At 43.4% G+C, this 57,671-nt stretch carries 26 protein-coding genes and 2 pseudogenes (2 of these 28 only partly in view); 4 read left to right on the forward strand and 24 right to left on the reverse strand.

All coding sequences use genetic code 11. From position 1 onward, the window contains the following. Positions 1–1,375, reverse strand: the 5' end (the start) of a protein-coding gene (locus C6348_RS16550; RefSeq protein WP_106043767.1) for an efflux RND transporter permease subunit. 1,850 nt of this gene lie to the left of the window's left edge; 1,375 of the gene's 3,225 nt are visible here — the first part of the coding sequence; the start codon lies at positions 1,373–1,375; the stop codon falls past the left edge of the window. Positions 1,376–1,506: 131 nt separating this feature from the next. On the opposite strand from C6348_RS16550, the gene C6348_RS16555 reads away from it, so the two are divergent. Then, on the forward strand, positions 1,507–2,352 hold the full coding sequence (locus C6348_RS16555; protein ID WP_095286009.1) for a TetR/AcrR family transcriptional regulator: 846 nt from the start codon (positions 1,507–1,509) through the stop codon (positions 2,350–2,352). Positions 2,353–2,533: 181 nt separating this feature from the next. Here C6348_RS16555 and gatB read toward each other — a convergent pair whose 3' ends face one another. The 3 genes from gatB to gatC are packed head-to-tail and all read right to left on the reverse strand — an operon-like array spanning position 2,534 to position 5,740. Then, the gene (gene gatB, locus C6348_RS16560; RefSeq protein WP_034664646.1) at positions 2,534–3,964 is read right to left on the reverse strand and encodes an Asp-tRNA(Asn)/Glu-tRNA(Gln) amidotransferase subunit GatB; all 1,431 of its coding nucleotides are present in this window, start codon (positions 3,962–3,964) and stop codon (positions 2,534–2,536) included. Between the two features lie 13 nt (positions 3,965–3,977). Then, on the reverse strand, positions 3,978–5,435 hold the full coding sequence (gene gatA / locus C6348_RS16565; protein ID WP_034664650.1) for an Asp-tRNA(Asn)/Glu-tRNA(Gln) amidotransferase subunit GatA: 1,458 nt from the start codon (positions 5,433–5,435) through the stop codon (positions 3,978–3,980). Positions 5,436–5,449: 14 nt separating this feature from the next. Then, positions 5,450–5,740: an Asp-tRNA(Asn)/Glu-tRNA(Gln) amidotransferase subunit GatC gene (gene gatC, locus C6348_RS16570; RefSeq protein ID WP_003213898.1), complete on the reverse strand. Its 291-nt coding sequence runs from the start codon at positions 5,738–5,740 to the stop codon at positions 5,450–5,452. Positions 5,741–6,153: 413 nt separating this feature from the next. Here gatC and putP point away from each other — a divergent pair, with 413 nt between their 5' ends. The 3 genes from putP to C6348_RS16585 all read left to right on the forward strand — a co-directional run bounded on the left by putP (position 6,154) and on the right by C6348_RS16585 (position 10,015). After that, positions 6,154–7,635, forward strand: coding sequence for a sodium/proline symporter PutP (putP, locus tag C6348_RS16575; RefSeq protein WP_012009183.1), 1,482 nt, complete (start codon positions 6,154–6,156; stop codon positions 7,633–7,635). Positions 7,636–7,803: 168 nt separating this feature from the next. After that, a complete protein-coding gene (locus tag C6348_RS16580; protein ID WP_034664661.1) occupies positions 7,804–8,496 on the forward strand; it encodes an MgtC/SapB family protein in 693 nt (230 codons plus the stop codon). A gap of 112 nt (positions 8,497–8,608) precedes the next feature. Beyond that, complete coding sequence (locus C6348_RS16585; protein WP_106043768.1) at positions 8,609–10,015, forward strand: alkaline phosphatase; 1,407 nt, start codon at positions 8,609–8,611, stop codon at positions 10,013–10,015. Between the two features lie 41 nt (positions 10,016–10,056). On the opposite strand, the gene C6348_RS16590 is transcribed toward C6348_RS16585, so the two are convergent. The 20 genes and pseudogenes from C6348_RS16590 to pcrA all read right to left on the reverse strand — a co-directional run. Then, the gene (locus C6348_RS16590; RefSeq protein WP_060595710.1) at positions 10,057–11,064 is read right to left on the reverse strand and encodes a phosphotransferase enzyme family protein; all 1,008 of its coding nucleotides are present in this window, start codon (positions 11,062–11,064) and stop codon (positions 10,057–10,059) included. After that, positions 11,057–17,467 carry a type I polyketide synthase gene (locus C6348_RS16595; protein WP_106043769.1) on the reverse strand — a complete coding sequence of 2,137 codons (6,411 nt, stop codon included), beginning with the start codon at positions 17,465–17,467 and terminating at the stop codon, positions 11,057–11,059. Before C6348_RS16595 ends, C6348_RS16590 begins: the two co-directional genes overlap by 8 nt. Next, the gene (locus C6348_RS16600; RefSeq protein ID WP_189293949.1) at positions 17,460–24,686 is read right to left on the reverse strand and encodes a type I polyketide synthase; all 7,227 of its coding nucleotides are present in this window, start codon (positions 24,684–24,686) and stop codon (positions 17,460–17,462) included. The genes C6348_RS16595 and C6348_RS16600 overlap by 8 nt, the downstream gene beginning before the upstream one ends. Positions 24,687–24,704: 18 nt before the next feature. Then, positions 24,705–29,210 (reverse strand): type I polyketide synthase, encoded by a 4,506-nt coding sequence (locus C6348_RS16605; protein ID WP_106043771.1) that lies wholly within the window; start codon positions 29,208–29,210, stop codon positions 24,705–24,707. Then, positions 29,203–31,872 carry a non-ribosomal peptide synthetase gene (locus C6348_RS16610; protein WP_106043772.1) on the reverse strand — a complete coding sequence of 890 codons (2,670 nt, stop codon included), beginning with the start codon at positions 31,870–31,872 and terminating at the stop codon, positions 29,203–29,205. Before C6348_RS16610 ends, C6348_RS16605 begins: the two co-directional genes overlap by 8 nt. A gap of 20 nt (positions 31,873–31,892) precedes the next feature. Then, positions 31,893–40,982 (reverse strand): hybrid non-ribosomal peptide synthetase/type I polyketide synthase, encoded by a 9,090-nt coding sequence (locus C6348_RS16615; RefSeq protein WP_106043773.1) that lies wholly within the window; start codon positions 40,980–40,982, stop codon positions 31,893–31,895. A 19-nt stretch (positions 40,983–41,001) separates the two neighbouring features. Beyond that, positions 41,002–42,144, reverse strand: coding sequence for an acyl-CoA dehydrogenase family protein (locus C6348_RS16620; RefSeq protein WP_034664692.1), 1,143 nt, complete (start codon positions 42,142–42,144; stop codon positions 41,002–41,004). Continuing rightward, the gene (locus tag C6348_RS16625; RefSeq protein WP_034664694.1) at positions 42,131–42,400 is read right to left on the reverse strand and encodes an acyl carrier protein; all 270 of its coding nucleotides are present in this window, start codon (positions 42,398–42,400) and stop codon (positions 42,131–42,133) included. The genes C6348_RS16620 and C6348_RS16625 overlap by 14 nt, the downstream gene beginning before the upstream one ends. A 27-nt stretch (positions 42,401–42,427) precedes the next feature. Next, positions 42,428–43,483 (reverse strand): HAD-IIIC family phosphatase, encoded by a 1,056-nt coding sequence (locus tag C6348_RS16630; RefSeq protein WP_034664698.1) that lies wholly within the window; start codon positions 43,481–43,483, stop codon positions 42,428–42,430. Between the two features lie 14 nt (positions 43,484–43,497). Beyond that, entirely contained in the window at positions 43,498–44,355 is an 858-nt protein-coding gene (locus C6348_RS16635) for a 3-hydroxyacyl-CoA dehydrogenase family protein (RefSeq protein WP_106043774.1), read from the reverse strand. Continuing rightward, positions 44,352–45,062 (reverse strand): thioesterase II family protein, encoded by a 711-nt coding sequence (locus C6348_RS16640; RefSeq protein ID WP_106043775.1) that lies wholly within the window; start codon positions 45,060–45,062, stop codon positions 44,352–44,354. Before C6348_RS16640 ends, C6348_RS16635 begins: the two co-directional genes overlap by 4 nt. After that, on the reverse strand, positions 45,059–46,039 hold the full coding sequence (locus C6348_RS16645; RefSeq protein WP_106043776.1) for a C39 family peptidase: 981 nt from the start codon (positions 46,037–46,039) through the stop codon (positions 45,059–45,061). The genes C6348_RS16640 and C6348_RS16645 overlap by 4 nt, the downstream gene beginning before the upstream one ends. After that, entirely contained in the window at positions 46,002–47,516 is a 1,515-nt protein-coding gene (locus C6348_RS16650; protein WP_223251590.1) for a serine hydrolase domain-containing protein, read from the reverse strand. The genes C6348_RS16645 and C6348_RS16650 overlap by 38 nt, the downstream gene beginning before the upstream one ends. A gap of 23 nt (positions 47,517–47,539) precedes the next feature. Then, the gene (locus C6348_RS19315) at positions 47,540–49,471 is read right to left on the reverse strand and encodes a condensation domain-containing protein (protein ID WP_411266112.1); all 1,932 of its coding nucleotides are present in this window, start codon (positions 49,469–49,471) and stop codon (positions 47,540–47,542) included. After that, positions 49,448–50,725, reverse strand: a pseudogene (locus C6348_RS19320) (non-ribosomal peptide synthetase); the annotation flags it as partial. The gene C6348_RS19315 and the pseudogene C6348_RS19320, both read right to left, overlap by 24 nt. After that, positions 50,720–52,009: pseudogene (locus tag C6348_RS19325) on the reverse strand (condensation domain-containing protein); the annotation flags it as partial. The pseudogenes C6348_RS19325 and C6348_RS19320, both read right to left, overlap by 6 nt. A gap of 91 nt (positions 52,010–52,100) precedes the next feature. Then, on the reverse strand, positions 52,101–53,300 hold the full coding sequence (locus tag C6348_RS16660) for an MFS transporter (protein ID WP_061420850.1): 1,200 nt from the start codon (positions 53,298–53,300) through the stop codon (positions 52,101–52,103). Positions 53,301–53,433: 133 nt separating this feature from the next. Continuing rightward, positions 53,434–54,621 carry a CamS family sex pheromone protein gene (locus C6348_RS16665; RefSeq protein ID WP_034664713.1) on the reverse strand — a complete coding sequence of 396 codons (1,188 nt, stop codon included), beginning with the start codon at positions 54,619–54,621 and terminating at the stop codon, positions 53,434–53,436. A gap of 15 nt (positions 54,622–54,636) precedes the next feature. Next, on the reverse strand, positions 54,637–56,643 hold the full coding sequence (gene ligA / locus C6348_RS16670) for an NAD-dependent DNA ligase LigA (protein WP_106043779.1): 2,007 nt from the start codon (positions 56,641–56,643) through the stop codon (positions 54,637–54,639). A gap of 44 nt (positions 56,644–56,687) precedes the next feature. Then, positions 56,688–57,671: the 3' portion of a DNA helicase PcrA gene (gene pcrA / locus C6348_RS16675; protein ID WP_106031393.1), read on the reverse strand. Its footprint extends 1,239 nt past the window's final position; 984 of the gene's 2,223 nt are visible here — the last part of the coding sequence; its start codon lies off the right edge, out of view; the stop codon is at positions 56,688–56,690.

The raw sequence follows: 57,671 nt of genomic DNA on the forward strand, positions 1-57,671 counted from the left end.
CTATGACCACAATCGAGTCATCGACCACACGCCCAATGGCGACGGTCATGGCACCAAGTGTCATGATATTTAATGTAATATCCAACTGATTTAATAATAAAACAGCAATCAACAGAGATAACGGAATGGAGATGACCGAGATTAATGTTGATTTGATATCTCGAAGGAACAACATAATGATAATGATCGCAAAGATTGCTCCGATGATTGCCTTGTTTAGCATTGTGCTGACAGACTCTTTAATCGGCTCTGCTTGATCATATGTCGTGCTTACTTTGATTCCTTTGTTGTCTTTTTTGAATTTCTCAAGCTCTTTTGTCACTTCTTCTGCCACACTCACGGTATTGGCATCAGAGCCTTTGACAATTTGCAGACCGATGCTGTCTTTTCCATTCGTTCTAGAGATCGATTCTGCATCTTTTACTACTTTAATATCCGCAATTTCAGAAAGCTTGATCGTCGGCAGCTCTACAGATTGACCGCTTGCTGCTCCTCCACCAGTTTGCTGCTGAGCTGCTGCTTGCTGCTGACTAGCATTTCCAGCCTGCTGCTCTGCACCTTGCGCACCTGGGTTTTCAGAGCCGCTGGAAGGTGCCCCAGCTCCAGCGCTTCCAGCACCGCCGCTTGCACTTGGTGTGACAGGGATTCGCATGTTTTTCAAATCTTTGACGCTTAAAATATTGCCGTCCACGACAACTGATTTTTGTTTGTTGCCAAATGTGTATAGACCTAATGGTACGTTGACATCAGAGCCTTTGATCATGTTTTGGACGGTTTCTTCATCTAAACCGTATTCTTTCAATTTCTTTTGTTTAAAAGAAAATTCTACTTCTTTGATTTGCTGTCCTGAAGCTTCGACAGAAGAGACACCGTTTAATCCTTCAAGAGAAGGAACAAGGTCGTTTTCTACTTTCTGTGTAAGGTCTTCTAGTGATTCTTTATCACCAGAGACGCTGAGTGCTAAGATTGGAATCGCGTTGATGCTAAAGCGTGCAATTTTTGGTTTTTCTGCATTTTCCGGAAAATTGATATTGCTAATCGCATCTTCAATTTCCTTCTTTGCTTCATCCATGTCTTTGTTATAGTCGTACTCGACTTGAATAGATGAGGCATTTTCAAATGAATTGGATGTGACCACATTGACTCCGTTGAGGTTTTGAATAGACTTCTCAATTGGGTCGGTCACCTTATCTGATACTTCGTCCGGCGTTGCGCCAGGATACGTTGTAGAAACCGTAATGACTGGAGTGTTGATATTCGGGATTGATTCTTGTTTCATATTCAATCCGGCATATAGACCAGCAACTGTTACGATAATCGTCATGAGCCATACAGCGAACTTATTCTTTAATACAAAATTGATGATCGAATTCATTATGTCCTCCATTTTCCTTTATGTATTGACTGACTGGTCATTCTATATCATAATAAACGGTGATATACAATGCCGTCAACCATTTCACTTGCGTTTGACGTAACATTCTAAAGCTGAAGGGGCCTTATTTCATGAACGAAAAAAAAGAAAAAATCATTAAAGCAAGCATCCAGTTGTTTGCGAAAAAGGGTTTTTCTTCTACGACCATTCAGGAAATTGCAGATGAGTGCGGAATATCAAAAGGCGCATTTTATTTACATTTCAAATCAAAAGAACAGCTTTTCAATCGAGCCTTTGAATATTATATCGACACGTCTATGCAAAGTATTGAAACGATTCGAAAAGAGAATCAGCATCTCGCGCCGAGAAAGATCTTCCAGAAACAAATCGCTGAACAGTTTCAGCATTTTGCTGAGAACAAGGATTTTATCATTTTGATCCTCAGCGAGAACATTATTCCAGAAAACCAGCAAATTAAAAAGTATTCAAAAACAGTGAAAAAGCAAATGAATGATGAAATTCAAATTTCCATCTTGACCACTTATGGACAGGAGATCGAACCATATATAACTGACCTGTCAGTCATGATTCAAGGAATCATTCAATCGTATGTGCAGGTCCTGCTTTTACAAGATCAGATGCAATTATCATTTGATGAGCTTTCTTCCTTTATACTCGAACGATTCGATGATTTGGTCCAAGGCTTGCTTCGTTCTCAGACAAAACCGATCCTGAAGCAGACCATTTGGGACGATGAAGCGCCGAGTGCTGCTTCCCTTCAAGAGGAGCTTCGTTTGTTAAAGCTTGAGCATCTGCTTTCTGATGATACCCTTGTATCCATTGAAGTCATTGAAGAAGAACTGGTGAAAGCTGAGCCTCGTAAGCCAGTCATTCAAGGGATGCTGACGAATTTAGAAAAGTGTGAGGACCCTGCTGTCTTAAAAGTAGTGGAACAATTGAAGCTGTTTCTTCAATAATATTACGTGCTGTTTTTCCGGTTCGTTCACCTTTATCCCCCTTCGAATGTGCACTTTCGCTTATACTTCATTATAAGAAAAGAATCTCCGAATTGATATACGGCGGTGGTCTGAATCTATGATAAGACCCTGTCCTTTCAAGCAAAAAAACCGCCTCTTCTCATGAGGCGGTTTTTGCTATTTAGCGTTTTTTGATTTCTTCTAGGAGAATCTTGTTGACCATCGGCGGGTTTGCTTGTCCCTTCGATGCTTTCATGATTTGTCCGACTAAGAAACCAATCGCGCGGTCTTTTCCATTTTTAAAGTCTTCGATGGATTGCGGGTTGTTATCAAGTGCTTCTGTGACAAGTTTGAGCAGTGCACCTTCGTCAGAAATTTGGACAAGTCCTTTTTCTTTGACGATTGTTTCTGCGTCTCCTCCATTTTCAATGAGCTCTTTGAATACCTTTTTGGCAATCTTAGAGGAAATCGTTCCTTTTTCAATGAGTTGGATCATTCCAGCCAGCCCTTGCGGCGTTAGCTTTGTATCTTCCAGCTCTTTTTGAGCAGAGTTTAAGTAGGCAGATACTTCACCCATCAGCCAGTTTGAAGCTTGCTTCGCTTCTGCACCTTCTGAAATGGTTGCTTCAAAGAAATCAGACATTTCTTTTGTCAGCGTCAGCACCATAGCATCATATGCAGGAAGTCCAAGCTCATCGATGTAGCGTTTGCGGCGCTCGTCTGGAAGCTCTGGAATGGATGCTCTTACGCGTTCTTTCCACTCGTCATCAATGTACAGCTCCACCAAATCTGGTTCTGGGAAGTAGCGGTAATCATCTGAGCCCTCTTTGACACGCATCAGGATCGTCTTTTTAGACGCTTCGTCATAGCGGCGCGTTTCCTGTTCGATCAAGCCGCCAGAAAGCAATACTTGCTCTTGGCGTTTCTCTTCGAATTCAAGGCCCTTTTGTACGAAAGCGAATGAGTTCAAGTTCTTAAGCTCTGTCTTTGTACCAAACTCTTCACGGCCGATCGGACGAAGTGAAATATTGGCATCACAGCGAAGTGAGCCTTCTTCCATCTTACAGTCAGATACGCCTGTATATTGAATAATGGATTTTAGTTTTTCTAAGTAAGCATACGCTTCTTCTGGAGTGCGAATGTCTGGCTCAGATACGATTTCAACAAGCGGTGTGCCTTGACGGTTGAAATCGACTAGTGAATATCCGTCGCCTGTGTGCGTCAGTTTACCTGCATCCTCTTCTAAATGGAGACGCGTAATACCGATTCGTTTTGTTTTGCCTTCTACTTCAATTTCAATCCAGCCGTTTTCACCGATCGGTTTATCAAATTGAGAGATTTGATACGCCTTTGGGTTATCAGGATAGAAGTAGTTTTTACGGTCAAATTTTGTATCTGTTGCGATCTCACAGTTCAGCGCCATGGCCGCTTTCATCGCAAAGTTTACCGCTTCTTTGTTCAATACAGGCAGTACGCCAGGATATCCAAGGTCAATGACACTTGTTTGCGTGTTGGCAGCTGCACCAAAAGGTGTCGGCGAGCTGGAGAAAATTTTCGATTGTGTTTTTAGCTCAACGTGGACTTCAAGTCCAATTACCGTTTCAAAGTTCATTCTGATTCACCCCTTACAGTTCAGGTTTTGCTTTATGATGATCTGTTGCTTGCTCGAAAGCGTGAGCCACGCGGTAAACCGTTCCTTCATCAAAGTGCTTGCCAATGATTTGCAGTCCTAACGGAAGACCATTTGCAAATCCACAAGGCACACTGATTCCTGGAACGCCTGCAAGGTTCACAGGGATCGTTAAAATATCGTTCGCGTACATAGTCAGTGGATCGCTTGTCTTTTCTCCAATGTTAAATGCAGGAGTTGGCGTTGTTGGCCCTACAATGACATCATACTTTTCAAAAACATCTTCGAAGTCTTTTTTGATCAATGTACGGACTTTTTGCGCCTTCTTATAGTATGCATCATAATATCCTGAGCTAAGAGCGAATGTTCCAAGCATGATGCGGCGTTTCACTTCGTTACCAAAGCCTTCAGAACGTGTATTTTTATATAAATCAATCAGGTTGTCTGCATTATCTGTACGGTAGCCATAGCGGATGCCGTCAAAGCGCGCAAGGTTCGCGGATGCTTCTGAAGAAGACAGTAAGTAGTAAGTCGCAAGCGCATATTTAGAATGCGGCAGAGACACTTCTTCCCATGTTGCACCAAGTCCTTCTAATACTTTTAACGCTTTAAGAACAGACTCTTTTGCTTCCTCGCCAACACCTTCTCCAAGGTATTCTTTTGGCACTGCAATTTTCATGCCTTTGATGTCTCCAGTTAATGAAGAAAGAAAATCTGGGACGTCGACATTTGCACTCGTTGCGTCCATTTGATCGACACCAGCAATCGCTTGAAGTACGTATGCGTTGTCCTCTACGTTACGCGTAATCGGCCCAATTTGATCTAATGAAGAAGCAAATGCGATTAAACCGTATCTAGATACACGGCCATATGTCGGCTTCAGTCCCACAACTCCGCAGAATGATGCCGGCTGGCGAATCGAACCGCCTGTATCTGATCCAAGTGAGAATGGTACTTCACCTGCTGCAACAGAAGCTGCTGAGCCACCACTTGATCCACCTGGAACAGTGTTTAAATTCCACGGGTTTTTCGTTGCTTTGTAGCCTGAGTTCTCTGTAGAAGATCCCATCGCAAATTCGTCCATATTTAATTTACCGATTGTGACTGCTTCCGCATCTCTCAGACGATTGACAACCGTTGCATCATAAATAGGATCAAAGTTTTGCAGGATTTTACTAGATGCTGTTGTACGTAAATCCTTTGTGACGATGTTATCTTTCACACCGATTGGCATACCGAACAATAGACCAAGCTCGTCCTTTTCACCAACTGCCTCGTCCAATTCCTTTGCATACGCACGAGCTTTCTCTTCGTCCAGTGCAAGGAATGCTTGTACTTTCCCGTCTACTTCATTGATTCGTTTATAAGACTCGTCCACTAAATCAGAAACAGACAGTTCCTTTTTATGTAAAAGCTCTTTTAATTCAGAAATTTTGTGATCAAACAGTGACATGTCTCAGGCCTCCTTTAGTCCAAAATTGATGGCACACGAATATAGCCGTCTTTATGATCAGGCGCGTTTTTGATGACTGCCTCAATGGAAAGACCTTTATTCGGAACATCTTCTCTCATGACGTTTTTCATTTTTAATACGTGTGTTGTTGGTTCAACGTTTTCCGTATCTACCTCGTTTAACTGCTCTGCAAATGAAATGATGCTATCAAGCTGTTCAGTAAACATTTCAGCTTCTTCTTCTGTGATTGCAAGCCGTGCCAAATGCGCCACGTGCTTTACTTCTTCTATTGAAATTCTAGACATGCAGGTTCACCTCCAAAAATGATACGTGTTCATGGTCATGATCATAAGTCATATACACTTTATCATATCAAATTTTACTGTTCTAAAGCAACTTTGCGAAGGCTTGAGAAGGTAGCCATTCACCCAATCACCCTTTAAAACCAGAAAGTATGAAAATGATTTGTATCAGGAATTGATTATTTCTCAGAAAATTTTTTCTTTTAAATATTATTGGTAACGCTTACATATGGATTCTCATCAATAATTCACGCATTTTTTTATGTGAGAAGGAGGTTTAAGAAGGTTGATCAGTCGGGAATACTCTGATAGGTTAAGTAACCATAGCAGTGAGCAGACAGCTATATCAGATGTTCTGTGTTTTATATTTTGAATGAGGTGATGTCAAATTAATACGAAAAAGGTGATATGGAAACATGAGTATTGAGATTGGAATTTCTCTATCTATTTATTTTATTGGAATGCTGGCCATTGGCTGGTATGCATTTAGAAAAACAAATGACTTGAATGATTATATGTTAGGCGGACGCGGGCTAGGTCCTTACGTGACTGCTCTATCTGCTGGTGCTTCAGATATGAGCGGCTGGATGCTTATGGGACTTCCAGGCGCGATGTATACAACAGGACTTTCGTCAGGATGGCTTGCTGTTGGTTTGATTAGTGGGGCTTACTTGAATTATCTATTCTTAGCTCCTCGCTTACGATCGTATACAGAGGTTGCTGATGACGCGATCACCATTCCAGACTTTTTTGACAAACGATTTAAAGATTCTTCTACTTTATTAAAAGCTGTCTCAGCTGTCATTATTATGATTTTCTTTACACTGTACACCTCATCAGGTATGGTATCTGGCGGACGTTTATTCGAATCTGCGTTTGGTGCGAATTATATGTTTGGTTTAATTTTAACCTCTAGTATCGTGATCCTATACACTTTATTCGGCGGCTTTTTGGCAGTTAGTTTAACTGATTTTGTTCAAGGGGCCATTATGTTTTTAGCATTAGTGCTCGTGCCGATCGTTGCCTTTACTCAATTAGGTGGTCCAATTGCCACGTATCAAGATATACAACAAATTGATCCAAAATTGCTTGATATATTCAGAGGAACGAGCGTCATTGGCATTATTTCCTTCTTAGCATGGGGGCTTGGTTACTTTGGACAGCCGCACATCATTGTTCGATTTATGGCCATTACGACCGTAAAAGATTTAAAGCCAGCACGTCGTATCGGTATGAGCTGGATGATTGTGTCTGTCATTGGTTCACTGTCTGTTGGATTAGTCGGTGTAGCTTATGTACATGAGACTAGTACCACTTTAGCAGACCCAGAAACCATCTTTATTGTGTTTTCTAAAGTGTTATTCCATCCGTATATTACTGGATTTTTACTCTCTGCCATTTTAGCTGCGATTATGAGTTCGATTTCTTCACAGCTGCTCGTGACTGCAAGTGCGATGACAGAGGATTTATACCGGACCTTCTTTAGAAGGAAAGCGTCAGACAAAGAACTGGTGATGATTGGACGTATGTCTGTACTAGTCGTTGCCATTATCGCGCTTTGTCTTTCACTTAATCCAAGTGATACCATTCTTGACCTTGTTGGTTATGCTTGGGCAGGCTTTGGATCTTCATTTGGTCCAGTTATCCTTCTATGCCTATATTGGAAGCGAATGAATCATCACGGTGCACTAGCAGGAATGGTTGTGGGAGCAGTTGTTGTCTTAACGTGGATCTCAACCGGCTTGAATAATACAACTGGCTTGTACGAAATGGTTCCCGGATTTATTTTGAGTGGTTTGACTGCCATCATTGTCAGCCTCTTGACCAATAAACCATCTAAAGCTTCTAAGAAGCTTTTTACCAAAATGGAAAATCATCTTGAAGAAGAAACAAAATAAAGAACATGAAGGGTCATCTGCCTTATGCGGATGACTCTCTTTTTTAAATAAAATAAAAAGCTTTTCTTTCTTCTGATTCTGAATAAAATAAGAGTTGTGCAGCCATATGGGCTGTGAGAAGATCATATACATGATGTGAAACGTACATGAAGTGAAGGAGCGATACGCATGTTTTGGACAATTGAATGGGATACGGTCTTAAAATTAGCCGTGGCCACCTTAATCGGTTTGATTATCGGGCTTGAACGAGAGCTGAAGAAAAAGCCCCTCGGCTTAAAAACGTGTATTGTCATTGCTGTCAGCTCCTGCGTATTAACCATCATCAGCATTGATGCAGCCTACAATTTCCCTCGAGTCTCTAAGCTTCAAATGGACCCACTCAGGTTACCGGCGCAAATTATATCTGGTGTTGGTTTTATTGGAGCAGGTGTGATTCTGCGAAAAAGCAATGATGTCATCTCAGGTCTCACGACTTCTGCGATGATCTGGGGAGCAGCAGGACTTGGGGTTGCAACAGGTGCAGGATTTTATAAAGAAGCCTTCCTCAGTCTTTTCTTTATTCTGATCAGTGTCGAATTTCTACCATGGCTCTTCCAGCGGATCGGGCCGATTCGCTTACAGGAAAAAGAAATCCGCATCAGAATGTCTCTTTCTGATCGAAACCGCATGACGGATATTTTAAAAGAAATGAAAGCCCTCAATATTCGCATTCATTCTGTTCGAATTGATGATTTAACAGAAAAGAACTACCCGATTATGGAAGTACGCGTACGCGTGCATAAAGATCGCTATACAACCGATGTGTACTTTGATATTAAAGATCTAGAAGGCGTCGTTGGCGTGAAGTGTGATACGGTATAAAAGGTGGTGAGATAAAAGTCTCATCGCCTTTTTTTATGGGAAAAGGGTTGAACCATCGCCTTCATTCAAATAAAATACAAATTATGAAATAAATGATAAAAGGAGATTTTTCATGGGCTCTATGGATCGTAAAAATCGTATTTTTCTTATGAGTGGGATTCTAGCGGTACTCGTATTAGCTGTTCTATTAACCTCACATGATGTCACTCCCGTATCAACAAATGCGGCAGACAAGAAACAAACGAAAACACCAAAAAATATTATTTTTATCGTTGGCGATGGAATGGGGATGCCCGTGATCAAAGCCTACCGCACATTCAAGCAGGAAAAGCTTGGTTCTACAAAAGCACAAACCGTCTGGGACCCGTATTTAGTCGGGATGCAGACCACACATCCAGATGATCCTCGAGATAATATTACCGACTCAGCAGCCGCAGCCACGGCCATGGCGACTGGGAAAAAGACATACAATGATGCCATCGCCGTCAACCAAGAAAAAGAACCTCTTAGAAGTGTCGTTGAAGCAGCAAAGGAAGCACAAATGAAAACAGCCTTTGTTGTCTCATCTGACATCACCGATGCAACACCTGCCGCTTTTGGCACACATAACGTCTCCCGAAAAAACAAAGAACAAATTGCAGACCACTTTTTTGATGAGAAAATAGGCGGAGAGCACAAAGTTGATATCCTTCTAGGTGGCGGAATGCAATATTTTGATCGAAAAGACCGTAATCTTGTGCAAGAATTTAAGAAGAGCGGGTATTCCATTCTACGATCAAAAGATGATTTAACCTCTCAATCATCTTCGAAAATGCTCGGCTTATTCCAGGAGGACGAGCTGGATCGAGCCATTGATCGCCCAAAGCATGTGCCTACTTTAAAAGACATGACGCAGGCAGCATTAACCCAATTAAATCAAGACAACCTGCATGGATTTTTCATGCTGCTTGAAGGCAGTACCATTGATTCTGCTGGACATGAAAATGATGTGGTCGGCGCAATGAGTGAGATGGAGGATTTTGAGAAAGCAGTTCATGCGGCTCTTCAATTCGCTAAAAAGGATCAAGAAACCCTCGTCGTCATCACAGCAGATCATGCGACTGGAGGATTTTCCTTTGGCGCAGATGGTATGACAAGTGAGACCGGCTATAAATGGGACCCAGCACCCATTCTAGCTGCTAAGAAAACGCCTGTGTATATGGCAAAGAAAATCGCAGGAGGTCAATCTGTACGTGATGTCCTTCACACCAATATTGATTTCGCGCTCACAAAAGAGGAAATCTCACAGGTAGAGAAAGCGGCACAATCAGGGAAGGCCAGTACGATCCAACTCAGCATTCAACATATCTTTGATCAGCGTTCTTTCTCAGGCTGGACAACCTTTGCCCATACAGGTGAGGATGTCCCTGTCTATGCATATGGACCTGGTAAAGCAGCATTTCAAGGCTGGATCGATAATACAAAGCAAGGAAAGAACCTGTTTCACATTATTGAATCAACGTCCACCTACCGCCCATAAAAAATAACCCCCGCCTCATCATATAGGCGGGGATTTTCATTTTAAGATTGACTTAGTTTTGTAAAGTCAAACGTCGTAATCGGTGCTGCTTGCTCAATGTCGGAGCGGAAGCCAGCGAGCATGGCCTTCTCTTCTTCTCCAATGGTGGCCAAATCAAATGCTTGATGCAGCAAGCCATAGATCAGCATGTGTCGTAAGCGAAGGAAGTCAGGAATGTAGGCAAGCCATTCATCCCCAAGTTCATTCTCTTCACGATAGCCTTTAAGGAATTGCTTCATAAAGTTTCCTGCAAAAGCAGCTTTGTCTTCGTATGGAATGACTGGGTACCACAAGACATTGTATAGCAAAATGCTGATGTCATTTATAAACCAGTTGTACCCGATATCATCGAAATCAAAGGTCGTAATTTTCCCTTGATCCCAGTGGAAGTTTCCGTGATGAAGATCCGCATGAACCAATCCGTACGTATCCTGATTTTTCGGAAGCTTTGCCAGCTTTTCCATCAACCGATCCGCTTGTTCAAACACAAGAGTCTGATCGGCTGGGACATACTTACGCAGTTTAAGCTGCTCCTCTTCATCCCACTCTTGTCTTTTATAACGTGGGTCTGACAGCTGATAGCTTTTTGTCAGTTTATGCATGCGCCCTGTGTACTGTCCAAGGGCATAAAATAATTCATCGTTCCAGTCTGCCTCTTCCACTTTATGGCCTGATGCTTTTTCATAGACTCGAAGCAAAAATGAACCGCCTTGCCCATCGTCTACTTGCTCGATATCACGGCCATTTAATGAAGCAATTGGTTTCGCAACCGAAAGTCCGCCCTTCGCTAAGTGATGGAGCCATTCCATTTCACCTAAAATATAATCAGGTGATCTGCGGATGGTATGGGTAATTTTTAAAATGAAAGACTCTCCGTCTTTTTTAAGTTCATACACATAGTTTTCTGCATCTGCGATAAAGTGGATGTCACTTCGCTGGACTCCGTATAAATGAGTGGCCTCATCTAAAATTTTTGATTCTTCATATATGGCTTTTACATCTTTATGCATGCTGATTCTCCCTCTTCATATATTTTGCTAATTCTCGAATGGTGTGTTTTTCAGCAAAATTCAAATCATCAACATACCAACCCTTCTTTTCAATCTCTACTTCCATTTTGACAGCAAGTAAAGAATTTCCTCCTAAATCGAAAAAGTCGTTGTCAATTCCTACTTTTTCCACATGAAGAATGTCACACCAAATATCAAAAAGCAATGCCTCGCGTTCATTGGTTGGCTGTGCGTAAAGTCCATGATCTTGTGTCAGTTCCGTCTTTAATAATGCACGAAGACCTTCTTGATCATGTACCTTAAGGGCTTTTACATAACCGCTGTGCAGCGTTTGATCTGGTTGAACCGTTTCCCATGTATAACCTTTAGAAGCTGAATGACTTGCTGCCTCCACCCTTTGATCCTCTATTTCTTCAGTCGAGTGCTGACGAGGTGACAGGTGGTCGACGATCTGAATGTGATTGCTCAGTGAATCAATTTCTTCCACTTGTATACGATATGTTTGCTGCTCCTCAACCTCCTGCATCTGGTGCTCTTTCATAAATGACTTGAACAGCTCATTACGTCCAGTCGATGCAAACGTAAATTCAATGGAAGAAAGCTGGTGCAGACGGCTGTATTCAGCAAGCCATGTCAGACATTTTTGCTCAATCCCTTTCCCTAGAGCACGGCAGCTTAGCATCCATGCATCAATTTTCAAGGTGTCGCCTGCATGATGAGCCAAGATAGCCCCTACAATCCCTTCATGACTGAAGCGATCCGCTGCCTCAATGACCCAGCCCTGGACATGCTCATTTTCCATCCGCTCTCTCAGCTGCTGTTCATCAAAGCGCTGCTCATTTAAGCGGAATTGGTTAATACGGCTGCTCATTTGCGCCACGCGGGCAAGGTGCTCTTCTCCCCACTCTGTTACACTCATGTTCAAATTCAAATCTTGTAAAAATTGCTCCATTGAAGGCGATTCTGCCTTCTTTTTTTGACGAGCTTTTTCAGCCTTGTAGCTCGTTGTTCGCCCTATATCTTCATCTGTGACATCATAGCGGTCAAATGCCCAAGCATGCTGGGCGAATAATGGAATCGCTTTTTCATTGGCAGGCAACAGCAGCGTCATTACTTCAGGCAGCTCTTCATTCATACGCAAGCACTGAGCTGGATCATCGTCTAAGAAAATAAACTGAGATAATGAAAGGTTCAGAGAATCTGCCATCTCTTTTAGATGTGCCGGTTTACTTTCCCAATTGATCCGCCAGTCGACGATATCGTCTTTTTGCAAGATCATATCTGGGTGGTTTTCAAACACGCGCCACACATCTTCTTCATTGTTCCTGCTGCTCAAGACAAGCAGGAGCCCTTCTTGCTGCTTTTGTTTTAAAAAGCGCTGAAGCATTTGATGTTCTGGCGTAATGTCGATGCCTTCCACACCGTCTTCTGAAACGACACCTCTCCAAAGCGTATGATCACAGTCAATGGCCGCTACCTTGAATGGTGCACCTTGCCATGCAATGATCTCTCGCGCGACTTTTGTACCGATGGCTCCACAAAAGACTTCAGTGAATGGGAGGTGTGCGGCTTGCTCTCCTTTTTCATCAAAGATGTCATCCATCTGATATTGCTGTGCAAGCTGACGACAGTCGATCAACTGAACACCGCCTATCTCAGATAACTGAGCAATCCACTCTTGTTCCACGTCTTGCAGGGTGTCTTTAAGAGCAGCACTTATCGGCAGAATCCCAACAAAATATAGGTTATGTTTCGTTTTTGATTTCAGAACGTTAGCAAGTTCTTCAGCATGCTCTGAAGCCAGTTTTTTCTTTTCTTCCAGTGAAAGATGAGCGGGACCAGTGATATCCTCTAAACGAATGAGCAGAAGATTCGCACCGTTTTTCTTCTGTGAGATAAGGCTGCGCTCATTTAGTAATTCCTGATAAACCTGCCCATATGGTGCAAATTGAACATCAAGCTGCACATCAAACTGCTTGGTCCAATACTGAATATAAGGTGCGACTGGATCTGCTGTAAATGTCGAGCTGACTGTCAGTACGAGCGGTGCTTTTTCCTCTGCGCGCTCCCTTTTCTCTTTTGCTGCTTGTTCTTCTTCCTGTGAAAGAACAGCGAAATCCTTGAGCAGTTGATCAGGTGTTTGAACAGCCTGTTCGACCAAGTGCTGGAAGTGGTTGACGAAAGCTTGCATCGTCTCATGTTTAAACAGAGCCAGATTGTATTGAAGCACGCACTTTAACTCGCCCGTTACCTCTCTGACAACATCCATTTTCATATCGAGTTTGGAAATTCCCTTTGCAAACTCATGTGTTTCAAATGTCAGTCCATCGGCTTCAATTTTAATATTCGGATCGTACTCATTATGATAAATGAGCATCGTATCAAAGAATGGATTGCGATGCGGTCTTGTTTTTGGATTCAGATGCTCAACCATTTGGTCAAATGGGTACTCTTGATGGTCATACGCATCAAGCAGCACTTGCTTTGTCTGCGCCAATTGCTCTGTAAAGGTTGCTTCTTGTACCATGTCTAGTTTAATTGGCAGGAAGTTCGTAAACATGCCAATTGTATGCTCGATATCTGCATGACGCCGTCCAGCCACAAGTGAACCGACAATCAATTCCTCCTGATCCGCATAACGTGAGAGCAGCAGCCCATAGAGCTGGAACAAGATGACGTTATTTGTCAGTTGATACCGTTCAGCGAGCTGTTCAATTTTCTCAACGATGTGCGGTTCAATATTAAATTTAATCGCTCTTCCTAAGAAGGATTGTTCCTTCCGTTCAAAATCATATGGCATTGTCAAAGTTGGCACATTTGAGCCAATTTGATTCTTCCAATAATCCTGCTGCTTTTGAAACATCTCGCTGCGGAAATATTTGTCTTGCCATTCTGCATAATCTTTATATTGAACGGTCAGTTCCGGCAAGGTTTCCCCTCGATAGAGCTCAGTAAATTCTTTAATAAAGATGTTCATGCTCGCTCCATCCGCCACAATATTATGCATATCGACTAATAAGAGATGATCATGTGCTGCGATTTTCACAAAACGCACACGGATCAATGGTGCAGCCTTTAAGTCAAATGGACGAATGAATTCATCGATTTGTGCTTCTAATCCTTCTTCATCAGCCTCTGTCATTTCAACAGCAAAGTGGAAATCATCATGGACCCGCTGAACCGGTTCTCCATCTTTTAATTCAAAGGTCGTTCGCAATGTTTCATGACGATCAATTAATTGCTTGAAGGTCTGCTCAAAGCGCTCGACGTCAATTTCACCTTTACATCTTAGTGCCATCGGCATGTTGTATGAGGTCACTTGACCAATACGCTGATGAATGAGGAATGTCCGTCTTTGAGCAGCAGATAATGGATACGTGTCTTTCTTTTCCACTGGTTCAATCTTGAAATATTGATGCTTCTCTGCCTTTTCTATGAATGCTTGGAGCTTTTCAATCGTCGGATTGTTGAACATGTCTGTGAGCGTAAGTTCTACACCAAACTCTTTGTGAATTTGAGAAATCAGACCGGTCGCATTTAACGAATGTCCGCCAAGCTCAAAGAAGTGGTCGTCTCTTTCCACCTTTTCAATTCCTAAAATGTCTTTCCACATCCGCTGTAACGTTGCCTCAATATCATTCGCTGCGGCGGAATGGACTTGATTGTTTTTTTCTATTCCCTGTGCCTTGTTTTCCTTCGGCACCACCATTTGCACACCTGAGGATGAAGATAATGCGGATGTATCTACCTTTTCAATCCAATATCTTTGTCGTTCAAATGGATAGGTCGGCAAGGATACTTTTTGATTTGATGTCTGATTTCGCCATTTTGTCCAGTCAACCGGCACCCCTTGAAGCCAGATGTCACCAAGCCTGCCCAGCAGGTAGCGGTCGTCTGCTGCCTCTTCTTTCGGGTGACGCATCAATGGAATCGGCTGCTGATGGTGTTCCTTTGAGGCTTGGCGAATAAAGGCACTTAACGTATTCCCCGGCCCGACTTCAACGAAAATAGGATCAAGCTCCGTTAATAATGTCTCCGCTCCATCACGGAAACGGACCGCTTGCCGCAAGTGATCAGCCCAATATGCCGGGTCTTGCACTGCTTCATGGTCAATCCACGTACCTGTGACGTTAGAAATATACGGGATAGACGGTGCATTCAATTGATACTCAGCTACCTTTTCTTTGAATGATGGCAGGATGTCATCCATCATTTTAGAATGGAAGGCATGAGAGGTGTGAAGCTTTCTGCACCCATGTCCAGCAGCCTCCAGCTTCTCAGCAAGTGCATCAATGGCTGCGGTCTCCCCTGACACTACACATAACTCAGGTCCATTTACTGCTGCAAGTGAAAGATCATCTGTTAAATATGGCAGCACGTTCTGTTCACTCAAAGGAACGCTCAGCATAGAGCCTTTTGAAAGCTTGCTAATGAGCTGTCCGCGATAAGACACAAGATCTACGGCATCTTCAACAGATAGTAAACCAGATACGGCAGCAGCTGTGTATTCTCCAATACTGTGGCCGATCAGTGCCTGCGGTTTGACGCCAAAATGAATCAGCAATTTAGCCAAAGCGTATTCCACACTAAACAGAAGCGGCTGCGTATATTCTGTTTGGTTGATCAGCTGAGGATCATCACTTGCTTCTGTTGAGAATAAAATGCTGAATGGGTCAACTGAGATATGCTGTTTGAATTGATTCAAGCATTGATCCAGCGCTTCCTTAAAGATTGGATATTTGTCATAAAGCTGACGCCCCATGTCTACATACTGAGATCCTTGACCTGGGAAAAGAAAGACGACTGGCCGGCTCGATGTTTGGGAGCTTGCCGTCTTGAACACCTCTTTTGACCTTTGATTCAGCGCCTGTAACATGTCAGCCGTGTTACTTCCAAGAATGACACGTTTATGCGGGAAATGATGGCGCCCTGTTTGCAGCGTATAGGCAACGTCACTTAGACGAACATGCTGCTGATGCTGAAGTAAATAGTCCGCAAGGCGATCGGTCATTTTCTCAAGAGCTGCTGGTGTTTTGGCAGATAATAAAAGAAGTTCACTATCCTCAGGGCTATCTGCGGCGACACGTGTAGCAGGTGCTTCTTCTAAAATGACATGAGCATTTGTTCCACCAATCCCAAATGAGCTTACACCTGCACGGCGAGGAGATTCATGCTTGCTCCATGGCGTCAAGTCTGTGTTTACAACGAAAGGCGAATTGGCAAATTCAATTTTTTCATTCGGCGTTTCAAAATGAATCGTCGGCGGAATCACTTGATGCTTTAAGCTTAAAACGGTTTTAATAAAGCCGGCAACACCTGACGCATCATTCAAATGACCAACATTTGATTTGACAGAACCAATGCGGCAAAAGCCTTTTTTATCTGTATCAAACGCTTGCTTGAGCGCTTCAATTTCGATCGGATCTCCGAGGGTTGTTCCGGTTCCATGTGCTTCAATGTACGAAATGGTTTCAGGTTCCACCTCAGCCATTCGAAGTGCTGTTTTAATCGCTGATACTTGACCTTTCGTACTCGGCGCTGTATATCCTACTTTTCTATTTCCGTCATTATTAATAGATGATCCTTTAATGACAGCATAAATGTGATCGCCGTCTTCAATGGCATCCTCTAAATTTTTTAAAATAACGGCTCCTGCACCATCACCAAAAACGGTTCCATCGGCCTTGTTATCAAAGACGCGGCAATGTCCGTCAGATGAATGGATCATACCTTCTTGATAAAGATAGCCCGATTTTTGCGGCAGGCGAATGGACACGCCGCCTGCAACAGCCATATGACAGTCGCCGCTTAATAAAGCCTGAACGGCTAAATGAATCGACACCATTGAGGTCGAGCAGGCGGTTTGCACCACCATACTCGGTCCCTTCAGATTTAATTTATATGAAATCATCGTCGCTAAATAATCACGCATATTCAGAACGGCAGCTTCCAGTGTTTTCGAATCCTCACCTTGAGCCGCCCCTTGAAGTGCTCTCATGACCCATTCTGTATTGATTCCTGCACCTGTATAAAGACCAATTTGCCCTTTATATTCAAACGGATCGTACCCAGCGTCTTCAAGCGCCGTCCACACACATTCATGAAACAGTCTGAACTGCGGATCCATCATGGCCGCTTCCTTTGGTGTATAGTCAAAGAAATCCGCATCAAATAAATCAACATCATCTAGCATCCCTTTTGCTTTAACAAAACGGGGGTTTTTCAATAAGGCTTCATCTGTACCTTCACGCCGTAATTCTTCCTCTGTAAAAAAAGAGATGGTTTCTTTTCCCTTTTTCAGATTCTCCCAGTACTCTTCTACATTTTTGGCCCCTGGAAAACGACCTGCAAGACCGATAACAGCAATTTCTGCGCCATGATAGTGATTCGTTGTATCATTCATTCTCGATTCCGCCTCTCAATCTTTTATTCCGTTGCTGTTTAAAACGAGCTCTTCGATCACCTGAAGTGACGACGGCTAGTTCTTCTTCCATCGCTTCTTCCTCCGAGTCCTCAGAAGGCTGGATATATTTCGCAAGCTCAGCAACAGATGGGTACGTAAACAAGGTCACAACCGCTTCATTTGTTTGAAGTGCTTGATTTAACCGATTGGTGACTTGAACAATATCCAGCGAGCTTGCGCCGAGATCAAAGAAATTGTCGTGAATGCCCACTTGTTCCATGCCCATAAAATCCTGCCAAACTTGACAGATCGCTTTTTCAGTTTCATTTCGAGGAGCCACATATGGATTGCCCAGCTCTGGTCTTTCGTGCTTAGACACCTCATATGAATCCTCATTCGCTGCTGCCTTCGGCTCTAGTGACAGCCATTGATCCATTCGTTCTTCAAGATTTCCTGTGGACACGAGCATGTGTCGATTCTGCCGGTTAGACAGAACATACTGGAACAGCTCAGCACCCTCTTCTGGTAATATCGCAAGCTCATTTATCGATTCACCAATTGTGGATTCTAGCTCACCCCAGAAATTCCACGCATCCCAGTTCACACACATCCACGGGGTTTGACTATGTTGATTAAGTCTAGCTGCAAATGCATCCATATATAAGTTAGCCGCTGAGTAAGCGGAGAATCCTAATCCCCCAAGCAATGCACTAATGGAAGAAAAGAGAAGACAAAAATCTGCTTGTTCTTGTTCCAGCAGCTGCTCTAGCACATCGAGCCCTTTCACCTTTGATTGGAATTGATCCTCTCCCTGCGCCAGTGTAGAAGGGATATCTTTGATTGCACGGAAGGATGTACTTCCTGGTAATCCTGCCGCATGGAATACACCATGAACGCCGCCATGCTTTTTGCGAATGGCATCAAATACACGTTTCATCTGATCCAGATCTCCTGCATTCGCCTGCACCGCTTCTACTGTTGCACCTAATCGTTCGAGCTCAAGCACCTTCTCAATTCTCGTACGCTGCGCTTCATCGGCATTTACTTGGTGAACGTATGACGCCCATTCATCTCTTGGCGGCAATGCCGTTCTTCCAGTTAAATAAAGATGTACATTTCCTTCCTTCGCCAGCATCTTTGATAGAACAAATCCGATGCCGCCTAAACCTCCTGTGATCAGATACACACCATTTGGCCTGATCATCTTCGGAAGTCCATCTTCTTTTTGCAGCGGCAAACGTTTGTAGCTCTGCACCCAGCGTTGACGATTGCGATACGCCACAAGCTGGTCCTTTCCAGGCTGCATGATTTCCTGCACAATAAGATCGACAAGTACTTGTTCCTTCCAAGACATGACTTCTGGCACATCTTCCACATCGATATTCCAGCATTTGATATGATGGTATTCCTGTGAAATCACTTTACACGGTCCAAGCATTGCACTTTTCTCTGCACATATCGTCTCATTGCCTGTGACTGGCTGAATTCCGCTAGTGATCGTAAACAGACGGCATTCTCGAATATTTTTTTGGGCAGCAATCGCTTGAGATAAGAAAATTAAGCTGTAATAGCCTTTTTCAATGTGCGCCTGAAAAGCGGCTTGACGATTCGAGTTGTCATCTTCTTTCGCAGCTTCCCATAAATGCAGAATCCGATGGATATTGACACCTCTATTAGACAATGAATCTAGCATGTTACGGTAGTGCTGGCCTTCTGCCGGATTGATCGTAAACGACTGATCTTGCTCTTGATAAGCTTCACCCTTTGTGACAGAAATGACCTTGATACCTTGTTGCTTAAATGAATGGGTAAACAGTTCATGAAAAGCATCCTGTTCCCTGAAAATGAGCCACGTTTGTTCTTCTGTTTCTTTTTCGAAAACAGGTTTTAGCGGCTGCTGCTCCCATGAAGGCAGGTAGAACCATTCTTCCATCTCTTTCTTCTTCGTTTCCTCAGGAGCGGATAGCTGCGGAGAAGCCGGCTTTCCTGCTTCAATCCAATATCGTTTCCGCTCGAATGGATAGGTCGGCAGCGATACGAGCTGACGTTCCTCTTGAGTTGGATGTTGCTGCGCTTTGACCTCGTAGCCGCCTGCCCATAGCTCTCCTATTCTTTTTAAGAAATATGCATGGTCATCCGCTTGTTCTCTTGCATGCCTCACCATATTCAGAACATCATGATGAGACTCTTTGTTTTCATGACGTTTCGCTAATGCCGTCAAGCTGTTTCCAGGTCCAACTTCAATGAGCGCTCGTACTTCATCGGTTAACAGCTGAGATAGACCTTCATGAAAACGAACGGTTCCACGCAGGTGGTTCGTCCAATAAGATGCTGTCATCACCTCTTCACTTGTCGCCCAAGTGCCTGTCACATTCGATATAAACGGAATCGTCGGCTCATGCAATTCTACTTTCTCTACGAATTGTTGAAACGCCTCAAGCATCGGCTCCATCATATAGGAATGAAAGGCATGAGAAGTATGGAGCTGTCTTGTGACAATTCCTTTGTCTTGCAGTTTCTTTTCAAATGCAGTGATATGCTCTTCTCTTCCAGAAACGACACAAAGGTCTTTTGCATTGACAGCAGCAACAGAAAGCGATTCATCAATCATCGAAGTCAGCTCTGCCTCGGGTAATTGCACACTAAGCATGGCGCCTTTTTCCATGTCTTGCATCAATCTTCCTCTTGCCATCACGAGTGTTAATGCAGACTCCAGAGAAAAGACCCCTGACAAGCAAGCGGCAACGTATTCGCCGATACTGTGTCCAATCATTGATTCTGGCTCAACACCGCTATGCTGAAGCAATTTGGCTAATGCATACTCAAATATAAAGAGAAGCGGCTGAGCATTTGACGTTTTTGTGATGTCTTCGTTCGTTTCATTCTTGGAAAAAACAATGCCCTTTAAATCAACTTGCTCCGTTTCCATTACATATTTAAAGCATCTATCTACTTCCCATTTGAACACTGGCTCTGCATCGTATAATCCGCGCATCATACCAGCATACTGAGCGCCTTGACCTGAAAACATAAAGGTCGCTTTACGCCATTTTTTGCTTCGGAACACACTCGTTTCAAGCTGGTTCTGCTGCATCCATTCATCAGCAGACGCGAGCACGATGGCTTTTCGGTATGGAAATTGCTTTCTGCCATACCGCAATGTATAAGCAATATCTTCAAGCGGAACTTGAGGGTGCTGGATCACATACTGCTTTAATTGCTCTGTCATTTTCGCTAAAGCAGTATCCGTTTTTGCTGATAAGACGAGCAGCTGCTTTTGGTTAGAAGCTGGTTTTTGCTTCGCCTGTATGCCCTCTTCTATGATCATATGGGCATTCGTTCCACCGATACCGAAAGAGCTAACCCCCGCTCTTCTCGGGCCATCTGCTTCCTTCCAATACAACGCCTTTTGATTCACATAAAACGGTGTATCTTTGAAAGGAATCTCCTGATTGGGTGATTCATAATGAATGGTTGGCGGGATCGTTTTATGCTGGAGGGCCAAAATGGCTTTAAACAGACCTGCAATCCCTGCCGCACTATTTAAGTGGCCGACATTACTTTTCACAGAACCGATCGGAATCGTCAGCGGATCTGTCCCTTTGAACACTTGACTAAGGGCAGATACCTCAATTGGATCTCCCATTTTCGTCCCCGTACCATGTGCTTCTACATAACCAATGGATGCGGGATCGATACCTGATTTTTCATACGTTTCTTTTAAAACCTCTGCCTGTCCTTCCACACTCGGAGCGGTAAAACCAGCTTTTCGGCTGCCATCATTGTTCACACCAACCCCTTTGATGACCGCATGAATCGGGTTGCCGTCTCTCATCGCATCTTCATAACGTTTTAGCAGAACAATCCCCGCTCCATCTCCGAAAATGGTTCCGCTCGCCTCTTGGTCAAACGGACGGCAATGTCCATCTTTTGATTGAATCATCCCATCTTGATAGATGTAGCCGATATTTTCTGGAGAACTGACCGTCACACCGCCAGCCAGTGCTGCATCACATTCTTGATTCAATAATGCTTGACAGGCCATGCCAATGTTGACAAGTGAGGTCGAACAAGCTGTCTGCATGGTCACGCTAGGCCCGTGTAAATTCAATTTATAAGAAAGCTGCGTACTAAAAAATTCACGATCATTTAACAGCATTGCGCTGAATTGCTCAGTTGCTTCCATTTGATGTGCAAATCGCGTCAGCCACTCATGATTTGGACTCGTTCCTGTATAAACACCAATTTTCCCTGCCATTCGATCAGGGTCACAGCCAGCATCCTCCAGCGCTTCCCAAGCACATTCATGCAAGAGCCTGAACTGCGGATCCATGAGCTCTGCCTCTCTAGCAGAATAGTTGAAGAAGTCTGCATCAAAGCCTTCGATCTCTTGTAAACGGCCTTTTGCTCCAATGAAATTCGGATGCTGATAAACAGACGCATCCAGCCCTGCTTTCTTGAGTTCTTCTTCTGTGAAAAAGTGAATCATTTCCTCGCCATTCACAAGACGCTGCCAAAAGTCTTCTAGCGACGAAGCCCCTGGGAACCTTCCTGCCATTCCGACAATCGCAATATCCGTATGCTCCTGGGACGTGTTCTTTACTGGGAGAGAAGCAGATGTTTGATCACGTTCCACCTGTTCTTCAAACAAATATTCAGCAAGGCTTGCCACTGTAGCAAACCGATACAATTGAACAGTGTCAATTTGTTGATCCATTCGCTCAGATATTTTCGCTGCAAGCTGAGATATATCAAGTGATGTCGCACCAAATTCAAAAAATGGCGATTCATCATCCATTTGATCAAACCCAAAATGAGTTTGAACAATGTCGTGAATATCTTTTTGTAAAGAAGCGAGCGAAGTAAAAACACGCTTTACATCCTGCGGCTTTTGTGGCTCAATGGCTGCCATCGTATTTGTTTGTGCAGAAAAATCGGTTTTATGAAATGGATACCCAGGTAGCGGAATGCGCTGCCTGTTCTTCTCCTCTGTTAAAGGAAAGGATAAGCCGACCCCCATTTCCCAAAGAACACCGGCGATTTGAAGAATGTCTCCATCAAGTGATTCGGTTGATTTTTCTGCTCCCTTTTCAACCACAATGCTTTGTTTTATTGAAAGATCAATGATCAAGGCTGTTGATTCTTGCTCAATCAAAGGCGGTTTTACAGGCTGATTCATATCAAGAAAACGCTTTGCAGACGATGGGTGGTAAGTGGTTAGTTCCTCCCCGGTCTGCTGCAAGTAAACAGGCTGTTGGAGTGTCCTCTGAGGCAGGGAAGCCAGCCTATGATTAACCGTCTCGGTGTCATGAAGGTCGTACACAATTGATGCTGCGTCTCTTAGCTCAAGCCCGCCTGCTGCATATAAAGCTGTCCAGACTCCGCTGCCTTCTCCAATCCAACCATCTGGTTCAATTCCGAGTGACCTTAGCTCGTTGGCAAAAGCCGATGTCATGATCAGCATAGCCACTTCTGATTGTCTGCTTTGTTTGGAATGGAACAGCTCGTCTTTTTTGATAGGTACCGCAGATTGGACGAGGCTAATTAATCGATCCACTTCTGTTTTGAAAGAATGATCTTTCTCATACAGCTTGATGTAATCACGTAAACCTGACTCATGATACCCCGTCAGCCTCATGCTGATCCGTTTATAAAGAAGACTTTCTCTCCCTGCTGTATCTTGCACTTGCAGTTGCTCTAATAATTCATCCCGCGACGAACAGACAAACGTTTTTCGATATTTGAAGGCTTTTCTTCCACTTTGTAAGGTGTAAGCTGCTTGGCCAAGTGAGAGTTCATGATGTGAGGAGACATATTCCTTCAAGTTTTTTGTCATGTTCTTCATATCATGCGTTGATCTAGCTGAAAGCACAATTAATTCTTTGGACGAGGCCGTGCCGTTTGTTTTTCTTGGCTTCGCCTCTTCTAAGATGACATGAGCATTTGCTCCCCCTATACCAAAGGCACTGACTCCAGCTCTCCTTGGCAAATGAGACGACTTCCACTCCTCTTTGTCTGTCCCAACATAAAATGGCGTTTGATCAAACGGAATACGGTGATTCGGCTTGTCAAAGTGCGGCATCGGGGCAAATTGACGATGATGCAGCATCATGACTGTTTTGATAAAACCAGCCACGCCGCTTGCGGCATCTAAATGCCCAATATTGGCTTTGACTGATCCAATCCGGCAATACCCTTGTTGATCTGTTTGAAAAGCACGAGTAAGCGCCTCAATCTCAATCGGATCTCCAACAGGCGTACCCGTTCCATGTGCTTCGATATAAGAAATCGTCTCTGGTTCTGTCTCAGCCATTTCTAACGCAGATTCAATGACACTTGCCTGTCCACTCACACTTGGGGCTGTATAGCCGACTTTATTGCTTCCATCATTGTTCGTTGCAGATCCTTTTACGATGGCATAAATAAAATCTCCGTCTTCTATCGCATCTTTCAATCGTTTTAGCGCAACCACGCCTGCACCCTCACCAAAAATGGTTCCTTTTGCTTTTTCATCAAACGGACGGCAATGGCCATCAGGAGAATAAATCATTCCTTCTTGGTATTGATAGCCTGTGATTTGCGGCTGATGGAGTGTGACACCTCCTGCTAACGCAAGGTCGCATTCACCTCCGATTAATCCTTGACAGGCCATATGAATAGCAACAAGCGACGTGGAGCAAGCCGTTTGTACCGATACGCTTGGACCTTTTAGATTTAATTTATAAGCAATCCGAGAAGCAAAGGACGGGTCATTGAGATGCATGATTTGAAATACATCTTCGTTCTTTTCAAGTGACGACATATGCTGCCCCATCCACGATAGATTGCTAGATGCCCCGGCATAAAGACCAATTAAACCTTCGTATTGCTCAGGCTCATAGCCTGCGTCCTCTAGCGCATGCCATGTGCATTCATGCATCAATCGAATTTGCGGGTCCATAATGGATGCCTCTCGCGGAGAGTAGCCAAAAAAGTCTGCATCAAATGATGATGCATTTTGTAAAAATGGTTTTGCCTTCACATAATCAGAACGCTTTAGCAGCGTCTCATCTACACCCGCTGCCTTTAATTCTTCATCAGTGAAAAACGTAACGGATTCTTTCCCTTGCGATACATTTTCCCAAAACGTTTGCACATTCGGTGCTCCGGGAAACGTACCTGCTAATCCTACAACTGCAATTTCAAGTCCAGATTCGGTCCATTGCTCTTGATCAGACATACGCTGCATTTCTCCCATCTATTTTCGTTTTAATCTCTGTTTACGGCGGTTTTTCCCATCTGCCATCGCCTGTTTACGGAGATTAGATGATTCAGTGACAGCTTTCTTTTCTTCCTTTACTCCATGTATCTTCTTCAGTTCGGCAGCCAATGACGCGATCGTCGGATGGCTATACATCATGACCACCGGAACCTCTATGCCATAAATTGATTTGATATGACCGCTCATCTGCAGCAAATCAAGGGATGTCGCACCCATTTCAAAGAAGTTCTCATTCACATCCGGTTCATGATGAAAAAAGGAGCTGAGTACATCACTCAATGATGCTTCTAGACGATCATCTATGATCTGCGATATTTCTTGAGACGGCTCTTCTTCCTGCTGCATTGGTGTTAAGCGATGTTTCATTCTCTCACCCATGTCTCGAACGGAAACAAGAATTTGCGGATAATCTAGACGCAGAACTTCCTGAAAGGCCTTTATCCCTTGTTCTGGTAAAATTCCCGCCTGCTCCTCAAGTGCCATCATGTCATTGACTTTGGCCACTAATGCTGAGTCGTGTGCCATACCGACTTTTTCCCAGCGATCCCAGTTTAAAGAAATCACTGGCTTCCCTTCCTGCCTCTTCGCATGAGCAAAGCTGTCCATAAAAGCATTGGAAGCCGCATAAGCCACTTGTCCAGCCGCTCCAAGAAAGGACACAAGGGATGAACAAAGTAAAAAGAAGTCGAGCGTTTCATCCTTGAGTGCTTCATCCAGCACATAGGTCCCGTTGATTTTTGCCTGACACATGCGAATTTCATCGTCTGCTGTTCTTGCTTGGATGATCTTCCCATCTGCCTCTCCTGCCGCATGAATGACACCATGTAAATCACCAAATGACGTATGAGCCAGCTGGACCGCTTTCTGCACAGCATCTTGATCTGACACATCACCGTGTACAACTTGTACATCAGCTCCTAACTCTTCAAGAGTCATCAGCTTTTTCACGGTCTCAGCTTCTTTCCCATCTGCATCACGAAGCTCATGCCATGCAGAGCGTTCACGTATTTGTACTCGGCTCATGAATACAAGTTTCGCTTGATACGTTTCTGCTAAATGTTTAGCTAATGTGAAGCCAATGCCCCCCATACCGCCGGTCATGAGGTAAACGCCATGAGTCCTGAAAGGCTGCTTGGACGATTCCTCTTTGTTTAAAGGGGTACTTGAAGCCTTTCGAACCCACCTGCTGTTCACGCGATACGCCACGACCGCATCTTGATCGTGCATTGCAACCTCGTATGAAAGAAATAGCGGCCAGTCCGCCTTTGTTTCCTGACATAAATCAATGTGCTGACACGCAATATGCTGATATTCTTGAGGAATGGTCAGAGCCAGCCCAGTACATGTTGCTTGAAGAGGATTGACCTTCTCCATCCCGATTACATCATGCGCTTGGTTTGTCACAAGATGAAGACGGATGGCTGTGTTATGATACTGGCTGATCAGCCTGACGAGATCGAGCACAGATAAGTAGTTTGGCTGATCACCTGTATCTTCTGTTAGTTCATCATGCATCCAGATGATCTCTTCCGGTATAAATTCAGATTGCTGCAGTTCAGCCATCACCCACTCTAAATGTGACAGCATATGAACGTCAGCCTTCATCAACTGGTCATTTTCTTTGATCGTATGATCACTTTGACATACGCTGACAACCTCTGCATGCCGTTCTTTCAAATAAGCGCCAATATGACCATTTTTCTCAAAAACCAAGATACGCTTCCCTTGATGATGCTTCTCTTTTAGTACAGGTGCAGAGCGCTCCCATACCGGGATGTAAAACCAGTCTTGAAAATCAGCTGAGAGTTTCTCCCCCTTTTCTGATGGCGCTAAAGCGGTCATCAGCTGATCCGCTTTAAACTGCGGAGAGGGGAATATTTGATGCTCGAATGGATATGTTGGCAGTGACACTCGATATAGGGCCTTTTCTTTTCTGACAGCGCTCCAATTCGGTTCCACTCCGAAACTCCACAGCTTCCCTATAGCCTTTTTCATATATTCATCATCAGCAGCTTGTTCTTTTGGATGTCTCACCAATGAAACAGCCGCTGCTTTGTTCACATCATAGTCATCATGTCGTCTCACAAATTGAGTTAACGTATGACCTGGCCCCACTTCAATGAAAACCACTTCTCCAAGTCCAAGTAACGTCTCTACTCCTTGACTAAATAAAACAGGCTGCCTGATATGAGATGCCCAGTAATCAGGTGATGCGGCTTGTTCATTTGTTAACCAGCTCCCTGTCACATTCGAAAGGATCGGAATCTCGCCCTGCTGATAGGTGATCTCCGAGAGAACGTTCTTAAACTGTTCGGACGCTTCAGCCATCATACTCGTATGAAAGGCGTGAGAGGTTTTCAGCTTTTGGACAGAAGCTCCTCTTTTTTCGGCTTGTTCGAGATAAATCTGTAACCGTTCTGAAGAACCGGAAACAACGGATAATTGTGAGCTATTCACTGCAGAAAGCTCGACACCTTCTGGAAGATCATGTTCAATCTCATCGGCAGGGAGTGACACACCGGCCATTTCACCTGGAGGCATTTTTTGCATCAAACTGCCTCTTTTTAAAACGATCCGGATGGCATCTTCAAGGTTGATCATACCGGCCACGCAGGCAGCTGTGATTTCTCCAATACTATGACCAATGAAATAATGCGGACGTATGCCTAGTCCCATCAGCTTCGATGCGAGCGCATACTCAAAACTAAACAAGATGATTTGTGTATATGATGTTTGCTGCATGAGTTGTTCTGCTTTTATGAACTCTTCTTCGGTTGTTGGATATAACACGTTCTCGATCTCAACACCTGATAACGATAAAATAATGGCAAAACATTTCTGAAGCGTTTGTTTAAATTCAGGGTCTTTCTCATATAAATCCTTGCCCATATTCACATACTGAGCACCTTGTCCAGAAAACATCCAAACGACCGCAGGCTGTTGAAAGGCCTTCTGCGGCTGGCCGGCTGACTGGAATGTGCGGCCCGGACCTGCAAGAAAAGCTTGTCGATAAGGAAAATGCTTTCGTCCCTCTTGCAGGGTAAATGCAGCATCGGATAGTGTGACATGCTTATGTTCTTTTAAATAAGATGTCATTTGTTCAGCAGACTTTTGAACCGCCTGCTTCGATCTTGCCGAAATCACCATTAGTTCATGATCTCTTTCTACTGACGGTTTGTCGGCGACGAGTGCCTCTTCCATGATCAGATGTACATTCGTTCCACCGACTCCAAATGAACTGACCCCGGCACGCAGCGGCTGCTCTGATTTCGTCCATGGTACAGGTGTTGTATTTACATAAAATGGGCTTGATTCAAAATCAATTTTCGGATTCGGTTTTTTATAATGAAGGCTAGGCGGCAGCATCTGATGGTACAGACTAAGCGTTGTCTTGATAAAACCTGCAATCCCTGCGGCTGAGTCAAGATGACCAATATTGGTTTTCACAGACCCAATCGCACAAAACTGTTTTTTATCCGTTTGAAAGGCTTGCTTTAGTGACTCAATTTCAACCGGATCTCCAAGAGTCGTACCTGTGCCATGTGCTTCAATATAAGATATACTCTCAGCTTCTACACGACTGATGTTGAGTGCCTTTTTAATCACTTCGCTTTGTCCTTCTATACTTGGTGCTGTGTAGCCAACCTTCCGTCCGCCGTCATTGTTATAGGCTGAACCTTTAATCACGCCATAGATATGGTCCTTATCCTTTAGTGCCTGCTTTAATGATTTGAGCACAACAACACCGCAGCCCTCGCCGCCAACGGTCCCTTCTGCCTGTTCATCAAAAGTCCGGCAGTGCCCATCCGGCGACATGATCATGCCCTCTTGATACATGTATCCTTTTTTGTGAGGGGTCGTAATGGTGACGCCGCCGGCGAGTGCCATTTTACATTCTCCAGTAATCAGGGCGCGGGCCGCCATATGAATGGCAGTCAAAGAGGAAGAACAAGCTGTATCAACAGCTACGCTCGGTCCCTTCAAATTCAATTTGTAGGATACCTTTGTGTTCATGAAATCTTTATCTGTTAACTGAACAGCCGCAAATTGTTCAGATGAGTGATTCGTTCTCATCAGCATGGAAGCAGCTTGCCAATATAAATTCGCAGAAGCAGCTCCAAATAAACCAATCGGTTCCTGATAGGTTTCAGGGTTATAGCCTGCATCTTCAAGGGATTCCCATGCCACCTCATGAAACATGCGTATTTGCGGGTCCATTACTTCTGCTTCACGCTGTGAATAACCAAAGAAATCTGCATCAAAGTGATCATGCTGATCGACTGCTCCTTTGGCACGTACATATTGCTCATGGTCTAATGCTTCTTTCTCAACCCCTGCCTCAAGCAGCTCTTCCTTCGAAAAGAACGTAATGGACTCTCTTCCATTTGCAAGGTTGTCCCAAAAGTGATGAATATTCTTTGCTCCCGGAAAACGGCAGGCCATCCCAACCACTGCAACCTCTAATCCTGTGAACTTACTCATCTATCATCCCGCCTAACAGTTGAGCGGCACTTTCTAAGTCATCCGCTTCATTTTCTTCATCATTTTCGATCTGTTTCTCTTGCCCTGAGACTTTGTTTCTCAATTGAGCGGCTATTTGCGAAACAGTTGTATATTGGAACAGCTCCATCACTGTCAGCTCCTGCTGAAATTCCTCTTTCACTTTATTGGACAGTTCAACGATATTAAAAGAGTTCCCGCCTAAATCGAAAAACGGTTCATCTATACGAATCTGCGCAGCAGGGACTTGTAAAATAGATGCGAAAATGCGAACAAGCTTCTGCTCTGTTTCATTATGTGCTTGAATGGTCAACGCCTCTTGATTGCCTGCCACTTGATCTTCTGGATTCGGCAGTGCTTGGATATCCAATTTCCCTGATAGATTCAAAGGAAATTGTTCTATTTGAATGACATGCCTCGGCACCATATAACCTGGTAACCTTTCACTTAAAGACTGACGAAGCGCACGCTGATCTATCGCTTGTTTTGCCATCATATATGCGCAAATGTATTGGTCCTGATCCTTCGTTTCCTTAGGAATGACAATGACATCTTGAATCAGCCCTTGCATATGCGGGTCATCAAGAATGGCTCTGCGGATCTCCTCGAGCTCAATTCGATATCCTCTGATTTTCACTTGGCCATCGTTTCTTTTAGCAAATTCTATCAACCCATCAAACCGCCATCTTGCAAGGTCTCCCGTACCGTATAACATCCCGCTGCTCAGCTCTGGTTTTTTGATAAATTTCTCCTTGCTCAGATCAGGGTGATTGATGTACCCACGACCTACACCATCGCCTGCTATATATAGTTCGCCAAAGACGCCAATCGGAACTGGCTCCCCTTGCGCGTCACATATGAAAATATGCTCATTCGGCATCGGCTGCCCAATAGGAATGACCTGCTCGTCCCAGTCATGGGGAATCAAAAAGGATGATGACTGAACCGTACATTCAGTCGGCCCATACGCATTAATCATGATCGGTTTTTCACCTGATATATGCTGTAAAAATTGATCCATCAGCTCTTTTGTGAACACCTCTCCGCCCACTAGCAGCATGTTCAAAGCAGGCAGGTCTTGTTTTGACTGCGCTGCTGCCTTGTTCATCAGCTTTAAGTGAGAAGGGGTCACATCAGACAGCTGAATGTGGTTTTCTTGGTAAAACGACCATAACGCATGCCCATCCATACGGACTTCATCTTTGGCAATATGCAGCGTATGCCCGAGGAGCAATGCCGGGAACAATGTTTGAACAGACGCATCAAAAATGTGTGAAGCCAGCATCCCTACTTGCAAAGGATCAGGGAGCAGATCAAAAAAGCGCGTTTTCATCCCATATACCAAATTAATGACATGACGATGTTCAATAACGACCCCTTTTGGATGCCCTGTCGTTCCTGATGTATACAGGACATACGCCATATCCGAAGGCGAAATAGACCAAGCCAGATTCTCTTTTATTGGCGATTCTTGAAGCATGTCTTGAATCACATGAACCTCGACATCCAATCCTTCATGTCCTTCTGCATCCGAGACAATAGCTGCAGCACCGCTGTTTTTGAGCATATACCGAATTCTTTCGATCGGCAGATGGACATCAATCGGTAAATAAGCATAGCCAGCCTTTAAGATGCCAAGAATGGCAATGACCAGTTCAGCAGACCGATTCATTCTGAGTCCAACAGGAGTCTCACGTGTCATCTCACTTTGAGACAGTCTAAGTGCAATGCGATTCGATAAATCATCAACCTCTTCATATGTATAGGAGGTGGTGCCAAACACAACAGCCGTTCGTGCTGGATGCAATTGGACTTGTTCTTGAAATAACGACACAATATCACGATCCACTGGATAAGCGAGCGACTCTCCTTGAAACGAATCAAACAGCTGACTTTTCTCCATATCAGATAAAAATGAGTGTGTGCTCATCGCTTGTTCAGGCGTTTTGAGACTTTGCTCTGTGAGTGTCATGAAATGTCTGGAGAACTGATCCATCATTTGATCGTCATAAATGGAAGCATCCCAGTGAACTTCAGCATGAAGGTAATCTTGTTCTTTCTTCCAAACAATGAGCACATCCGCATGCAGCTGCTCTCGGTCAGCATGCCCATGCAATGGCTCAAACGCACATGCCAGATTGACACGCTTCTTGTCTTCTCCTACTGAATGCCAAAGCTCATCCATTAAAATATGAACAGGATAGTTTTGATGACGCACTGCCTCCTGAAACGATTGTTTCACTGCCTCTAGCCCTGCGCTAAAGCTCATATGAGGCTCAATCTCTGCCTTAAGCGCCAGCATATGATTGATGGCTGATTGATTGGCAGACTGTTCCATTGTAGGAACAGTCACCATCAACTCAGTTTTTCCGCTATAACGTTGAAGCAAGCCAAAAGCAGCTGTGGTCAGCACGATAAACAGGCGCAAATCAGAATCTCCACATAATTGCTTTAACGAATGGTTCATAGCCACCGGGAAGGACGAATGAAGCGAACGGTTTATTTCAGCAGGCTTGGCTTGCGAAACCGTATGAGGAATGCGGCCATCAAGCTGGACACCTGATAAAATAGATGTCCAGTAGGCTCTTTCCCTCGCCTTTTCCTTCGCCGCTGCTTTCAGTTGAAAATCATCATGTTCAATCACTCTTCCATTCACCTCTTTACTTATATTTTTAAGTCATCTAATTCGAAAAGAGATACGTCGTCTAATTGCTTGAATGAAGAAGTCAGTTCGATCTCTTCTATTCTCATCGCATCTGCTGAAACAGCCCGCATGATGTCTTTCAGCAAGCCTGCAATCCGCTGAATGGTTTCCTCACTGAAAAGCTCAGTATTATATTCAATCGTTGAAGAAAGACCGTCTTCCTGCTCATACGCAATCCAGAGTAAATCAAAGCGCGACGTTCCTGTCTCATACGGATAATCACTAAAGGTTAAACCGCCTACCTTCAGTTCTGGCTGATTCATATTTTGCAAGGCGAACACAGCATCAAACAATAGATTCCGGCTGACACTCCGGCTTAACTGGAGGTCTTGAACCATTTGTTCATATTGATATTCTTGATGTCCGAAATCACCGATGACATGTGCCTTCACATCCTGAAGGAATTGCTGGTACGTCAGCTCTGCTTTAGGATATAAACGAAGTGGCAGCATATTGACAAAGATACCGATGACTTGCTGCAGCTCCTCTTGTTTTCTGCCTGCTACCGGAACCCCGACCGTGATATCTGATTGTCCGCTTAATTTATGAAGCAAAATCTGATACACACTTAACAGACCCATAAACAGAGTGGCGTCTTCTTTTAAAATCATTTGCTTAAACGCGTTCAGCTCTGCTTCTTCTATACGGAACGTATAATGCCCACCGCGGAATTGTCTCACCTCTGGCCGATCGAAATCTGTTGGCAGATCAAGTAGCGGGGCACCCTCTAACCGGTTTTTCCAGTAATCACTCGATTCTTTCAGTGCTTCAGACGCAAGCATGTCATTTTGCCATTCTGAAAAATCTTTATATTGCAGAGCGAGAGGCTCAAGCGTCCTGCCGTCATATAACTGCATAAAGTCGTTGACCAAAATATCTTGAGAAAGACCGTCTGAGATAATGTGGTGCATGTCCAGCATGAGCACGAATTCCTCTTTTGCCAGCTTCATCACACCGACTCTCATCAATGGAGCTTCACTTAACGTAAAGGCAGTCAAAAATTGTTCAATCACTTGTTTTTGATCTTCCTCAGATCCTTGTGTCGATCCCTTTGTGAGGTCAAACAATGTGACTGCAAATGGTACCTCTTCTTCAATCTTTTGATAAGGGACGCCATTCTCTAGTACAAACGCTGTCCGCAAACTTTCGTGTCTCTTAATGAGCTGCTGAAAAGCCCATTCCAACCTGCTGATATCGAGTTTTCCTTTGATTCGTCCCGCTTTAAACTCGTTGTATCCTGTGCTGTTTACATCCATTTGCTGCATGAGATACAACCGTTTTTGCGCAGACGACAGAGGATAATGCTCCTTCACTTCGGCTTTTTCAATCGCATGATAAGCAGCAGTATCTGCTTGGTCGATATATGCTGCCATTAATCGTATCGTAGGTATTTGGAAAAATTGTGGCAGCGTCAGCTCTACACTAAATGCACGATGAATGATGCCAATGAAGGTAATCGCCTTAAGAGAATCTCCACCCATTTCAAAGAAATGATCATCTATGCCAATTTCATCAATCTTAAAGAATGCTTGCCAATGTTGACTTAATTCCTTCTCCAGCTCTGTTTCAGGTGCCGCATAATTCGTTGAAAGCGCTGGCCGAGAATACAAGTTTCCATCTTGTACATGCTCTCCGCCGCTCTCTTCCTCACGGGATAAACGGTCTACATATCTGTGAATACGATCATGTAAAGATGTTGTCGAAATAACCATTTGTTCCACTTGATCCAGTGAAAGCAATCGTTCAAAGATCATTCTTCCTTCTTTTTCTGTAATTAACGTTTCGGTGACATCATCTCCGATTGGAAGATCGAGCTGCTTCCCCTGCTCAAATTCCCAGCCGTCAAAGCTAATGACAGACCACTGTGTTTCTGAACGTAGATTGCGTTCATACACGTACGCATCGATGAAATGATTCACAGCTGTATAGGCTGTAAAACCGAGTCCGCCCAAGATCGGTGACAAAGATGACAGTACAAAACAGAAATCAAGGGATCGATCACCTAAGGCGGCATCAAGATGAAGTACGCCATTCATCTTCGCTTCAAAATGCGGCTCCGAAAATGTGACATCTGTTTGCTCCATCACCCGGAAAGATTGGTCGCCTGTCACTCCAGCTGCATAGATCACACCGTCGATCTGTCCATATGACGCATCCACTGTGTTGATCAATTGCTGGATATCTTCCCTGTGACGAACGTCTACTTTCTGTATGAGAACGTCTGCGCCTGTCTCTTCCAGTGCCATTACCTTTTGTATTTTTTTCTTTGTTGGATCCTGTTCATCGTGCGTAGACAGCCATTCTTGCCACTTGCTTCTATCAGGGAGTCCAGACCTGCTCGTTAAGATTAAAGTTCCCTTCGTTTGCTCGGCCAAAGTCTGGGCGATATTCAATCCAATAAACCCAAGTCCGCCAATTAAAATGTATACACCATCTTTTTTAGCCAAATGAGCATGTCCTGTTTCGGGAACTGAACCTTTCGCATACTTTTTCACATATCGCTTATTTCGTCGATAGACCGTGAGAAGCTGTCCATACGCTCGATCTAGCTCATCGCTTATTTGCTTCAGCAATCGCTTTTCTTGAACCCCATTTTCCACCGGGCGATCAATATCAAGAATGCGGTAACGCAAGTTCGGTGTTTCTTGTGAAATAACCATGGCAGGTCCTAGATGGATCGCTTTTTCAGGATAAAGTTCAGGCTCCCCGCCAACGGCATACGTCAATGAGGAAAGAACGGTAATCGATACCTTTTGGTCCAAAACATATTTTTTCAATGCCTGGCCGATATAAAGCAAGGAGTAATAAGCATCTTGCTGCGTTTGCTTCACCCATTCTTCTTCCGTGTGAGATGGCTGTCGTTCTGAAAGCCCCCATAGATGACAAACTTCTGACACGTTGATTTCGTCATCTGCCAGATTTGATATGAGCCTTTCATAATCAGATGGCTCATGTGACCGAATGGTATAGCTTTTTTCGTCATGCTTCGTAAATTCATTTCCTTTACGAACCACTACGAACTCGTTCCGTTTCGTCAGGAGCTCAGCCGCAATCTTCTCTCCGAAAGCAGATGGCTCTGCAAACAAAAGCAAGGCTCCGGCAGACGAATCATCTGATGGCACGCAAGGTAAAAGACCCGCTTCCCAATGAGGGGTATAGAACCATTCATCCATTTGCTGCTTTCGTCCAGACTGCTTTGGTTTTTCGTGCTTTACACGATCTGCTGCATCATACCAATAGGAAGTTTGATCAAACGCATACGTTGGCAGCGGCATTTTCCGCGGCTGACGGTTTAGATGGAACCTGTTCCAATCAATGGATAATCCGTTTGTCCATAGACGTCCGATCTGCCCAAGTAAAAATTCTGTATCCGTCACATCTTGTTTTGCATGTCTGAGCACATGACATACATGCTGATTCAGGCCGTTCAATGACCTGTTAACCATCACGCTTAAATCTTGTCCTGGTCCAATCTCAATTAATTGAATATTGTCCTCTTGTAAAATATTTGTGATGCCTTCAGCAAAGCGAACTGTATCGGTCATATGCCTTTTCCAATAAGACATATCTTTCGCATTCGTATCTGTCATCCAATCTCCTGACAAATTCGAAATAAATGGAATACGAAGTGTTTTGGCTTTCATATGCTTTAATTTTTCTCCGAATTGCTCCGCTGCCTCCTTCATGACATGTGAGTGGGCAGCAATGGTTCCACCTAACCGCATACACATCAATCTGTTGCTTTTCAGCTCTTGTTCAAATTCACTTATCGCCTCTTCTAGACCTGACACGATACATGAGGAATCATTGACAACCGCGAGAGAAATATTTTTTGGAAGCATCGGTTTTAGCTCTGCCTCAGGTAATGGAACACTCATCATGACGCCAGCTGGTGACGATTGCATCGCATTCGCACGATAGGCGACCATGGACATTGCGTCCTTTAAGCTGAATAGCCCTGATATAGCGGCCGCCGTTAATTCGCCAAAGCTATAGCCGATCATTGCATCAGGACGAATGCCCCATTCAATGAAGAGCATGGATAAGGCATATTCAATGGCAAAAATGGCCGGCTGTGCATATTGAGTACTTGCTAATTTTTCACGCGCCTTGTCTGTTTCAGCCGCTAATGGGTAAAGAATACGGGCAAGACTTCGCCCCGTTGCTTCTTCATATGCTTGAAAACAAGCATCCATTTGCTTCTTAAAGTAAGGCTCTTCCCGGTACAAATCTAATCCCATATTGAGATATTGATTGCCTTGTCCAGAAAACATAAAAATAATCTTTTGTTGCTCCACATGCGAATGCATGAGCTTTCCAATGCCCTTGCCTTGCTTTTCTGTTAATACTCGCAAAGCATCTTCTCTGCTTGCCGCAACAAATGCCTGACGGAAACCAAAGAACTGTCTTCCTGTTTGCAGAGTATAAGCTGCGTCTGCCAAATTGATAGAAGGCGTGTTTTCTATTTGGTTTACGAGTTTGTCTTTCATTCGTTCCAAGCTCGTTTTGCTCTTTGCTGAAAGAACAAGCAGCTCAGCAGAACGAGGCATTTGCTGACGATCTCTTTGTGGTGCTTCTTCTAATATGACATGTGCATTGGTTCCACCCATTCCAAATGAGCTCACCCCAGCCCGCCGCAAATGTGAAGCTGGCTGCTTCCAGTCGGTCAGCTCAGTGTTTACAAAGAAAGGGCTATGTTCAAATGCAATGTTTTCATTGGCTTTTTTGAAGTGAAGACTAGGTACAAATGTGTGATGCTGAAGCGAAAGCACAGCTTTGATCAAGCCAGCTGCTCCTGCCGCTGCATCCAAATGTCCAATATTGGTTTTGACAGACCCAATACGGCAAAATTGTTTTTTCTCTGTGTCGAAAGCCTTTGTGAGCGCCTCTATTTCAATCGGATCACCAAGTGATGTTCCAGTTCCATGTGTTTCCACATATTCAATCGTATCTGGTGAAACATCTGCTTGATGTAAGGCATCCTGAATGACACGTGTCTGTCCTTCAACGCTTGGAGCATTGAAACCAACCTTTTGATCACCATCATTGTTAATAGCAGAGCCCTTAATGACCGCATAAATCTGGTCACCATCTTCTATGGCTTCACTAAGTGCTTTTAAAGCAACAAGACCAACACCATCTCCTCCAACAGTTCCATCTGCTTGATCATCAAAGGCGCGGCAATGGCCATCGCTTGATTTCACCATGTTCTGCTGATAAACGTAGCCTGATTTCACTGGGTGCAGGATCGACACACCTCCCGCAAGTGCTACATCTGAATCACCATTTGCAATGGATTGACAGGCCAAATGCAAGGCGACCAAAGAAGTCGAACAAGCGGTTTGCAGCGTGAGCGCCGGTCCTTTCAAATTCAATTTATGGGCAATTCTTGTACTCACAGTATACGTATCATTGAGTGAACCCACTTCAAACAGCTCTGACATGCTGCTATCAAGGGAAGCTGCAAAACGCTGAATCCATTGAAAGTTCGATGTGGACCCAGTAAACAACCCAACTTTACCCGTATAATCTTCTTGCACATACCCCGCATCTTCCAGCGCCTTATAGGCGTACTCATGCAGGAGGCGTATTTGAGGATCCATCATTTCTGCCTGACCTGGCGAATAGCCGAAGAAGGATGCATCAAATAAATCAGGTCCATCAATCACACCTTTTGCCCTCACATAATCGGGCCGTTCGAAGGTCTGACGGTCAATACCAGCTTCAAGCAGTTCTTCATCGGAAAAGAAGGAAATTGATTCTTCTCCATTCTTCAAATTTCGCCAAAATGCCTCAACATTTTTCGCACCAGGGAATTTACCAGCCATTCCAATAATGGCAATCGGCTCATTGGCTTTTCTTGTCTTTTGTTTCACAGGCTGCGTGCCTGCCGCTACCTGCTCTGAATCGCCGCTTAAATATGCGGCAAGCTCTCTAATCGTTGGACGGCGGAACATTTCAACCATTGGAATACTTTGATTCAATTGCTTAGCGAGCTGTTGATTGACGTGGATTAAGTTGAGTGAATGCCCGCCAATGTCAAAGAATTTGTCATGAACACTTACCTCATCTAAGCCGAGGACTTTTTTCCAGATGTCTTGAATGACTTTCTCAGTATCAGAAAGATGGGCAGCGCCCGCCTGCTTATTCGTTTGCTGCGCCTGTTTCAAAGCAGGTAATGCCCGTTTATCTAGTTTGCCATTGGCAGTCAGGGGCATATCATCCAATTGAACAAAGTGAGTTGGGATCATATAATCCGGCAGCTGATCAGCCAACGCTTGTTTCATTGCAGCTTGATCAAGTCTGGCTGTCGTGACAACATATGCGGCCAAACATGGTGTACCAGAAGCATCTGGCTTTACAACAACAGCTGCTGCTTTCATACCTGGCTGTTCATTCAGCCAAAATTCAATTTCACCTGTTTCAATACGATAGCCTCTCAGCTTCACTTGATCATCATTTCGACCTAAAAATTGAATGAGCCCATTAGGCAGAATGCGGGCTGCATCACCTGTTTTATAAATTTTTTCACCTGGCTGGAAAGGGTGATCGACAAACCTTTCTTCGGTGAGTTCCGGTCGATTCAAATACCCTTTTGCGACACCTTTCCCCCCAATATATAATTCACCGACGGTTCCTTCCGGCATGAGATTCATATGTCTGTCAAAAAGAAGAATATCTGTATGCTGTGCAGGCTTTCCAATCGGTACATACACGTCTTGATCAAAATCCTGGTCATATCGATGAATCATGCAGCCAACCACCGTTTCAGTTGGTCCATATTCATTCACAATTTCAATTGGCTGCGGGAAGGACTGCTGAATGGATTTCGCTAGAGATGTTTCCAGCTGTTCTCCGCCTAAAATGAAACATTTCATTTGGCTGTCTGGGAAAGACAAATGCTTAATAAACTGTAAATGAGATGGTGTCAGTTTCATCACATGTACGCGATTATCTTTTATGATGTCTTCGACAAGCAGCTGCCGGTTTTCATGGTGGTAAATCATGATGGTATTTCCTGAAATGAGCGGCGTGAAAATAGAAGTAACCGTCAGGTCAAAGGACAGTGAAGTATACAAAGCAAAATGCCTTGTTTCTCCTCGAACATATACTTGCTTCGCCCAATCAATATAGTTGGCTAAGCCAAGATGATGAATGAGTACACCTTTAGGTCTTCCGGTCGTACCTGATGTATAAATGCAGTAGGCTGTTTGGTCTGAGGTGATGGCTTCTGCCAAGTTGTCTGATGGTCCGGTGTATAGATCCGGCTGTGTGATATCAATTTTTTCTCCATGATAAGCATAGGTGAGCCCTTTAATTGGATGAGTTAAGAGCCATTCTACTCCGCTGTCTTCTAATAGATATTCTATTCGTTCCTGCGGGTATTCAGGATCAATCGGCACGTATGCACCGCCAGCTTTTAAGATCGCTAAGCATGCTATCACCATTTCAATGGAATGCTCTGCTAAAATGCCGACACGCTGCTCCTGTTTGACTCCTTTGTTTTGTAAATAATGTGCGAGCTGGTTCACTCTCTTATTGAGTTGTTCATATGTAACCGTCGTATCGCCAAACTCAACTGCGGCTGCCGCTGGCGTTCGTTCCACTTGTGCTTCAAAAAGGTCAATCACCGTTGGTTCATTGCTAGATGTTGCCCCGCCATACTGCCGGAAGACCGCTAATTGCTTTTCTTTCTCTTCTTCTGATAGCAGCTGTAGCTGAGCAGCAGATTTGTGCGGATGAGCACAGGCATCAGACAGGAGATGAAGAAAATGCTGACACCACTTTTCGATTTGTTCAGCTGAAAAGCTGACGGGGTTATACACCAATGAAAAGTGCAGCTGATCATCAAACGCCTGGACACTAAGCGTGAGATCGAATTCTGTCTGCTCAGTCATCTCAAATCCACGAATACGAATAGGCTGATCGTTTTTCGTGAGCATTTGATCTAGTGGATAGTTTTCAATGACGACGATTGAATCAAATAACGATTGCTCTGCCGTCATTCCTGCATATTTCTTTAAATCAGATAGCGGTGTATGTTCATATTCATTTCTTACAGCTATCTCACGACTCACTTCCTGCATCTGTTCAAGAATCGGCCGCCCTTGTTCGAATGAGACCCGCAGCGGCAATGTGTTAATGAACAGCCCTGTCATCTTTTCAATATGAGGGACATCCGCATTTCTCCCTGATACTGTTGTCCCAAAGACAATATCATCTTGGTTGGCATACTTAGATAGCAAAACTCCCCACAGCGTATACATCACAGATGCGAGCGTCACGTCATATTGATTCGTGAATTTGCTCAGGCTCTCCGCAATGGAAGTATCCACTTGATGTTCATATTGATGAAAAACTTCTGAATTTTCATATGCGCCGCTTGACTTCGGAAGCAGTTCTGCATAACTCCAGCCATTGAAAACATTTTTCCAATAGGCGGCTTGTGCTTCTGTCTGTTGAAGGTTTTTCTGCTGCCATTTGACAAATGATTGGTAGGGCGGTCTTTGTTCAAGAAGAGGTTTGTCCCCATTCGATAAGCGCTCATATGCACTCATCCAATCGCTTAATACAATCCCAAGGCTCCATCCGTCCAATAAAATGTGATGGAAGCTAATGAGAACCCAGCTTACTTCATCATTCACTTCACATAACGTCAGGCGAAATGGGACTTCCTGCAGATCAAAGCGTTCTTCTCGGTTCTGTGCCGTCACCTCCTCTTTCAGCACATGAAGAGGCTCCTTAGCTTGTGTCAAATCTCGATATCGAATGTCTGGCTGGTGCTGCTTCAGCACAATTTGTACTGGTCTTGCGAGTTCCTGCCATCTGAACAATGTTCTAAGCATTTCATGCTGTTTGGTGACATTCGTCCATGATTGTTCAAAAATGTCTCGATCTATCGGTCCGTCTATTTCGATCAGCAGTTGTTCAAAATAAGCTGTTCCGTTCGGTTCCATTAAATGATGAAACAGCAGTCCCTCTTGGATCGTAGTGATACCTAACATATTTTCAATGTTCTGTTTATCCAGCTTCTGCGGCTGTAAAGCCATGGGATCATCTCCTTTCTCTCTAAGAATGTTTCACGAAATAATGGCGTAAACCATAGTTAGCAATAACCTGCTGCTGAATTTGCGAAGTTCCTTCAATAATTTCAAGCACCTTCGCTTCACGATATAGTCTTGAAGCTGAGTTTTCCCGGCTAAATCCACTTCCGCCATGGATTTGGACATTTGTATTTGTAATGTCAACGGCGATTTTAGAGGTGAAATATTTTGCAATGGATGTTTCTGTGATTGCATCAGGATGATTCGCTTCTCTCATTTCCCCAGCCTTTAGGCATAAGGCTCTCGCTGCATGGAGCTGGGTAACCGCATCTCCGATCATGCCTTTGATCATTTGATGCTTGTACAATTTTTCATTAAACTGTGTTCTTTTACGTGAATACGTGACAAGAGAATCAACGGCTTCTTGTGCGATGGCAAGCCCTGCCCAAGCGACACTGTATCTTCCATGGTCTAATGCGAGTGACACCACGTGGTTAAATCCGCCCCCAACAGGTCCTAAGACACAGTCTTCATGCACCTGGACATGATCTAGAGTGATTTCCGCTAAATATGATGCTCGATTGGCCATCATTCCTGTAATTCTCTCAATCTCTACACCCGGCTGATCTCGATCGACAAGGAATGCCGTGACTTGTTCACCGTCTCTTGCAATCACAATAAAGAAATCTGCAATCGCACCAAAGGAAATCCACTTTTTCTTCCCATTTAATACATAGGATTGTCCTTCTTTTTGATAGCTTGTTTCAACATGATTGGCATCTGAACCAATATTCGGCTCTGACAAAGCAAAGGCACCGATTTTTTCTCCTTTAGCTAATTCAACAAGCCAGCCTTGTTTTTGGTCTTCTGTTCCATAACGAAGAATGGCTTCTCCTACGAGTGAATTCACTGTCAATAATGTCCGTACATTACAGCAAGCTTTTCCCACTTGTTCCGTGAACTGTCCATATGCTATTGGATCAAGCCCCAGCCCTTGATAGGAAGACGGTATACCTGCTGCCAAGTAGCCTCTTTTCGCCATATCTCGAATGAGCGACTCTGGTAAATGTTCCGTCTCATCGAATTCATTGGCAAAAGGACGGATATGTTCATCGCAATACTGTCGTATTTCTTCAATGGCATCGATCGTTTGTTCAGCTGTTTTCATGAAGAGCGGCCCCCTGTTGTTTTCTCTCAATTAAGGCGACAATGCGATTGACCGTACTAAAATGAGCAATGTCGAGGTCTTCGTTATCTAATTGGAAGTGAAAATCATGTTCGATATAGTTCACTAGTTTCATCGCAAATAGAGAATTGACAAAGCCTTGTTCAAAAATATGATCATCATTTCCAAGCTCAATTTCCTCATCAAATACCACTAGGTTTTGCTCGATATAGGCTCTTACTTGTTCGTGTAGGTTCATGATTTAATCTCCTCGCTTTTCGCTTTTTTATTGTTTGGCTGGATCTTTCTGATTTAATTCAATATTGACATCTACGTATTCTGGGAAAGGCTGAATCATGCTTAAATCATTTTCAAACAAGATATAGCCATCCTCCCCCTTCTCGATTTCTTTGAAATTCGCAAACTTGTATGTGATATACATCATGCGGTTTCGGTCGGTTTGTTTAAAGTCAGCTACAAGGCGCTTTCCTCGCTTTTTCGCTTCTTGCAAAATCGTTGTGAGTAAAATGGTCCCGACACCACGAGACATGACGCGGCAAGACATAAGCAGCAGTTTGACATGCCATGTGTCGCCTGTTTCTTCTATTAATGAGAGTCCAATTTTTCCATAGGAACCGAATTTATCTTCAAGTTCACAGACAAGCAGCAAGTGAGAATCTGATTGACGGAAGAAATCAAGTTCTTCATAATCATAGGTTTTCCCGCTCGCATTTAATTGATTGGTACGGACGGTCAGCTCTTCAGCTCGCTGGAGGTCTTGTTCTCCTGCTTCTGAAATCACGAATTTCATATGTAAAGACGCCAAGAATTTCTCAGGCGGCCCTTCATATTTCTCTTCTTCCTGCTGCCTTTGGTCCGCTTCTAAATACATTCTTCTGCGTCGTCTGGCATCTTCTGTGATAAAGACTGGACGCAGCCGATCATCAGTGAGTAATGACATATAATCCACTGCATCCCAGCACGTAATCTCTGGATGAACAGCCTTCACTTCCTCTCGTTCAAATGGCTGATCATCAATAAAGAGAATGGTATCTTTATGAATATTTAGGCGCTCGCTGATTCTCTCTAAAGAACTAGATTTGGCATTCCAATGAATCTCTGGATAGAGAAAGAAATGCTCGATCCCAAAGGCGGAGAGCTTTTCCCTCACGGCTGCTTCATCATTCCGGCTTGCAATAGAAAGAAGGATACCGCGCTCATCTAATTCTGTTAGCACTTCCTTCATCGAAGGCTTTAACATCACTTCATCTGATTCAAGTAAAATTCCATCCCATAATGTATGATCTAAATCCCAGACAACACACTTGATTTGCTTAGCCATTTGTTTTTCTCCTCTCACATGTCATATTGGAAAAAGCCTTTACCTGATTTTTTGCCGTACTCGCCTGCGTCGACCATTTTGACAAGTAGAGGACATGGACGGAACTTCGGATCTTTGTAGCTCTCGTATAAAACAAGCAATGAATTCAAAATCGTATCAAGTCCAATTAAGTCCCCTGTCGCAAGTGGTCCCATTTTATGGCCGAAACCTCCGCGGAAAATTTTATCGACATCTGCTGGTGTGGCGACTTGATCTTGCACCGCCCAAATCGCTTCGTTGATTGTCAGCATAAGCACACGGTTGGAAACAAATCCCGGAAAATCATGCACCACAACAGGTGTTTTATCAAACGATTTCAAGAAACCTTTTGCGGTTTCAACTGTGTCATCAGAAGTTGCTTTTCCTCTAATCACTTCAACCAACGCTTTAAGAGGAACAGGGTTCATAAAGTGCGCCCCAATGACCTTCTCAGGGTGATGCATAAGGGACCCTACCTTTGTAATCGAAATACAGCTCGTGTTTACAAAATAGATGGTTTCTTTCGCACAAATATCTCGCAGCTCTTCATAAATGGGTTTTTTAATCTCCCAATCTTCCGTCACATTTTCAATGACGATATGCGCGTCATGTAAGCCTTCATGTGAAGTTGACAGCTGGATTTGAGACAATACATCTTCTAAAGACAATGAGATTTTCTTCTTTCTCACAAATTGAACCAGTTGATAGGTCTTCTTGATTTTTTCCAGCGCTTCATTTAGTTTTTCTTCTGTGACATCAACTAATGTGACTTGATAGCCATTTGCTGAAAGGTCTAATGCCATATCAGCCCCCATCACACCTGCTCCAATCACACCTACGTGCTTCGTGTTCATTTCTCCAACACTCCAATTCGCTTTAAAATGACATTGATTTTTTCTACGACTTCATTTGTTAATGAATGAATAAAAAAGTGATCTCCATCGAATTCAAAAAACGCACAATCTTCGCTTGTATATTGATCCCAATCGTCTAAATCGAACAGCACAGAAGGCAAATCACGTGTACCATAAAAAATAGAAATTGGACAAGCAGCTGGAACGACTTCATCACACAGATAGGTCTCCAAAAGCTGAAAGTCTGCTCTTAAAATCGGCAGAAAGAAATCAAGCACTGCATGGTTATCGGCAAGTTCCTCAGGAACGCCTCCCATTGCAATGATCGCCTCTTTTAGTTTGGAATCTGACAGTTGATGATAGACTTTCTTTTCTGGAATATGTGGTGGAAAGCGCCCAGAATAAAAGACATGGACAGGCTCTTTGTTTAACTTTGTTTTCATTCTTTTTTGTAATTCATACGCAAGGACGGCTCCCATGCTATGACCGAAAATGGCATAGGGCTCTCCTTCTTTTAAGGAGGAGGACGCCTGTACATAAAGATCATCTGCGACCTGCTGTAAATCGGTTAGAACAGGTTCTGTCATTCTTGTCCCGTGCCCAGGGAGTTCAAGGGCATGAATTTCTATCGACTGGTCTATATAAGATTTCCACGTACTGAATACGGTACTTGCCCCACCTGCGTACGGTAAGCAAAATAACTTCACGACACGCCACACTCCCTTTTGCATTTGATTGCCAACGCTTCCAGCCAGTGTTTTTCATCATGAATGATTTGTTCTAAAGAAGCTTTGATATTGGCTTGGTACCTACTAGACATCTCACCTGAGAAAAGGAGTTTTGCTGCCTGATGCCTCGCTTTCTCCCATTCTGATACAATACGTTCCATCCATCCCACCAGCTCAGGTAGATCGCCTTTGATGAGATTCAGCCGATACAGCTCCACTTTCTTCGTATTGATGATCTGATTGAACGACGCCACGAGCTTCTCGATATCATTCAATTGCGGATACTGCTCATAAAATGTTTCAAGAGCTGTGATTCCTTTTTCGATTACGTCTATCTGACCATGCATATTTCTCAGGAAATAAGTCGTTTTTTGATCAAATAATTCAGTCGAGAGCTTGTCCGGTTCAAAGTAGAAGGACGCATAAGAATGAAATTGATCATTCGGCTGAAAATGATCATGAAAGGTGTCATACCCTTTCTGTACATCTTTAAATGACAGCACTTGATGCTCATAAGACAAATTATCTAAATGCCGATTCTCTAACACTTGAAAGGTTTGCTGATTTTCATCGAAACCCGTAATTAAAATTGAATGACGGCTATGGGTTGTCAAATACTCTTTCCTGCCTCTCTGAACGTAAGGGTCTACCCACACAATCACAGGGCGGTCACACGTCACATCTTGTTTGACCTTTTCAATGAGATTTGCACAATACGTCATTTTTTCGACTTGAATGCCTTGTAAATTCATAATCTTTTCTGGATCGTGTGCCGACATCCAGTCAATCTGCAGCAAGCCGTCCTCTGAAAGCCCATAGGCAAATAGATCATTTAATAAGTATGGAGCGACTTCTTGATCATGCAGCTTCACAATTGGAAAAAAGCAATTGAAGAAACAGCTGCGATAAAACAAATCATTATAAGGATGAATGCCCGAAATCTGTTTGACGGTCATCTTTTTTTCCTCTCTTTCCAGCAGTAGATGTCACCATAAATCCTTTGATGAAACCAATCGTACAAAACCAAATGAAAAACAAATAATAAGAAATCGCTAATTCAATGAGAGAGGAAGGTCCCCATACAAAAGTCATTTTCCAAGGCAGCCCATTAAAGGCTAGCTGCGAAAGAATCATTGGCAGGAGCAATATCCCAATTAGCAGCACCACCCAGACGCTACTTTTCAGCCATACGCCAAGTGACATGTCCCTGCGAACTAAAGCGCCGTTTCTTACACGCTTTTTCCACTTGATAAAACGAACGACAGACACCATTTGCAGTAAAATAAAAAGACATGTGGCTGCAAGACTCAATTGATCAATGAGCTGAAAAGGATCCATCGATGATTCTGCTTCTTCATTTGTGCCCGTAATCGTATTGGCAATAAGACGTGCCGTTTGCTCTGTGTAGCTGCTATTCATATTTGCTAACACTCCAATAGCAACGCCTTCTTTTGGCTGGATCAGAAAAAATGATGAATAGTTTGGGTTAGAGCCTGCATGAAAAAGTGATGACACCTGCTCATGCGCCTTTTCTATATACCAGCCGGCATTGTAATAGACATGCTTCCCTTCTTCTGGGACATTCACAGTTAAGTAATCCGGATTTTTTACAAAACGAGACCAAGTTGAATCGGTCAATTGATATTGCAGCCAAGTCCCCACATCCTGACTATTCATCACAATATAGCCTGCAGGGGTGTTGCCTCGATATTCTGGTGCTTCATAAGCATACGGAGCAAGGAAATGCAGTTTAAATCCTTCTGAGACAACACCGGACTTCATGCGTTTTAGCCCAGCCTCCGTTTGGTCAAGGTGATGCCTTTTAAATAGTTCTTTCATATAAGCCTCATATGACGTTCCTGTTACATTTTCAATGATGAGACCAAGGACATCATAGTTGATGGTGGCATATTCAAAGGAGCTGCCTGGCTTACGATTAAGCTCAATTGATTTCAGCTGATGGACTGTTTTTTTCAGCGCATCCTTTGCAGTATCAGGCTGGATAAGCGCAATGGATTGAAAGGGAATGCCGCTTGTGTGATGCATTAATTGCTCCACCGTCAAACGCTGAGGCTTTCCATGGTATGTTGGAAAAAAACCTGGAATATAGCTGCTCACCGGATCTTTTATATGAAGTTTTCCTTGCTTCTCTAACTCCACAATAGCAAGGGCGGTAAACGCCTTTGATGTAGAACCAATTTCAAAGAAAGTACTGGCTGTCACTTGCTCCTTTTTCTTTCGATCCGCATAACCAAAGCCTTTTTGGTACACCACTTCGTCCTTTTTCACAACCACAGCGGACATGCCTGGAATGCGCCCAAGCTTCATCTGTTCCTCTATCACTTGATCAATGTCTTTAGGTGAAATCACTGCTTTTGCATGTGTCCCCCCAGCAAAGCTGCTTATCCATAAGACCGCTAATAAACATGACATGTAGATAACATGCTGATTTTTCCTCATGTAAATAATGAATCCATTTCTTCAAGAGACATATCCACTGTTTCAAAATCAGACGGTGTAAATTCGATTCCTTCTTTCTCTAAGCAATGCTGTACCAAACGCTCAATTTGCCGCTCTACCTCTTGTAATAGCCGCGTCATGTCTGTTTCACACAGCTGTTTTGCGCTAAAAGAAAGATGGAATATCAGCTGGCCGCCCTTGATGGTAGCGACCATATCGATGACGGTTGTTAACGGATTATCCAATGACGAATCAATCCCCGATGTAAAGTAAGTCATCTCATAATCAGATGATTGTTTCAGCACCTGATCAATTTCACCTAGATAGTTAAAGCGTAATTGCGGCGCTGAATGATCAGGAAGCTGCCTATTGATGAGTGAGAGCAGCCCATAGTCTGCACCTTTATTTGGCACTTCACGTATCGTTTCTTTGACAGCCCGTATGTGATCTGAGAGAGATTCAGACACATGAACATTCACAGGGTACATGGTGGTGAACCAGCCGAACGTTCTAGATACATCAATATCTTCCTCCACAGCATCCCTGCCATGACCTTCTAATTCCAAAGAAATCCGCTTTTGATTCGTTTGCTGATAACAGGCTTGCGTCAAGGCTGAAATTAACAGTTCGTGAGGCTGCGTTTGATACGCTTGATTCGCTTGATTGATCAATTGATCCGTGAGCTCCACTGATAATGCCTTGGTTAATTTGACTTCGTCTCTGACATATCCCTCATTTGAAGAAACTTGATACAGAGGCTGAATATGCTGCACCGCTTTTTGCCAATAGCTGAACGACTCTTTTACATCCTCTGATACTGCATACTGGTTCATCCGCTCTGTAAATGTTTGATAGGAATGGGTTTTAGAAGGAAGCATTTCTGCTGTAACCTTCTCTGCAAGCAATAATTGAATCAAGTCCTCCACAAGAATTTGCCATGACATACCATCAGCTAAAAGATGATGGGCGGCAAAAATGAGATGTGATTGAAAAGCAGTTTGACAAAGCGCTGCCTGAATCAATGGTCCTTGATAAAGATGAGTCCTTTGCTTGACCTGACACCCTACATCTTTTAGCGCTTCTTCCACATTCTCTTCTGACAATGCCGTGAAATCGTGTATCATCAGCGGAATATCATGAATGTCTTCATCATAATAGAGTGTGTTAGTTGCCTCATGTACTTTTAACCTTAATCCGTCGTGATGAATGACCAGCTCTTTTAAAGCATCCTGCACGATTCTTTCATCCATCTTTTTCTTTGAATGAACAATGATGGATTGATGCCAAAAATGTTCATCTTTTAACCGCTGGGACCAGAACCATTCGATGATTGGGATCGATTTCACATCGCCCGCAGCCTGCTCTTGTGAAATATGTAAGACTGGTTCCTGCTGAACGACTTGTGCCATTTCTCGAAAAATGGGATACGTAAAAAGATCTTTGGTTTTTAAATAGAGTCCTTTGTCTTTTAACTTCGCAATAAATTGAATCGCCTTAATGGAGTCACCGCCAAGCTGATAAAAATGATCAGCCGGTTCGATCGTTTCATGCCCTAAGATGTCTTTTGCTGTATCTACTATGATCTCTTCAATGTCCGCTGTTTCCTTGGACCATTCAACGGCTGTTTCCACTTGAGACAGCAATGGATCAGGCAGTGCTGGCCGATTGATTTTTCCGTTTTGAGTAAGCGGGAGCTCATCTAGTACAACAAAATAGGCAGGTACCATATAAGCTGGAAGCTGATCTGATAATTTCTTTCTAAGTAAAAAGGACGTCAGCTCTTTTTCTTTCAATTCAATATAAGCAGCCAGCTGTTTTTCTCCAGATTCATCGGTTAGATCAATGACAGCTGCTTTATCAACTTCTTCAAGTGCCATAAGTGCAAGTTCAATTTCACCCAGCTCAATCCGGTAGCCTCGCAGCTTGATTTGATGATCAATCCTGCCAATGTAATCAATCTTTCCATCATTTGCTCGTTTGGCTATATCACCTGTTCGATACATGCGGCGACCGCTTACAAATGGATTGGGCAGAAAGCGCGATTCTTGCAAATCAGGTCTTTGCCAATACCCTCTGCCAACACCCGCACCTGAAATATAGATTTCTCCTACTGTCCCAGGAAGCACGGCTTGCTGATTCTCATCTAAAAGGTAAATCTCTGTATTTGGCATTGGCACACCAATTGACACAGATGTCCCCCCATCATCTTGATAGAATTGATGAATCATACAGCCAACGGTTGCTTCAGTTGGTCCATATTCATTAAAGATGGATATCCTTCCATCACTTGCCTCTGTGATTCTTTTGGCCAAAGCGGTCGATAATTGTTCTCCGCCCACAATCATCCGTTTTACAACTGATTGAGAAAGTGCAGCATCTGTTAACAGTGCCATATGAGCTGGTGTCAGCTTGATGACTTTTGCTTTTTGATCAAACAAAATATGTTCTAATAAAAAGACTGGCTGTTCCTCTTGACGATAGATCACCACTGTACTGCCAATGACCAATGGCGTATAAATGGATGTCACAGTTAAATCAAATGCAATGGATGAATACAAGGCAAAATGATCATCTGGTGAATCAGTATAGTGTGTTTTGGCAGACATAATATAGTTCACTAAGCTTCTGTGCTCAATCATGACTCCCTTTGGCTGTCCTGTAGAGCCAGACGTATAAATCATATATGCGACGTCTTCAGCATCCCCAATGAATGGATGTTCCGCATCATACTGAGCCAACTGATCCCACACGTTGTAGATATTGTACGTACCGCCATTAAAATGGTATGCAGATGCGTGATCTGTGAAAAACAGTTTTGCCTGGCTATCATCCAAAATAAACTGAATGCGTTCCTGCGGATACTCAGGATCAATCGGAACATATGCACCTCCAGCCTTTAAAATCCCCAGCAGCAGCACAATAAGTTCTGGTGAATGATTCATACATACTGCAACAAAGTCATGTCTCTGTAAGCCATGTGTTTGTAGGAAATGAGCCATTTGATTGGTTTTTCTCTCAAGTTCACCGTATGTCATGATACAAGATCCGTCCTGAATCGCGATTCGATCAGGAGAAGTCTTTGACATGTCTGTGATCAATTCATGGATTTTTTGTTTCTGTGGAAATAGCACGCCTGTGTCGTTCCATTGATATAGCTCTCGATGTTCCTCGTCTTCTGTCATAAGAAGTACGTCTTTTAACAGCTGCTTTGGCTGAGCGAGTATGGTTTCGACAAAGAGAAGCATTCTTTCGTGTAGAAAGTCGATGTCTTCATTGCTGTAATCTGAGATCTTGTAGTCATATTGAAGCTCGATTTGCCCTTTTTCATCCCATTCTTTCACAGCAACTTGTAAGCCATATGGCTGGAAGCCATTGTAAAGCTCTATGTAATCAACTTTGTATCCTTCCATCTCCTGCACCATATTTGTGCTGTAGGAGTTGATATAGATTTGAAAAAGCTGATTATATCCTGCTTTGGCAAGCTCTAAATCTTTGACAAGTGCATCATAGGGATAACGCTGATGCAGGAAGTAAGCCTTATAGCTTTTTTGAACGTCTGTCAGACTTTCTAACAAAGAGAGATGAGGATCAATCTTCATTCGATATGGCATTGTACTGACGGTCATACCGGACGTGGCTTTTTCCTTTTGTCCGGAACGATTGAGAACTGGCGTCCCAATAATAAAATCTTTTTGCTGATATCTTTTATGCAAATAAACGAAGAGTCCTAAAGTAAATAAAGAGTTGATTGAACAATGATGGGTATCTATAAATTCATAGATTCGTTCTGAGAGTTGTCGATCAAGATAATGGCTGTGCCGATGGCCTTTGATTTGGTCAGTTCCCTGTACCAAATAACTATCAGACACATCAGATAATGCTTCTTTCCAAAATTGCTGATCTTTTTTAAATCTTGGGGAGTTCATATATTTTGATTCTTTAACAATAAATACAGAATGATTATCTGCTTCTTGTTCAATAGAGGAGCTTTGGGTAAGAGCAGTGTAAAGCTGGCTAATTTTATCGATGATTACTTTCATCGACCATCCATCTGCTACTGTATGATGGCATTTGATGAAATAACCGGATTGTTGTTCACCGACTTTTAATACAGCAAATTCGGCGAGAGGGGTTTCTGTTAATTGAAATGGTGTTTTGAAGGCTTTTTCGGCCCATTCTAGCATGTCTTCATGTGTGGAAAACTCATAGGCAGGAATTGGATTATCGGCGTTTGGATCAACGTATTGAAGCGTCTCACCATCTTTCTCTACTAGCTTGAGACGAAGAGATTCTGTCATCATGATACAAGATGCAATGGCCTGCTTCAGTTTATCAAGCTGCAACGGCCCATTGACGAAAATGATACCGCCAATATGATTGATCGGTGTTTCTGGATAAAATGTTTCCATGTTCATCACGCGCCGCTGCGGATGTGTTAATGGCCAATATACTAAACTACTAGTCAATTACGCCACCTCTACTTTTCATATAGTTAACATTTCTACGAACATATTAAATCATATAACGGTATTTTTGTAAATAATTGAGATAAAATGTCTAAATTTGTTCATTTTTTAATCTAGACGCTAGGAAAGCCGACACAGTAAACAGGGCAACGTTTATAAAAAAGACGACTCTTGCCCCAAAGAGATCGGTCATGGTGCTCATAACGAGGATGGACATTCCGTATATAAAAGTTGATAGTGTATGTTGAGCTGACAGTATTTTGGGCAATTCAATTTCACTCAGTGTATCTTGTACATAGGTACGAATGGAAATGCTGCGAAGCTGAAAAGCTGGCCCTAATAAAAAGACAAACAACAAACTCATCCATGCTGAATGATTCAATCCTAAGCAAAGGGTTAGCACAGCTACGATCACCGAACTGTAAAAAATGTGATCAAACAAACGCTGTTCCACATGCTTTGCGAACCGCAGCACGAGCAGGCCGCCTAGAATGGTTCCGCCAAAATAGCTTGCGTTAATAAAGCCCCACCATGTTTCAGGCTGGTGTAAGACTTCTGTGACATACACAAGGATAATGGCTCCAGTCCAGATACTTCTACCGCTCATGGATAGCATTTCTAAAACCGTTAATGTTCGAATAGTTGGCTTTTCATACATGAGCTTCCACCCTGAAAAGACCCTTGTAGCAAATGATTCAGACTGTTGCTCATGTTTAGCTGCAGCCCCAGTATCAATCATAAAGAGCATAGATATGAGCGACAAACTGTATAAAACAAGTGTCGTCAATAGGAGAAACTGCGGTCCAAGAATACCAATAAACAGCCCTCCTAAAAGCCAGCCTAGTAAAAGAACAATTTGATCAGAAGTTAAGATATAACTATTGGCTTTTAGTAAAAAGTTCTTTTCTACTAAACGCGGGATCATCGAATTTCGAACAGGAATGGTTCCTCCATCTATCAAAGACAGGAAAAATACAATGATAAAAAAGAAAGGAATAGTAAAAGTTGATAGTTGTAGAATATAAATGAAAATCAAGCAACCGAAGAAAGCAATTTGACACATTTGCAAATAGATAATGAGTCTTTTCAGCTTAAATTGATACATAAAGAAAGGAATGAGTACCGCTCCAAGGGCTTGTCCAACAAACTGCGAAACAGCCACCATTGAAGCAATCAGTGTAGAATTTGTTAATTGATATGTCAGGATGGTCAGAACGAGGACATATAACGAATCCCCAAAATTAGCTAGGGATTGTCCCCCTAATAAAAAGTAAAATGATTTGTTTTTCATATTGATCTCCATTTTCTCTTCATTATCACCCATAATAATACATTATTTTCTACACTTCTACTTTTTATAACAATATTTTCATAACTTGATAAATTTTACCTAATTTAAAAAACCGCCAAAAGGCGGTTTTTATTTAGTCATATATATGAACAGTTGGTTCTTTGTCTTCAGCATTTTTCGTGATCAGGGCTTCTTGTTGATCAGAAGATGTGATGTTAATTTCGATATTGGTACTCTTATAGTAATCCATGACTTCACCTGTTAAATATTGCGTGAAGGCTACAACTTCCGTTTTTCCGTAGAACTGCATTGGAATTTCGACTTTCATTTTTTGCAGGTTGCCGTTTTTGTAAAAGCCTTTTCCTACGACACCAGTGTAATTCGGGAAGTAGTCTTCGACTTTTGTTTTGAAGCGGTCAAATCGCTCGGAATCATCTTTGTAGTTGCCTTTCGCATTATCTGAAGGGAAGAAGACATTCTCCTCTTTGATCGTATCCCAATTGCCGATATCAGCTGAGCCTGCTTTCACATCCGTTTTGGCGATAAAGTTTCCTGGAACGATAGATGATTTTGGTGCTTGCTTATAAAGGGCAATCATGACAGGCACTTTTTGCAGTCCATCCATTTGACGAATTCGTTTGATCACTTGTTCAGCAATTTTTTCGCCTTCCGACAATAGTTTCTTTGAATTTTTCGATGAATCGATCGTCACTTCTTGCTGCGGATCACCGATATTTTCACGGTAATAATAAACAGAGTTCAGTGCAAGACCAATGACAACTCCGCCAAGCTGTAAGCTGTTTTTATCTTTTCGAATTAAGTAATTATGTTCTAGCATCGAAGCTAAGTAAATTGGACTATTTTCATTTTTAGACTTTGTTGAACCTGAGCTTGGAAGAGCTGGGTTTAAGCCGAGATTCTTAAAGTCTTTATCTTCTTTTTCTGCCTTTTTCAGATCACTGCCTGTTTTTTTGCGCGCCAGCCAGTTGAGAACGGTGTCCTCATCTAAATGCTGTCCTTCTTGGAAAAGATAGTCGTTTGTATTAAATGATTCTGTTGCAAGGCGCATAAGTCCTGTTTCAAATTCATCGATGTCCAGGCGTGTGTTGAGACGCTCTGCTGTTAATCCTCGCGCAGCCCCTTGTTTAAACGGCAGCACCATTTTGTAATAGGAGTCAGAGATATTGTACATCGGGATGATGGCTGTTTCCTTCGTTTCATCCGTTTTTTGTGTGACCTCTTCTTCTTCCTTTCCCCCAAAAGGTGCACACGCTGACAATACCAGTGTGAGCATTGTCAGCAGCAATAACAACTTTTTCAATAGAAAACACTCCTCTTATTTCTTTAGCTCCTCAAGCATTTTAGCTTCGTCCCAAATTTCAATATTGAGTTCTTCTGCCTTTGTCAGCTTACTTCCCGCTGCTTCTCCGGCAATGACTAAATCTGTTTTTTTACTCACACTACCTGCCAGCTTGCCGCCTAATGCTTCGATCGCTGCTTTTGCATCGTTTCGGGCCATTTCTTCTAATTTCCCTGTCAGCACAATGGTTTTGCCTGCAAAATAGGAATCACTTTCTTCTGCCTTCACCGGCTTTGGCCCTGTGTAGGTCATATTGACCCCAAGCTCTTTTAGTTCATTTAGCAGGTTGAGTATTTCTTCTTTCTCAAAGTACGTGACGACAGCATCAGCCATTTTTTCACCGATTTCATCGACTTCGAGTAATTGTTCTTTCGTCGCTTGCTTTAATTGATCGATGTCGCCGAAATGCATCGCCAAGGTCTTTGCCGCTTTAGAGCCAATAAATCGTATACCGAGTCCAAATAGTAAACGCTCTAGAGAGTTTTCTTTCGATTGCTCAATCGAACGCAGTAAATTGTCGACAGATTTTTCGCCCATTCGCTCAAGCTGAATGAGCTCTTCTTTCGTTAATCGGTAAAGATCGGACACACGAGAGACAAGCTGTTCTTGGAAAAGCTGTGTAATGACCCGCTCGCCAAGCCCATCAATGTTCATTGCATTACGGGAAACAAAGTGAATGAGTCCCTCACGTATTTGAGCAGGGCATTCTGGATTGATGCAACGCAAAGCCACTTCGCCTTCAATTCTCACCAGCTCACTATGACACTCTGGGCATTCAGTCGGCATGTGAAACGGCTTTTCTTCTCCTGTACGCTGATCGATCAGTACGCCTGCGACTTCCGGAATAATATCGCCCGCTTTTTTCACAATCACTTGATCAAAAAGGCGAATATCCTTTTCTTTGATCAAATCTTCATTATGAAGAGAAGCACGCTGCACTGTCGTCCCTGCTACTTTGACAGGTTCAAGAATCGCCGTTGGTGTGATGACGCCTGTACGCCCTACACTTAGTTCAATATCAAGCAGCTTCGTTACGACCTCTTCAGCCGGAAACTTGTACGCAACCGCCCAGCGGGGACTTTTTGCTGTAAAGCCGAGCTCTTCCTGCTGAGCTAACGAATCGACTTTGATCACAATTCCATCGATTTCATATGAAAAATCGGCACGCTTCGTTTTCAATGTTTCAATGAGGTCGATCACTTCTTCAATCGTGTGGCACATCCGTCTTTCTTTGTTCGTTTTAAAGCCAAGTTCGTCGAGAAGATCAAGTCCCTCGCTTTGCGATTCAACACCGATTTCATCAAGCTCCGCTATACTGTAGACGAAGATATCAAGGTTTCGTTTCGCCGCAATTTTCGTATCAAGCTGACGAAGCGAGCCTGCAGCCGCATTACGCGGGTTCGCAAACGGCTCTTCTTCGTTTTGTAATCTTTTTTCGTTTAATGCTTCAAAAGAAGGTTTTGGCATAAATGCCTCGCCTCTCACTTCAATCGACAGAGGACGTTTGATTTTGAGCGGGATGGAACGAATGGTTTTGAGGTTTTCAGTAATATCCTCACCCGTTGTCCCATCTCCACGCGTGGCACCTCGGACAAACACACCGTTTTCATAACGGAGAGAAACAGCGAGTCCGTCAATTTTCAGCTCGACATTGTATGCGATATTGTCACCAACTGCTTGACGAACCCGTCGGTCAAAATCAAGAAGGTCCTGTTCATTAAACGCATTCCCGAGGCTGAGCATCGGTGTGCCGTGACGCACTTTTTGGAAGGCGTCTAACACAGCGCCTCCTACTCTTTGTGAAGGGGAGTCCGCTGCTTTTAAATCAGGGTGCTCTTCCTCTAAAGAGATCAGCTCACGCATCCGCGCATCATATTCAGCGTCAGGAACACTTGGACGATCAAGTGTATGATATTCGTAGTTGTATTGATTCAAAATCTGGTGCAGTTCCTCGATCCGGCGTTTCGCTGCTTCTTTATCCATCTGCTTCTTCCTTTCAATTCATCCGTTTTATAAGTGCTATCGGTTTATTGCTTCTCAATTGGCGCAAATGCTGCGAGAAGACGCTTAATGCCTGTAGGGCTTGGGAAGGCAATATCAAGCTCTGTGCTGTCTCCACTGCCTTTTACACTCACAACCGTTCCAACGCCCCATTTTTTATGTGCCGCTTTATCGCCCACAGCCCAGCCAATACTTCCGCCGCCTGTGTTTTGAATGGTTTGAGTTTGCGGACGTGAGACAGGTCCCCGTCTTTGCGGTCTTTCTCTTGTTTGGCCAAACGGTGTTTTCGTTTCTTTCTTCTCATTTAGGTTGTCCAATAAATCAGCTGGTATTTCTCGAATGAATCTTGATTCAAGGTTCATGTTTGTCCGGCCGAAGAGTGTTCTCATCTTGGCACTTGATAAATAAAGCTCTTCTTCCGCCCGTGTGATGCCTACATAGGCAAGGCGGCGCTCTTCTTCCATCTCTGCATCTTCCATTAATGAACGGCTGTGCGGGAAAACACCTTCCTCCATGCCCATTAAGAAAACAACAGGGAATTCTAGACCTTTTGCAGCATGAAGAGTCATTAAGATGACGGCATCCTGATCTTCTTCCTCATTCTCATCCAGCTTATCAATGTCTGCGACGAGGGCGAGATCTGTCAGGAAAGTCACGAGAGACTTGTCTTCATTTTGTTCTTCAAAGTTCTTAGTGACGGAGAGAAACTCGTCAATATTTTCTAGACGGCTTTGTGCTTCAATCGTTTTTTCAACCTTCAGTGCTTCACGATAGCCTGTTTTCTCTAGGATTTCTTCTGTTAATTCTGTGACAGATAAATAATCCTGCATGTTCGTCATTTGATCAATGAGCTGTTTGAACTCATCAAGCGCATTGGCTGCCCTTGCACTGAGTCCAATGAAATCTACCTGACCAAGCGCTTCAAACATAGACAGGTCATTCATCTCCGCATATGCTGCGATTTTATCAACAGATGTCGCACCGATTCCACGCTTTGGTACGTTGACAAT

The sequence above is a fragment of the Bacillus sp. YBWC18 genome, assembly GCF_002998775.1.
Classification (GTDB): domain Bacteria; phylum Bacillota; class Bacilli; order Bacillales; family Bacillaceae; genus Bacillus.

Excerpts from the sequence above, each read along its gene's own strand:
- C6348_RS16555 (WP_095286009.1), top strand. The coding sequence starts at position 1,507 with ATGAACGAAAAAAAAGAAAAAATCATTAAAGCAAGCATCCAGTTGTTT.
- gatB (WP_034664646.1), bottom strand. The coding sequence starts at position 3,964 with ATGAACTTTGAAACGGTAATTGGACTTGAAGTCCACGTTGAGCTAAAA.
- gatA (WP_034664650.1), bottom strand. The coding sequence starts at position 5,435 with ATGTCACTGTTTGATCACAAAATTTCTGAATTAAAAGAGCTTTTACAT.
- gatC (WP_003213898.1), bottom strand. The coding sequence starts at position 5,740 with ATGTCTAGAATTTCAATAGAAGAAGTAAAGCACGTGGCGCATTTGGCA.
- putP (WP_012009183.1), top strand. The coding sequence starts at position 6,154 with ATGAGTATTGAGATTGGAATTTCTCTATCTATTTATTTTATTGGAATG.
- C6348_RS16580 (WP_034664661.1), top strand. The coding sequence starts at position 7,804 with ATGTTTTGGACAATTGAATGGGATACGGTCTTAAAATTAGCCGTGGCC.
- C6348_RS16585 (WP_106043768.1), top strand. The coding sequence starts at position 8,609 with ATGGGCTCTATGGATCGTAAAAATCGTATTTTTCTTATGAGTGGGATT.
- C6348_RS16590 (WP_060595710.1), bottom strand. The coding sequence starts at position 11,064 with ATGCATAAAGATGTAAAAGCCATATATGAAGAATCAAAAATTTTAGAT.
- C6348_RS16595 (WP_106043769.1), bottom strand. The coding sequence starts at position 17,467 with ATGAATGATACAACGAATCACTATCATGGCGCAGAAATTGCTGTTATC.
- C6348_RS16600 (WP_189293949.1), bottom strand. The coding sequence starts at position 24,686 with ATGTCTGATCAAGAGCAATGGACCGAATCTGGACTTGAAATTGCAGTT.
- C6348_RS16605 (WP_106043771.1), bottom strand. The coding sequence starts at position 29,210 with ATGAGTAAGTTCACAGGATTAGAGGTTGCAGTGGTTGGGATGGCCTGC.
- C6348_RS16615 (WP_106043773.1), bottom strand. The coding sequence starts at position 40,982 with ATGGCTTTACAGCCGCAGAAGCTGGATAAACAGAACATTGAAAATATG.
- C6348_RS16620 (WP_034664692.1), bottom strand. The coding sequence starts at position 42,144 with ATGAAAACAGCTGAACAAACGATCGATGCCATTGAAGAAATACGACAG.
- C6348_RS16625 (WP_034664694.1), bottom strand. The coding sequence starts at position 42,400 with ATGAACCTACACGAACAAGTAAGAGCCTATATCGAGCAAAACCTAGTG.
- C6348_RS16630 (WP_034664698.1), bottom strand. The coding sequence starts at position 43,483 with ATGGCTAAGCAAATCAAGTGTGTTGTCTGGGATTTAGATCATACATTA.
- C6348_RS16635 (WP_106043774.1), bottom strand. The coding sequence starts at position 44,355 with ATGAACACGAAGCACGTAGGTGTGATTGGAGCAGGTGTGATGGGGGCT.
- C6348_RS16645 (WP_106043776.1), bottom strand. The coding sequence starts at position 46,039 with ATGACCGTCAAACAGATTTCGGGCATTCATCCTTATAATGATTTGTTT.
- C6348_RS16650 (WP_223251590.1), bottom strand. The coding sequence starts at position 47,516 with ATGTCATGTTTATTAGCGGTCTTATGGATAAGCAGCTTTGCTGGGGGG.
- C6348_RS16660 (WP_061420850.1), bottom strand. The coding sequence starts at position 53,300 with ATGAAAAACAAATCATTTTACTTTTTATTAGGGGGACAATCCCTAGCT.
- ligA (WP_106043779.1), bottom strand. The coding sequence starts at position 56,643 with ATGGATAAAGAAGCAGCGAAACGCCGGATCGAGGAACTGCACCAGATT.